The sequence below is a fragment of the Streptococcus sp. 27098_8_69 genome (assembly GCF_041432445.1).
Taxonomy (GTDB): Bacteria; Bacillota; Bacilli; order Lactobacillales; family Streptococcaceae; genus Streptococcus.
Window position 1 is genome coordinate 1 of record NZ_JAPVZO010000011.1, and the last position, 57,671, is coordinate 57,671.

Here is a 57,671-nt window from a genome sequence, read left to right on the forward strand (position 1 = left end):
ATTAATCATTTCTTGTTTTAAATCAGGAGAATAGTAACGATTTTTTCCTTTTTTGACGAACTCTATTCCGTAACGATCAATCAATTTAATCATGTACCTAATATTAGAATTGTTTATCCCAAATTTATTTGAAAGCTTCTCTAAGCTATATCCTTGTTTTCTAAGTTCATAGATCTGAACTTTATCATCATAAGTTAATTTCATAATAAAAATACCCCAAAAGTTAGATTTTTTCTGTCTAACTTTTGGGGTTCAGTTCAAGGTTTTTCACCTGATAGTATGCGTTTTTCTGATTGTAAAGATTTTTTCTCAACCTCTTTTTGTTAAGCTTCTTTTTTCAATAGGAGAGAAACAAGGACAGATGTCGCAATCATCCATGCTCCTAGAATAATAAAGGTCATTCGACCATTCGTTGTTACTAAGCCAATTCCTGAAAGAACAAAAGGTGTTAAGGAGGCACCAAAACTACATCCCAAGACAGCATAGGAAGTTGCTTTGTTGAGGAGCTTTGCTGGGATTCTCTCAGAAATTAACTGAAAGACAGTCGTCAGAGCGATGCTGTAGGCAAATCCTCCTAAGACCGAACCAGCAACGACAACCCAAAGAGAAGGTGAAAGAGCAATGATGATTTGCCCAATACCAAAGGTTACACCCGCAACCAATAACAGTTTTTCCTTAAAGGCAGAGATGAGGAAAGAAAAGCTAATTCCCGCCAGAATTCCAATCAACTGCATGGCACTGAGTACCAGACTAGACAACTGAGCATCTCCAAAGCCTGCCTCAATCATGAGACTAGGAATACGGAAGGTAATAGCTGTATTAGTACATACAATGACTGCAGCACCGACAGCTAGAAAGAAAATCAGCTGTAGCATGGAGCGAGTTAGTTTGGTTGCTTCTTCTGTCTTTTGCTTGGACTCATGAGTTTCTCCTTTTCCATAAGGGACAAAGAGAAGGAAAAGTACAAGGACCACTAGACCAGCTGCATAGGCTAGGAAGGTTGCAGTCCATCCAAAGGCCAAGAGTTGACCAACTGCCAGAGTCAAGATAGAGGCTCCCACTACCTCAGCTGACCCACGAAAACCAAGCATCTGGATACGAGTTTTGCCATGGTACCGTTCACTGATGATAGAGATAGCCTTGGCGTTTAACATCCCCACTCCAATTCCAAAAAGGAGACGAGTAGCAAAGACAAAGTAGTATCCCTGATACCAGAAGGGAGCTGTTCCGCTGATTGATAAAATCAAAAGTCCCAGGGTCAACTGGAGACGTTCAGGAAAAATCCGTTCTAAAACTCCATTTAAAAGGAGCATGGTCATAATCCCAAAGGATGGAAGGCTGACTAGAAGTTCAACCTGACCAGTCGAATAGCCCTGATAATAGTTAAACATGGCTGGTAGGGCACTTGATATTGAAAATGATGTGATCAATACTAACGACAGGGAAAGTATACTCACTTTTTCCAAAAATTGTTTCATTTTATCCTCATTCATTATTTATGTTAAGTCAAAAGAGCTAGATATTACTGTAGAGATAAAAGATATCTTTCATCTAGTCCCTATAACTCTTTTAGCAAAAAGGTCCTTTCCTATCATACACTGTTTCCCAAAAATTGGCAAGCAACTGCTTTCTAAGTTCAACATAAAAAGTAGGACCATCAGACTCGGAGAAGCCTCGATGGTATCCTACTTTTATAGATTTTAGCAAACTATCTTACTTAGATTTTCAAGAATCGGCGCATTGAGATTCCTGAACCAAGTGAACCGATACAGATTCCAATGAGGAACAAAAGACCAATCATCAATGGAATAAAGGTATCTGGGGTAATCAAGGATAGGTTTTGTCCAACCAAGGATGGGTTGACAGATTGGAATACTCGGTTATAGATAAAGTAAACCAAAACTGATGGAAGAGCTGCTCCCAACAAACCAATAAAGGCACCTTCTAACAAGAATGGACCACGGATGTAGCTGTTTTTAGCACCAACCAAACGCATGATTTGGATTTCACGACTACGTGAAATGATAGTGATACGAATGGTATTTGAGATCAAGAAGACTGCGATGAAAATCAAGAGTCCTGCAATGAACAATCCCCAAACACGGATGAAGGAAGCCAACTTGAAGAGACGCTCCGTATTGGCACCACCGTCTTGAACCTCAGAAACTCCTTCGATTTTCTTAGCTTCTTCAGCGACTGGTTTCACATCACTTGGTGAATTGGTATCTACAATGTAGGCATCATGAAGGGGATTGGCATCACCTTCAAAAACCTTCCACTCGTCACCCATGGTTTCAGTCAGCTTTTGGTACTGCTCTTCTTTACTTGAGAAAGTTACACTTTTAACAGCTGGCATAGCCTTGAGGGCATCATAAACCTTGTGGTAATCATTGTTTGTAACTGTTTGGCCCTCTTTGACAATGGTTTCACTATTGTCTTCAACGTCTTTACGGACATAAATCATGACGCGGACGTTGTTTTCGATATCCGTTGCCAATTTTGCAGTATTAAAGATAACTGATGCAAAAATAGCAACCAAGGTCAAGGTAATCATTACTGAACTGACAGCAGCAATGGTCATCCACCCATTACGCTTTAAACTCTTTAAAGCTTCGAATAGGTGGCGGAAAAATCTACTAATCATCGTATCCGTACTCTCCTTTCGCTTCGTCACGAACCACACGACCATTCTCGATGGCAATGACACGGTGGCGCAAGGTATTTACGATTTGGCTATTGTGAGTCGCCATCAAAACAGTCGTACCTTGGAGATTGATGCGCTCCAAGAGGTTCATGATTTCCCATGAGTTATCTGGGTCCAAGTTACCTGTTGGTTCATCGGCAATCAAAACCTTAGGATTGTTTACGATAGCACGGGCAATGGCGATACGTTGTTGCTCACCACCTGACAATTCATTAGGGAATGAACGAACCTTATGCTTCAAGCCGACAAGATCCAAAACTTCCATAACACGTTTTTTGATATTGCGACGGCTTTCACCGACAACCTCCATTGCGTAAGCAATGTTCTCATAAACGGTTTTCTTTGGCAAGAGTTTGTAATCCTGAAAGACAACTCCTACACTTCGACGAAGAAGAGGAATATCTTTCTTTTTAATCTTAACAAGATTAAAACCTGCAACCTGCAAACTTCCTTTTTCAACTTTAACTTCACGGTATAAGGCACGGATAAAAGTTGACTTACCTGCACCCGAAGGACCTACGATATAGGCAAATTCTCCTGGTTCAATTTTCACAGAGACGCCACGTAGGGCTGTTGTCCCGTTGTCATACTTTTTGACAACATCTCTCATTTCAATGATCGACATGTGACTTCCTTTCTTTTAACTAATACGCCATTTCAGATAGGCATCAATGAATCCATCTAAGTCTCCATCCATGACCTTATCTACCTGCGCAACTTCAAAACTGGTACGGTGGTCTTTCACCATGGTATAAGGGGTGAATACATAGGAGCGAATCTGGCTTCCCCATGTGATTTCTTTCTTTTCCCCCTTAAGGGCATCTACCTCAGCAGCTTTCTTTTCCTGCTCCATCTGATAGAGTTTTGCCTGGAGCATCTTCATCGCACGGTCACGGTTTCCGTACTGAGTACGGTCAACGGTTGATGCAACGACAATCCCTGTCGGAATGTGGGTCAAACGGACACCTGTTGAAACCTTGTTGACGTTCTGTCCACCTGCTCCACCCGAGCGGAAAGTATCCATCTTGATATCATCTTCTCGGATGTCAACTTCAATCGTATCATCCAACTCTGGCATAACTTCTACAGAAGTAAAGGAGGTGTGACGACGCTTAGCTGAGTCAAATGGTGAGATACGTACCAGACGGTGAACTCCCATCTCTGACTTGAGAAGTCCATAAGCATTTGGCCCTTCAAAAGACAAGGTCACTGACTTAATACCTGCTTCATCACCTGCTTGATAATCCAAGACTTCAACCTTGAAACCTTTGGCGTTACCATAACGAGTATACATACGAAGAAGCATATCGCCCCAGTCTTGGGCTTCTGTTCCACCAGAACCTGGGTGAATCTCTAAAATAGCATTATTATGATCATAAGGCTCTGACAAGAGCAGAGTCATTTCGTAGCTAGTCATCATCTGATCTAGCTCAGCTAACTTCTCCACCAACTCATCTTTAACAGACTCATCCTCTGCTAAAAAGTCTAGTAAGATTTCAGCTTCATCCTGCAATTCCTCCATCTTGTGGAAAATATTGTAGGTATTTTTTAGTTCATTTAATTCTTGCGACGTTTTTTGGGCCGCAATATTATCGTTCCAAAAATCAGGTTCTGTCATTTTGTTTTCCAAAATGGCAATTTCTTCTTCTAACCCTTCGAGGTCAAAGAGACCCCCTAAAAGAAGCTAATTTTTCACGATTGGCGTCAATTTTTTGACGAATTTCTGAAATATCCATATTTACTCCTTTTTTGTATCGTTTTATTATACCATAATTTTTCTTATTTATCTAATCGGTGTTTTTTAAAATTTCTTATCAAAATATTTCTATTTGAAGACGAAGGTGCTCTTTCAACAAGTTAGGGTATAAAGAATCAAAAAACACCCCAAAGCTGACCAATATTCTCATTCTAAAAACATTGATTGATTCTCTGAGATGTATATAAATACTATTTTAAAAGAAAAGTATCTGACAGGTCTGAACACAGCACCTAATCAACTTTCTAGCAAAGCAACTAAGATTATTCTTTATCTGCCTTCAAAGTCTGTTTTGTTTCAGCAGCTTCATCTTTTTTATTGTCTTCTGCTGAATGCTTCTCTTTCTCAACTGGCTTATCAGAATCCTTCTTAGGTTCTTCTTGACTTCCCTGAACTTCTACTTTATCAGGATTCAAGCTCCAAATGCCATCTTGATTGACCTTGTAGCCATCAGGTGTTGTCCCATTTCTCAATAAGGAACCATCTGCTTGGAAATAGTACCAGTTGCCATTCAGTTGTTTCCAACCAGTCTGCATAGCACCACTTGCATTGAGATAATAACGAGTGCCATCGACATCTAGAAGACCTGTTGCCATGACACCATCATCAGTTTTGAGATAGTACCAAAGTCCTTTGTCTTTGAACCAACCTGTCTTCATGGCTCCACTTTCTGTAAAGTAGTAATACTGGTTATCTAGCAATTTCCAGCCTGTCTCCATAGCGCCACTTGCATTGAGGTAATAACGAGTGCCATCGACATCTAGAAGACCTGTTGCCATGATACCATCATCAGGTTTAAGATAGTACCAAAGCCCTTTATCTTTGAACCAACCTGTCTTCATGGCTCCACTGCTTGTGAAGTAATAATAATGGTTGTTCAACAATTTCCAACCAGTCTCCATAGCGCCACTTGCATTGAGGTAATAACGAGTGCCATCAATTTCTTGAAGACCCGTTAGCATGATACCATCTTTATCTAGATAGTACCAAAGGTCCTTATCTTTGAGCCAACCTGTTTTCATAGCTCCACTGCTTGTGAAATAACTATAATGATTGTCAAACCATTTCCAGCCTGTCTGCATGGCTCCACTTGCATTGAGATAATAACGAGTGCCATCAATCTCTTGAAGACCCGTTAGCATGATACCATCTTTATCTAGATAGTACCAAGTATCCTTATCCTTGATCCAACCTGTTTTCATAGCTCCAGAACTTGCAAAATAGTTCCAATGACCTTCAATCATGGCCCAACCGGTTTGCATAATTCCCTTATTATCAAAGTAGTAGTGTACTCCATTGATTTCCTTTTTACCAACTATGTGTTTTCCATCTTCATCAAAGTAGTACCAATTTGATTCAATTTTTTGCCAACCAGATCCTGTCTCATCTGACTGTAAAGCACCACTACTTGCAAAGAACATCTTTTTGCCGTTAAAAACTTGTGAACCAGTAAGCATTTTACCATCTTTATCAAATAGGTACTTTTGCCCACCAATTTCAGCTAGTTCATTGTATGTTCTAGCACCAGACCATGTGATATAGTACCAAGTCCCATCATGCTTAAACCAACCTGATACCTGCATACTTCCATCGTTGTTGAGATAATACCAGTTTCCATCTACTTTTTCTTTAGAATCTTTCAGATGAAGCCATCTATCAGCCTGCATTTGGCCTTGTCCATTAAAGAAATAGTAAACCCCATTAATTTTTTTCCAACCAATAGCCATTTGATCATCAGATAGACGATATTTCCAGTAGCCATCTTCCTTATACCACTTTTCTGATACTGTAGGAATATCAGGGAAAGAGTCTGATACATTTGAAAAACCACTATCGCTGATATCAAATACTGTCGCATCTTTGGTTTTACTATAAGCCTTGATAATTTGTATATTTTTTTCTCGAAGCAAATTAGTTGTTGATTGACGATTGATATCTGCTCCACTTGTTTGAACAACTATGCTAGGTGACAAATTTTCAATAAAGTTAACTGTGTTTGAAATCGTGGCATCATAATGATGATTCCATTTCATCATATCTACTTTACCAATTACAGGACCTAATCTATCTTCAGCCCCCTGATCATTATCTAAGTCTCCACCTAGATAGATTTTCTTAGCAGCTACATTCACCACAGCAACAATTGAGTTAGAGTTATCATCATAGACTCTTTTTAAATTCCCATCAGGACCATACTCATTTTTATAATTGTATAGTTGGATATCCATATCACCCAATTTAAAATGACTATCCTGATCAGAAATATCTTGAATAAGAGTTACACCACGTTCTAGAGCTGTTCTCACTGCATTATCATAATTATAGAGATTATCCCACAATCTCCACTGTGTTGTAATACGTTCGTCTGAATATTTTTTGAGATAAAATCTGTCAACAGGGTAACGTTTTAAAACTTCATCTGCAGTACCAATATGATCACTATGAACATGGGTTCCTAAAACAAAATCTAATTTTTTAACACCAACTTGTTTTAAATGGCGGAAAAGTCTGTCCTCAATTGTATCTTCATTCGCTCTACTAATTCCCCAACGATCTGGATAGAGTGGATTACTTCCATCTGGAAAATCATAGTCTTCACCCATATCAATTAAACCAAAATGTCCATTGCTTTCCAAGAGGATAGCATCACTTCCTGACTTTGATTTCAAATTAATAAAATGGATCCTATTACCTCCACCAGTAGAAATAGTATCAGCAAAAGCTGGTTTCGATAAAGATAGTATCACTAAGGTATATAGAAGACAACTGTATAATAGTATATTTTTTATTTTTAAATTTTTCATATAAATTATATTCCCCTTTATTTAATTGAATATTCTGTTAACTTTTCTATTTGTAAAAGTTTAAACTCTTACTTTCGATAAGCCTTTATACTATGGCTATACCACTCCTGCATTTCTTTTGATGGCGGAGTCATATAATCTCCATACATCTGGGTTAAAAAGGCATCGTAGTTCTTTGGAATAGGCACCATGCGACCTTCAAACTCTGTTAAAATCAGTTCTTTAAGGGTTCCTGCTGGAAAGACTTCTTTCATTTTTTCTTTTCCAACTCCAATGGCTCCTTCATAAGCAGGATTGTCTGTCACACTATTTTTAACTAACTCATCTATTTTCTTATAGAAATATCTCGGATTAACTAGTCTGAGAGGATACCAAGTACACAAGCGAAGGAAATCTTTTAATTTGCTATCTCCGTGAACCGCACGTTCTTTTTTGATATAGGCAAGCTGACGCAAAGCAACATATTTATAGCTCTTATCAACAATACTTAAATCTGAAAATTGATCGATTGGAAAGACATCAATGAACAAACTAGTGTCATGGCGCTTATATTTTACGTTATCTTCAATTACAGTTGATGTATCTAAAATAGCTGCAAAATTATGGAAATACCATGAAGAGGTATCGTAAGAAAGAACACGATAAACAGGATGTTGGTCCTCCTCAATTGCTTTTAATAGACGCTCATAGTCTTTTCTATACAGTGAGATATCGATATCATCATCCCAGGGAATCATTCCCTTATGACGAACAGCTCCCAGCATGGTTCCATAGCTGAGGAAATAAGGAATATCATTTTTCTTACAAATTTCATCAACATAGTCCAAAATACCTAGTTGAATTTCTTTAATCTCATTTTTTTCTAAGTACTGCATTTAATCCTCCAATTTATAGGCTTCAAATTCGTGACTATAAAACTGTTTTTCTTTTGGTGGGAGAGTCATATAATCACCATAATACTGCTTCAAAATAGCATCGTATTGTTTCGGTGCTGAAAGCATCAGATGTTCAAAAGGAACTTCAATTAAATCTTCAAAAACTTCTTTGGCAAAGACTTCTTTTTCCTTAAACTTGGAAGGAATAAAAGCGATATATTTACCATCTTTTACCCTATACTTTTGAATTTGCTGTTCAATTTGACTTGCAAAATAACGGGGAGAAATCGGACGAAAGATAAACCAGAAGAAGGAACGAATTAAGTCTTTTAACTTACTATCTCCATAAACAATATTCTTATGCTTACTGAAGGACAATAACTTAAAGCTTTCCAACTTATAGCAAACATCGATAACCTTAGTATCGTTGAAAGAATCCATTGGAAAAATATCAATGAAAATTCCAGAATCATACGTTTTTGTATTTCGTGTATCCACTATTCTCGTTGTCGAATCTACAACCTTTATAAAATTATTATAGTAGTGATCATCGGTTTCCAAAGCTAAAATCTTATATTTCGATTGTTCTTGATGAAATAACTGGATAAAACGTTCGTAGTTTTCACGGGTCATAGAGAGGTCTATATCATCATCCCAGGGGATAAAACCCTTGTGACGAATAGCTCCTATCAAAGTACCATAATTGATAAAATAATCAATATCATGCTTTTTACAAAACGAGTCAATAAAAGCTAAAATATCAAGTTCAATTTGTTTAGCCTCTTCGATACTTAATCTTCTCATCTATTCCTCCTAAGATTTTTTAATACGTTTTTTGAGCGAGATGACATGACCTAAAAATTCATAAAAGATACTATCTTTGGTCCAAACCAGTAAACCAATATAGCTAAGAGCTGATAAGACCATGATAATCAACATATTGATTAAGAAAGGTAGGTTGATCACCATTTTGACCGGATAAACAAGATTAACTAAAAAGTAGATCGGAACAAATGTCAATGCGAAAAGAGAATAACGCACCGTATATTTGAAGATATGTCCTAGATTAATGAGCTTGGTCTTATGAATAAAGATAACGTAGAGTACTAGGAGAAAACTTTCCGATAACATCGTCGTAATCAAATAGTACTCCGGTGTAATAATATTATTAAAGTAGAGGAGACTATCAAGAACTAGGTTCAGTCCACCAGCAAATAAGGTATAGACTGTAATTCTTTTTTCAAATCCATTTGTAAAGAGAATTTGAGAGCCTAGAATAGTATCTAGGGCAAGAATAATGGTACGAAAAGCAAAGAGGGATGTTAAGATGCCACCACCAATATACTTCTCACTACCATACAAAAGGATTGCATTTGGCCCTAAAATCATCAATCCAAAACTAAGTGGAATGATGAAGAAGTTGAAAATGCGACTTCCTCGATTCACCAAATTTACATACTCTTCTTTTTTTCCAATACCTAGATAGTAGCTCAAGCGAGGAACACTGACTCCAATCGCACCCGTAACAACACCAGCGATGACCGTTACAATTCGTTGTGCCATTGTATAATAACTGACGTTCACATCAACTCCAGTTTTTACCAAAAAGAGACGATCCAGGAAGGTAAATAGCATATTGGCATTGGCAAAGATCAGCATGGCTGTCAAAGGTAGGAAAAGAGGTTTAAATTCTTCTAATGTAACCTTAACAAACTGAATATCTCTTTTAATCCAAAAATAACTAATGAGATAATTGATGAGAGTTGAAAGACTCATAATCAGTGTATAGATAACAATATCATGCTCATTTTTCACAAATAAAAAGATGGATACCAGCATGAGAATGCGAATAAATGCTGTTTTATAAAATAAAAAGCTATAATTCTCAAGCGCTTCATTCACCCATTCGATTGAGAAAATCTGAGCTATGAGTTGAACCCCCATTACCAAGAAGATTTTCTTAATAACAGGATTACTATTAAAGAATAAAGGATACGATAAAAGATAGACGGCACTTGTAATAATCGTACAAGCTACACACAAATAAAAAAGACTTGAAAAGACTTTATTTAATTCCTTCTTATTATCTTTTACATTACTAATAGCTCGAAGTCCGTAATTATAGACTCCATAGGTTGCAAAGGGCAAGAAAAAAGACAGAATGGTATCAACAGAGTTGAAATAACCATAGTCTGTTCGATCTAGAACACGCGCAACATAGGTACCCGTCAAAATTGGGAAAATAATATTTAAAACACGAATCCCCATATAAGCCAGGGCATTTAATTTTATACTTTTCATTCAATTTACCTCGTTGATTTATTATATCATAAACTTAGTTAAAAAACCTATTTGACTGGGAAATCTGTTCCTCAAGCCACGTTTATCCTCCCTGACGAAACCTTATCCAAATCCTCTAGGAAATCTTTTCTACAGTATTCTTTTAAATCTGAATTTTTCCCAAAGACAAAGGAGGACCATTCGAGTCCTCCTTTGTCTTGGATGATTTTTAATTCTTTATGTAAATCATATCATTAGAGTGCAAAAGTAATCACACCTAAAACTGAACGGTTTAGATTTCTCACTTCTTGCATACTTTCTTCAAATTTCTTATAGCGAGTAACACCATATTCTTCTACGAAAAGTACATTCTCAAATGCTAAAAGATCTTTGACATTTTGCAAGTTAACAAACTGAACACCCTCAAGATTCAATTTGTATTCTACTTGTAATTTATTCAAAATACGATTATCTGAACTTACGATTGCTAGTGGTTGACCTTGACACTTGTAACTCAATAGTTCAGAAAGATTTTCAAGAGTTGTAATAGTTGAAACGAAGTCTACTTGATAAGCAGAGAAATCGCCTGCACGATTGATAGTTGGGTTGAAGAGGTAAACTAGAACATTCGCCATGATCACTAGGATGACACAGAGAATACCAATAATCACTAAGCGCAAAATAAGATTTTTCAAGTTAAAGCCAAGAGCAACTTCTCCATTCGGAGTCAATTCTTTAGAGTTAACTGTTTCAAGTTTTTCAATCTTAACGTCTGTATAGGTAGACTTGAACTTGTCAATCAATGAATCAAACTTGCTTTCAAGGAAATCATTTACTTCCTTACTTGGAGTTAAAATTTTAACAGTTACACCTGCATCATCAATCAATGGGTTAATCGTTAATTTTTTTGTCCAATAGTCACTTGCAGAATTCTTCAATGCTGTTTCTGTGGTATCTAAATCTTTTGCGATTTCCTTCATCTTATCAGAATCAACATCATTGAAAAGAAAGGCACCATTGAGATTACCATCAATTAGTTTTGCATAGAAGTCACTATAACCACCAACTTGATGATTCAAAATTGTTTTTGATGATGTTTCTGGAGCAGTTATCTTATAAGTGATATAAGTAGAATAACTAGTAGAATCTTTGACTGTATTTTTATTTTTAACAGCTTTTAAAGTAAATGGTACAGCTATGAGAGCAAATAAAGCTAGTAAAGCTAGCAAATTCACTTTACGTTTTTTATAAAGATTTGCGAACAAATCAACTACAGAATAATGTTCAAACATGTATTTCCCCTTTTTTGATTAAGTGATGATTTTCTTTTGTAAGCATTTTTGCCACGAAAATGATAATAAGAACAATTCCCCAGAATTGCATTGTAAAAAGATTAAAGAAACTTTCTGAGAAGCTACTTCTAGGCATAAAGAATAAATTATTCAGGATTAGCAAAGATAATGCAAATAAGATTGTTCTTGAGCGATAAGCTACTTGTAGCATGGCTATAAAGAGCATACCAAGTAAGATACTTAGTAGAAATAGTCCCAACATACCATAATCAGTATACAATTCCATGATATAACTACTTCCAATACCATGGCCTCTTAGATATTCTTTATTTAGAACAAGATAAGATAAATTGTGGGCATAACTATTACTATCGATCGCTAGTTCAATACTATTTGTCGTATGTTCAAATGGTTTGGCGCCAAATATGATTCCGATACTACCTCTCGCAAAATAGTCAACAACCGGACCAAAAGTGAAATTTCGGAAGTCTCTATACGGAAGACTACTATTGTACAAGAATCCTCTCGCTAAAACTCCAAAACTAGTTCCTTGTTTATAAATGAAATCGAGTAATAAATCAAAAACTCCACTATGAGATACTTGGGCGTTATCACGAACATAGTTTAGTGCTCCCATCGCAAGCATGAGAACAGGTGTTCCAAGATAAATAGCCAATTTTTCTTTGAAACCAATCCATTTTCCTTTCTCCGTTTGTTCACGCATAAAGTAGTAAACAAAGGCGAAAATCAAACTCAGAATAAAGGGATTTCTGGTACCAATTACTAAGTGAATCAAGTTAGCCGCGATATAGGCAACTAAAACCATTGTCGCATGTGACTTTTTCGGTTTGGTTGCTAAGTAAACACACATGGCATAAACCGTGAAAGTCGATAAGATATAGGTAAAGTAGGGCAATTGACTTTCAAAATTTGCATAATAATTGTAATAAGAAGTTTGCAAACGGTATAGCAAGCGCTCAAATAGTCTAAGGAAATAAAATGGATAGGTGAGTAGAAATACACTCAATGACACAAAACGTAATTTTTTTATATAATTGACATTTACTGTTTTTTCCACTTTTGTAGGAGCTTTGCTTTTTCGAGCAAGATAATAATTGGCTATAAAACCACCTATTGTCAGTCCTAAAATAGAAACAATGACAACTAGGAAAGCAAATCGATAGGCAATTGGTTGGTAGGTGTCTAGCGCTCCATCTCTAAAATAATCGATAGTGGGTCTGGATACCAAAAATATAAAAATTGTGATAAAGAATATAAAGTGAATCAAATAGTATTTGATATTATTCCAGCAAAGTAGCAGACTGCTAATTAAGAGCAAAAGCAAAGTTGTCAGAAGTCCTACGTTGTTACTGGTAAACAAATAAGTGATTCCGCTTATTATGGTTACGATATAGCTTAGAATCGTAACCGTTAGCAACATTCGTTTGCCATCAACCATCTCAGCCCTCCTTTTCTAATTAATTTTTTTCGATTGCTCAATATTTTTAAACAATAATATTCTATACAATCTTACATTTACAAATAAGGCTAAAGCACTAATACGTCTTCCTTTTCTAAAAATGGTATTTTTGAAAATAGCAAAGGCATGTTTTTTTAAGTAGCCATAAATCCGTGGATAGTCTTTAAACTCTTTGAAATTATCATCTAGAAGCATTTTATCCAAGATAAAGAAATGTGCATATGCCAGTCTAAAGAAAGCTACTTCTGTTAAGTTTGGATATTCCTTGACGACTTCAGTATAAAATTTTTGATAAATATCAATGTAAGCTAAGTCTTTTTCCGCATATGGTTTGGTAGTAATACTATCTCCTCGGTGGAAATAATAATAGTACGGTTTGGTATTCACAACATACTTTTTAGCTACTTTAATGAGATCAAAATGATAATAGGCATCTTCATAAATCAAGCCTTTTGGAAAAGTTAACTGTGCTGCAATTTCCTTCTTGATGAGTTTGTTACAAATAGTACCAGGTATTTTCTCACCAATTAAATATTCTCTGAGGAATGTTTCAGTATCACATACAAAATAATCATCCTGGTTTTCAGTTTGCGGGCTCTCACTATTGGCATAGACATTCATAACCCCACAGCTGGAAACATCCGCATCTTCATTGACTAATTGTTGGTATAAGCTAGCAATCATTTCAGGATGTATATAATCATCCGAATCTATAAAAATAACATAGTCTCCGTGGGCTTGCTTCAATCCATCATTTCGAGCTTGAGACAAGCCTTCATTTTCCTTGTGATAAACCAAAACTCGTTCATCTTGTTCAGCAATTTGTTCACACAAGCGACCACTTTCATCTGTCGCACCATCATCAACGAGAATGATTTCGAGGTTTTGATAGGTTTGTTGCTGAATGGATGCTATTGATTTTTCAAGGTATTGCGCCACATTATAGACTGGAACAATGACACTAATTAATGCAGTTTCCATGCTACTCCTCTATTAGTTTTTCTACTTGTTCAATTTGTTTAGCAATCGTAAATTGCTGAATAAATTGACTGGCTTCATCGACATTAAAGCTTGATGCAACTGTCATGTAGTTCTCAATTGCTTGAGCTGCTTCTTGATTGCTTTTAATGATTTTACCAAATCGTCCTTCCTGAGATAATTCCTCTGCTCCCCCAACTTCAGTAGATACAAAGGGAACTCCCAGACTCAAGGCTTCAACATAGACTCCAGAAAAACCTTCCTGTTTGGACATGGATAAAAGAACTTGCATCTTAGAAAGATACTGATACGGATTCTTTTGATATCCAAGGAAATGAACGTAATCCTCAAGTTGATACTCTTTGGCTCGTTTTTTCAGTTCCTCTTCCATCTCACCAGCCCCTATAAAGTAGTGATGGTATTTCTTGCCTTGCTGGTGCAACAGTCGTATAACTTCTACTACTCGGTCAGAACCTTTATTTTCTTCAATACGTCCAATGGTGCAGATACTCTGAGGAGCTATCTCAATAGCCACCTTCTCTTTTGATTTTTCAAAAATGCTTTCAAAATCATAACCATTATAGACTGTTACTAATTTTTGTGAGTAATCTGGATAAACTTCTTTGATAGAATTGCTGGTTTTTTTTGAAATTCCTACTATTCTATCAGCATCATCCAATTGTCGTCTATGAGAATCACGCTTCGAACTATCTGTTAAGAATTCTTCAATACTTCCATGAATCCAAGAAATCTTCTTCACTTCTTTTCGTTTAGAAAATAAAAGAGGAGGATTCATAATGGTAAAGGAAACCTCTACATCATATTGATCTTTTACTAGTAAACGTCTGGTGAGTCTTGGGAAATAAATTCTCAATCTCCATAAAAGCGCTCTCAACCATCTTGGTTGACGATAGTCTTGAAAAGCTTTTAAAATTCTCACATTTTCAGGCACAGGTTCGTATCCTTTATCAAAATGTTCCATTTCAAGGATATCAATATCATACTTTTCCGGATCCAAGTTTGAAACAATCGTAGAAAGGATTTTTTCTGCACCTCCGCCTAGAGAGAAGGACCACATAAAAAATAAAATTTTCTTCTTATCCACCATATTCTCCCTTATATTCAGTGTAACTCTTATCCATATCTGCTATAAGGGCATCGTGGTGAGGTACTTGCTTGTCAGCCGGAGGTGGTGTCATGTAGTCACCAAAAGCTGTACTGAGATAGGCATCATAACCAACTGGAATAGGCATTTCTGTTCCTTCGAAAGGTAAGAAAATGCTATCTTCAAAGGCCTGAATTGGATACTTCTTCTTCATGTATCCTGGCCCTGAACATAATTCTGTGATACCATCACTTTCAGCTGGTCCATATTTGGTCATTTCTTTCTCAGCCTTTTTCCAGATACGATAGCGAAGCGATTTAGGGGTTAATCCTAATAAAATCGTGCTCCCCCATTTCATGAGAGCTCCGTGTTTTTCTGGAATGGTTTGGGCACAAAAGAGAGAATAAATCAAAGCCCAACGTACTTGTTTCTTACGTTCAGTTGGATTTTTAGGATAGTAATCCAAGGGAAGAACATCCAAGGCCAAGCCGTGTGGGAGGTCCAAATCTTGTTGGTAAGGCTTGATGCAAGTTGTTTCCTTGTCTCGAATAGTGATAAAGAGGTTGCGGTCAACAAAGTCTCTATCACTTTTTGATAGGAAGTAACGCTCATCCGCATAACGAGGCCATAGCTCTGCTAATTTTTCATAATCCTTGCGGGGCATAAAGAAGTCTAAATCATCATCCCAAGGGATAAAACCTTTATTTCGTAGAGCACCAATAGCTCCTCCGCCACACAAATAACAGAGTAAATCGTGTTCTTTACAAAAGGCGACAAAATATTCAGCCATTTCTAGGCTACGAGCTTGAATTGCCTTTAAATCACTCATCTTATTCTCTTCCTCTTCTATAGAATACATCATTCTATTATACCATAAAAATCGTTTATAAATCCATCTGACCATGTGAAAAATCAAAGCCCAAGATACCTATTTTCATAGGTGCCTCAAGCTCTGATTCATTTTACATTTTATCTAAATCCCATCTGGGCCAGTTTATTTTGGTAAGCTTTTTGGTCCACTCGAAGGGATTGACCACCGTATACGTCAAAGTCATCTACCCAGTCTCCAAGTTCTGGAACTGTCAATCTTTCAATACCATTCTGCGCACCTTCAAGGACTGATAAGCCATTGGTCAATAAGAAAGTATATGGAAGGTTTGTAGAGGTCATGGCGAATACTTTACCAAGAGCTTCCGAACCAGTGAAAAGTTTTGTAGGATCTTTTATTTGTTGTAAAACAGCAGTCATGACTTGTTGCTGTCTACGAGTACGGCCATAGTCCCCTTCATCATCATCACGGAAACGTGCATAGTTGAGAAGAGTTGACCCATTCATCTGTTGTTTTCCAGCTCGAATGGTTTGAGTCGGTGACTCAGTTTCCGTTGCGTGCAAGTCATCTCCTACAGTCGCTTCTGTCACTGGGACCCCGTTTAGAGTTGAAAACTGAGCATCAATGGTCACACCATCAGGGAAAAGCGTATCAATAGCTGTCGCAAAGGCTTGGAAATCGACAAGGGCATAATATTTGATGTCTAGATCAAAATTATCCTTGAGCACCTTGCGGACCATTTCAGCTCCTTGTTTACCTTCTTGTTCCCCTAATTCGTAGGCTAAGTTTAATTTATGGTCGGTCTGTTTTTGACCATTGATGACTTGGCTATATCCATCAATATAGACCAAGTTATCACGCATAAAGCTAACAAGCTTCAATTTTTTATCTTTGCCACTTACATTCAGAACCATAATGGAATCTGTCCGTGTTTCTGCACTATTCTGTCCTATACGTCCATCCGTACCCAAAATAAGAATATTAACCCCATCACGCGTATCTTGTCCATTGAAGACTTCAACCTGAGCAGCTTTGGCATCTTTGGTCCCATTTGAGCTATTAGGATTCGCCGATTGGAATCCCTTTAAGAACATGACGATCATTCCTACTGCTACACAAAGCAATAACATCCCTAACCAAACAAATAAGCGTTTAAAACGAAAGCCTCTTTTTTTCTTTTGCTTCTTAGCTTTTGGAACCTTCGCTTCCAGTTGAGCCCCGCCACTACGGCGACTAGAACGGCTACGATTAGCATAGGTTGGCAGGTCGATACCAGAGTCTGAAAGAAGTTGTTCTTTAGTTTCTGGATTGAAAACTTCCGCTGAACTTTTTTGACCTTCTAACTTAGCATGTAAAAAGTCAAATTCTCTCTTTTCTTTCTCATTCAAATAATGAATATTTTTCAAAAGATAGTCATATCTCAGTTTTTCATGGTGTGTCAAAGGATTCTCTCTAGTCATTCCCTCTCCTTTCCTTTATCCTGTATGGTATAAATAGGATAATCACCTAGTACTTTATACTGGATTCCAATCGTTTCTAATTCTTTTTGAGCAAAGTGGACCAGTTCTTTATCAGCATAGTCCACATCAATGATAAAAAAGTATTCTCCCAAGGCTGTTTTTAGGGGACGACTCTCAATTTTAGTCAAATCAATCCCACGCCATGCAAAGGTAGAAAGTGCTTTGTATAATGCACCTGGAAGATTATCTGGCAAGGTCAAAGCTAGACTCATCTTTTCAGAACCTGGACTCAAGGGGATTTGTGGTAAGTTCGGTCCCAAAACCCAAAAACGAGTAAAATTGGCTTCCATTTCTTGAATATCTTGAGCGATCAGTTCTAGCCCATATTCCTCTGCAGAACTTCTTGGGGCAATCGCCGCAAATGGTTGATCAGGATGTTCAGAAACATAGCGCGCAGCGTAGGCTGTACTGGCAGTGACTTCTAGTTGCGCATCTGGATAATGCTCGTCAATAAATTTCTTCCCCTGTGCCAAGGCCTGTGGGTGAGAAAAGATTTTCTCAATTTTAGATTGCCCTGGCACTACCATCAATTGTTGGTGGATTGGCTGAACAATCTCTGTCACAGCTTGAATGCGAGCCTGATGGAAAAGATAATCCAAGGTTTCATGAACACTACCTTCAATGGAATTTTCAACTGGCACCACTGAATAGTCTACCAAACCTTGTTCATAGGCCTTGATAACGTCCGTAATATTTGAAAATGGCTCTAGTTCCTCATGTGGAAAAGCCGTCTGCACCACATGGTGCGAAAAAGATCCTTTGGGACCTAGATAGGCAATTTTCATGTCAATTCCTCTATAATTTCCTCTGGGCTTAGCTTGGACACATCGATAACTTTACTAGCCACTTCCTCATACAAAGCCTGTCTTTCTTTAAAAATCGCAGCCAAATCTTCCTTACTATTGTTTAGAAATAGCGGGCGTTGGTTATCCTTATCATCTGAAATTCGCTGGTAAAGGGTCTCAAAATCTGCTTTTAGGTAGATATTCTCTGGATTTTGCTTGAGTAAGTCACGATTTTTCTTAGAAATGACCACTCCACCACCAGTAGACACGACTTGGTCCGTTTTTAGTAGGTCAGCCAAAACTTCTTCTTCTATCTGACGGAAGGCTGCTTCTCCTTTTTCTTCAAAGAAACGAGCAATTGGCATCCCCAGTCGGTCTTCAAGCAAGGCATCCATGTCTACAAAGTCAGGATCTAATCCTCTAGCAATAGTAGATTTTCCTGCCCCCATAAATCCAAGTAAAATCTTAGCCATGAATCAAAGTCTCCAAATCATCAAAGAAGCTTGGGTAGCTAGTATTAATGGCTTCTGCCCGATCCAATTCAACCTCTCCATCTGCCACTAAAAGCGCTGCAATGGCTGTCATCATGCCGATACGGTGGTCTCCAAAGGTATTGACTCTGGCTCCATGGAGAGCAGATTTCCCTTTGATAATCATGCCGTCTGCTGTAGGAGTAATAGCTGCTCCCATGCTATTTAAAGCATCTGCAACAACCTGAATACGGTCAGTTTCTTTAACCTTGAGTTCTTCTGCATCTTTGATGACCGTTTTCCCTTGAGCTTGGGTAGCTAGGAGAGCAATAATTGGTAATTCATCAATTAAGCGCGGAATCAAGGCTCCACCAATCTCTGTTCCCTTCAGGTCTGAAGTTTCGACAGTCAAGGTTGCAGACTTAGCAATTGGATCAATATCAGTAAGGTCCAATTTACCACCCATAGCACGGATAACATCGATAATACCTGTTCGTGTTTCATTAATACCAACATTCTTGAGCACCACTCGAGAATTTGGAACAATCAAACCAGCTACTAACCAAAAGGCTGCACTGGAAATATCTCCTGGAACGACAACCGTTTGTCCACTTAGTTTCTGTGGTCCCTGGACAGTGATTTTCTTACCATCGACACTTAAGTCTCCACCAAATTGACGCAACATATCTTCTGTGTGGTTACGAGTGCACTCCTTCTCAATGATGACAGATTGGCCCTGAGCCTGCAAAGCCGCAAAAATCAAGGCTGACTTAACTTGAGCAGAGGCAATCGGCAATTCATAATGAATAGGTGTTAAGTTTTTTGTTCCTTTTAAGTGTAACGGTGGCAAGTCTCGCTCTGTCTGACCAGAAATGCTAACTCCCATTTTTTTCAAAGGAAGGGTCACACGGTCCATAGGACGTTTAGAAAGACTGTCATCTCCAAACATTTCTACTTCAAAGTCTGTACCAGCAAGGACACCTGAAATCAAACGAATAGAGGTCCCAGAATTCCCCATATCGAGAGCGTTCTTAGGGGCTTTCAATCCTTCCATCCCAACACCTTGTATGGTAACGACACCGTCTTTGTCCTCAATCTCAACACCAAGGTCACGAAAAACTTGCATGGTTGATAGGACATCTTCGCCACGTAAGATATCATAAACCTTAGTCTCACCCTCAGCCAAGCTCCCAAAAATGATAGAGCGATGACTGATGGACTTATCACCTGGTACTCGAATACTACCATTCAAATGGTTAATGTTTGTTTTTAACTTCATACTAGACCTCATACTGACAATACTTTTTCTTATTTTATCATAAAAAGTCAGAAATTTCTTAAAAATTCCTGACTTTATGAGGTAAATTCTTATTTTAAAAGTTCTGAAATTGGTTCAAAAACAATTTTTTCAATATCAGATAGATAAATAGAAAGTTGTTGCTGTTTGGCAAAGAAAGCTGATAAAAGAGAGTTGCCCTGAATCAACTTGCCAAAAGATTCCATTTTTTCTTGGAAAGAAGCGTCTGGCATTTGACCAGTTTGGGCCATGACTTGGATTTCATGCTGAAAAGCAATGTAATCTGCAAAAATCTTGCTAGCTTCTGCATCGGCTTGGATAGCATCTCTAGCTTCCTTAACCGCCTTGTATTCTGGCAATTCGCGTAGTCCACGACTTAGTTCGTTTGCACTATCATAAATATTTGACATAATTGTCCTCCTTATTTAATAACGACTGTGTAATTCGTATTTTCTGTAATGACTTGCTCAGCACGTTTTAAATCCTGAGCATTCTTAAAGGAAATTTGCAGAATCCCGTGAATATCTTCACGGTTTTCCTCATTGATATGGATATTGACCAAGGAAGTTCCTCTTAGTAATTCCAAGATGCGCAAGATAACATCTTCCTCATCGGGAACGTCTACATAGAGGTCAAATGAGCTATCTACACCACCACGTTTATGGATTTCCATAGCCTGCCGTTGCTCACGCGCTTGATTGAAAAAGTTCCAGATTTGGTTTTCATCACCCTTACTAATAGCTTGTCCAACCTCGTCTAAACGTCGCTTAAAATCTTCGATACGTTCAATGATGGTCTCTCGATTGGATAAGAGGATAGAAGTCCACATTCCTGGCTCACTTTCGGCAATCCGAGTCATATCACGGAAACCACCTGCCGCAAAACGTCGGGCCATCTCATGCTCTTCAGCATAACTAGCAGTTTGTTCCATCAAACCTGATGCTAAGATATGTGGAAAATGACTGATCTGAGAAGTCACTCGGTCATGCTCTGTAGCATCAATTTTAATGAAACGAGCGTGCAGACCTGACAGCAAGTCCTTCATTTCTTCAAGCGTGTCTGGAGTCGTTAGGCTCGAAGGTGTGAAGATATAGTAGGCATTTTCAAAAAGATTAACATCGGCAGAAGCCGCTCCTGTCTTATGACTCCCTGCCATAGGATGAGCCCCTACAAAGCGAACAGGCTTATCAGCAAAACAGTTCTCAGCTGTAGCCACGATAGCTGACTTGGTCGATCCAGCATCAGAAATAATGACGCCTTCTTTTAGTTCCAAAGTTGCCAATTCTTGTAAAAAAGCAATGGTTTGCTTGATTGGCAGGGTAAGAATGATGACGTCTGCAAGTGGAGCAAAACTGGCAAAATCATCCGTCGCACGATCAATCATTCCTCGCTCCAAGGCAATATCTCTAGATGCCTGACTGCGATTGTATCCTAAAATTTCATAATCAGGATGATCCCGCTTGATTCCGAGTGCCATGGAAGCACCGATCAAACCCAATCCTGCGATATAGATGGTTTTAGCCATAAGAACTCCTTAATAATTCTTTGTATACTCCCGATGTTTAGCAACAGCTTCTTTTAATTCCTCCAGATTATCAGAAGAGAATTTCTCTAGAATTTCCTGGGCCAAAACTGTTGCTACGACTGCTTCCATAACAACACCTGCTGCTGGAAGAGCAGTTGGATCACTTCTCTCCACCGTTGCTTTATAAGGTTCATGAGTTTCAATATCAACGCTCATCAATGGTTTATAGAGAGTCGGAATTGGTTTCATGACCCCACGGACAACAATTGGTTGGCCGTTAGTCATACCACCTTCGAAACCACCAAGGTTATTAGTACGACGAGTATAGCCATCTTCTGGTGACCAGAGGATTTCATCCATGACTTGGCTACCCTTGAGATAACCGGCTTTAAAACCAAGACCAAACTCCACTCCCTTAAAGGCATTGATTGAGACAACCGCTTGAGCTAGTCTTGCATCTAGTTTGCGATCCCATTGAACATAAGAACCCAGACCAACCGGAACACCACCGACAACTGTTTCGACAACACCACCGATGGTATCTCCATCACGTTTGATTTGATCAATATAGTCCTTGATTTCCTGCTCACGTTCTTGATTGACGATAGAAACTTCTGACTGGGCAGCTAGTTTTTTAATCTCTGCGACTGTTAAGTTTTCTGGAACATCGATTTCCTTACCACCAAAGACAACAACATGGTTTGCAATTTCGATATCAAGCTCAGCCAATAAACGCTTGGCCACAGCCCCAACTGCCACCCGCATAGTCGTTTCACGGGCAGATGAACGTTCTAGGGAATTTCGCAAATCATCAAAGCGGTATTTGATACCCCCAACCAAGTCTGCGTGACCTGGACGAGGATGTGTGATTTTTCGTTTACTTTTAAGTTTATCTTCAATATCCTCGGTAGACATGATATCAAGCCATTTTTGGTGGTCTTTGTTAATGACATCCATGGTAATGGGAGCCCCTGTCGTCTTTCCATGGCGAACACCAGAAGTAAAGACAACCTGATCACTCTCAATCTTCATACGTCCACCACGTCCGTAACCACCTTGACGACGTTTGAGATCCTCATTGATATCATCGGTAGTCAAAGAAAGGCCTGCTGGGATTCCTTCAATAATTGCTGTCAGACGAGGACCATGTGATTCTCCTGCTGTTAAATATCTCATACATTCTCCTTATTTTACTAGGTAATCTTTCATTTCTTCGAGAGAAACTGGGTGAATCCTTGCTGAACCAAGTTCTGGTACCAAGACTAATTTCATAGTGTTGCCACGTGCTTTTTTGTCATGGGTTAAAGCCTGATAAAGCTTTTCAACATCCCAGTTTTCATAATCCACAGGAAGGCCAAATTTCTGACACATTTCTCGGATAGACTGAGTGATTCCAGCTGGCATAAGGCCTTTTTGTTCGGCTACTTTAGAGACCTGAACCATTCCCATAGCTACTGCCTCGCCATGCATGACACGTCCATAACCAGCAGTCGCTTCGATAGCATGGCCAATTGTGTGACCAAAATTGAGATACAGACGAATACCATTGTCCAATTCATCCTCAACTACCATCTTGCGCTTGACCTGGCAAGAGTGCTCAATCAAACTTTCTGAATGTTCCAAAATACTCTCTACAGAACCATCCATTTCAGATAATATGTCCCAGAGTTCTGGATCTTCAATTAAGCCATACTTGATGACTTCCCCCATTCCTTCAATCAATTCTCTCTTCCCTAAGGTTTCAAGAACAGTTGGGTCAATCAAAACACCATCAGGCTGGGCAAAAGTTCCTACCATATTCTTAGCAAAAGGAGTATTCACTCCTGTCTTACCACCGATTGAAGAGTCCACTTGAGCAGTCAAACTGGTTGGAAATTGAACAAAGTGAATACCTCGCATGTAAGTTGAGGCTACAAAGCCAGCCAAATCACCAACGACACCACCACCTAAAGCTACGATGCCATCACTGCGAGTCAAGTCTTGCTTGACCAAAAATTCATAAGCTTTTTGAACCGTGGTTAGATTTTTTCGCTCTTCACCCTCTAGGAAGTCAAAAACTGCCACTTGAAAACCAGCATCCTCTAGGCTCAATTTAACTTTTTCTGCATAGAGAGAAGCCACATGGTTATCGGTAATGATAACGACTTTTTGCGGTTGCCAAAGTTCCCGCAACCATTTTCCTGCTTGAGACAGGCATCCTTTTTCAATCTGAATATCATAAGGATGGTGGGGAAGGTCTATTTTGATTTTCATAGCAGTTCTCCTTTTTTTCATTTTTGATACTTTTGTTTTAGTAATTCCCAGATTTGATCGGTTGGCATTTCCTTGCCGGTCCATAACTGAAAAGCTTCAGCTGCTTGGTAAAGCAACATGCCTAGGCCATTAACAGCGTGATTTCCCTGGCTCCTTGCCCACTTTAGAAATGGTGTTTCAAAGGGTTGATAAATCACATCTGCAACCAATATTTTCTCTGGTAAAACAATACTTGTTGGGATTGGCTGAGATGCTCCATCCATACCCACACTGGTCGCATTGACCAAGAGTTCCGCTTTTCGAATGTTCTCTTGGAGCTCTTGAGCATCCTCTAATGCAAACAAATCTACTCTAAATCCTGTTTCATACTGTAGCTTCTCTAAGTATGGTTTTGTTTTTCCCATTGAAGCCGATCGTACAAAGACAGAAACCTGACTGACCCCATCCAAGATTGCCTGCGCCAAAATTGCTTTAGCTGCACCGCCTGCTCCTAACAAGACCATTCTTTTCCCTGATATTTTAAAAGAAGGCAAGCTCTTAAAGAATCCCTTGCCATCTGTGTTATATCCGATTAAAGTTCCTTCTCGATTCACCACTGTATTGACAGCACCAATCAAACGAGCTTCTTCGCTCAACTCATCCAGATAAGGAATCACTTGCTCCTTGTAGGGCATAGAAAGATTGATTCCATACATCTGATAGCGACGAATATTGGCAACTGTTTCTGCCAAGTCAGTCCCTTCTACTTCCCAAGCAAGATAGACACCATTGGTATGAGTTGCCTCAAAAGCTCTGTTGTGAATGAAAGGTGAAATGGAGTGTTTGATAGGATTGGCGACTACAGCTGCTAAACGTGTGTAGCCATCAATCTTCATTTAGTATCTCCCGAATTTTTTTCATGCTAGAAAGTGAAATCTGTCCTGGAGCACTGGCTTCGTCCAGACTCGCAAAAGACCAGCTAGAACCCGTCACATCTGAAGTGATACGAGAAACCTTGCCCACTTTCCCCATAGAAATCGTCACATATTCTTGTTCTGGGTTCAATGTTTTAAAGCCACGTGTAAAGTTCATAAGGTCCAATACATCTTGTTCTGTATGAGCCATAACCGATACTTTAACCACTTTGGGCGTTAGGCTGGTAAGCTCGGATAAGATTTCCATCATATTCTCTGGAGTTTCTTGGAAATTATGATAACTCAAGACTAGATTTGGAAAATCAAGCATCTCTTCAAAAACATCCTTGTGAGAAAAATACTCAAAATCGATATATTCAGGTTGATAGAGTTGAGCTACATCTTTGATAATTTGTACATACTCCGCCGAATCCAAATCGATCTCGCCTCCCTCAGCACGAGTACGTAGGGTGAAGAGGAGTTCGCGACCTGCAAATTTTTCAAAAATAGCTGGAGCTACCTGTAAAATAGCTTCCTTTGGTAGGAAGTCGGCACGCCACTCAATGATATCAGCATCGATATACCGCATGGCATCGATTCCTTGCGCCTCTTCTAAACTCTTTGGCATTACTGAAACGACTAATTTCATTTAGTTACCTTCATGCTAATCACCTTAAGGTAATTACTACTTTCATCTTTTTCATTGTAGACAAAGTCTGCAGGAAGTCCATATTTATTAAGAACCTGGTATTTTCTTCCTGCAAATCCTTTGTCGATTTGTTCTATAAATTTTTGACGGGAAACATTGGCAGCATTGGTGCTAGCAATGATCATACCTCCCGGATTTAAAATCTCTAAACTCTGGGAAATCACCTTGTGATAATCCTTGGCTACAGAGAAGGTTTGTTTTTTATTACGAGCAAAGCTAGGCGGATCAAGAACGATGACATCGTAAGATAGCCCCTTACGTTTTGCATATTTAAAGTATTCAAACACATCCATGACAATGAAACGATGATGATCAAGTGTCAGTCCGTTGGCATGAAAATGAGCTTCTGACAGTTCTCTCGAGCGCTTGGCTAAATCAACAGAGGTAGTTTCACTGGCACCTCCCATGGCTGCAGCTACTGAAAAGGCAGCCGTGTAGGAAAACATATTGAGCAGGGACTTGCCCATGGCAAGACCATCTACCAAACTACCACGGACTTCGTGTTGATCCAAGAAGATGCCTGTCATAAGACCATCATTCATAAAGACTTGATAGAGAACTCCATTCTCAAGAACTGTAAAATTTTCTGGTGCTTCTTGACCATAGATATGGGCAGACTCATAGTCTAGACCTTTAAAACGAATCTTTTCATAGGCACCTAAGACTTCAGGGAAAACCTGAGCAAAAGCTGCTAAGATCTCTTGGCGAAGTCCATAGATATAGGAGTTATACCATGAAAAAACAACATAATCTCCGTATAGGTCCAGAGTCATTCCACCAAAACCATCGCCTTCTTGATTAAACAAACGAAAGGCAGTTGTCAACTCATCTTGATAGTAAGAAGAACGTTTTTGTTTGGCTTTTTCAAACAAACTTTCAAAGAATTTTTGGTTAAAAGAAAGCTTCTGATTCGTTACAAACCAACCAATCCCCTTATTTTGACGAGATAAATAAGCCATGCCCAAAAACTGCTTGTTTTGACTAAATAACTCGACTTCCTGATCAGTTTCAGATAGTTCTGGAAAATCAATTTCCTCCAAAAGTACTAGACCTTGGTTTAGTTTTTTTTCAACACGTCTACTGACGAATACTTTATTCATAAATACTATTATAACAAATTTTGTGACAATTCACAAAATAGAAACTATTGATTCATCCATCATCCTACCCTATCTGAGAGAATTTTTCCTCCCATTAGTCCTACTATTTTTCTTTTATAGTATTTCAACACTTCCAGTTGAAAAATAGACATAAAATTCAAAGAGTTTAATTATAACGCAAACGTTTGCATATTCTTTAGCTTTATGCTACAATAATTCTCATCACTGTAAGTAAGAGGATCAACTATGAAAAATCAAACCCTAATGCAATATTTTGAGTGGTATCTCCCCCACGACGGTCAGCACTGGACACGCCTCGCTGACGACGCTGAACACCTAGCCAACTTAGGCATTAGTCACATTTGGATGCCCCCTGCTTTTAAAGCAACAAATGAAAAGGATGTTGGTTATGGCGTCTATGACTTGTTTGACCTTGGAGAATTTAATCAGAAGGGTACTGTACGTACCAAGTATGGTTTTAAAGAAGACTATCTTCATGCCATCCAAACTTTAAAATCTCATGGGATTCAACCAATGGCTGATATCGTCTTAAATCATAAGGCAGCCGCTGACCATTTAGAATCTTTTCAAGTGATAGAAGTGGATCCAGAAGATCGAACTGTGGAACTAGGAGAACCTTTTACCATCAATGGCTGGACAGGATTTACCTTTGATGGACGACAAAATACCTACAATGACTTCCACTGGCACTGGTACCACTTTACTGGAACTGACTATGATGCCAAGCGTCGTAAGTCTGGCATCTATTTGATTCAAGGTGATAATAAAGGCTGGGCTAACGAGGAATTAGTTGATAACGAAAATGGCAACTATGACTATCTCATGTATGCAGACCTAGATTTCAAGCATCCAGAAGTCATACAAAATATTTACGACTGGGCAGATTGGTTTATGGAAACGACTGGTGTAGCTGGTTTCCGTTTGGATGCAGTTAAACACATTGACTCTTTCTTTATGCGCAACTTCATTCGCGATATCAAAGAAAAATATGGTCAAGATTTCTATGTCTTTGGAGAATTCTGGAATCCAGACAAGGAAGCAAATCTGGATTACCTTGAAAAGATTGAAGAACGCTTTGACCTTGTCGATGTTCGCCTTCACCAAAATCTCTTTGAAGCAAGCAAGGCTGGAGAAGACTATGATTTAACAACCATCTTTGATGATAGTCTGGTTCAATTCAATCCAGACCGAGCTGTAACCTTTGTCGATAATCATGATACTCAACGTGGCCAAGCTCTTGAATCCACTGTTGAAGAATGGTTTAAACCAGCAGCCTACGCCCTCATTCTTTTGCGAGAGCAGGGGCTCCCATGTGTCTTTTATGGAGACTACTACGGTATTTCTGGTCAATATGCTCAGCAAGATTTCAAAGATGTTCTTGACCGTTTGCTAGCTATTCGAAAAGAGTTGGCTTACGGAGAGCAAACGGACTACTTTGATGACCCTAATTGTATCGGTTGGGTCCGTTCAGGAGCTGAAAATCAATCACCACTTGCCATCGTGATTTCTAATGCCCAAGTAAACTCTAAAACCATGTTCGTCGGTCAAGAATGGGCTGACCAAACCTTTGTTGATTTACTAGCAAATCATCCTGACCAAGTAACGATTAATGCTGAAGGTTATGGAGATTTCCCAGTTACAGAACGCTCGCTTAGTGTATGGGGACTGGCTAACTAATCAATTAATACTCTTCGAAAATCTCTTCAAACCACGTCAGCCTCTCCTTGCCGTATATGTGTTACTGACTTCGTCAGTTCTATCCACAACCTCAAAACGGTGTTTTGAGCAACCTGCGGGTCGCTTCCTAGTTTGCTCTTTGATTTTCATTGAGTATAAAACACACAAAAAATGCCCACAAGCTAGATTTTCTTTCTAGCCTGTAGGCATTTTTTTCTATTATCAATACTTAAAACTAGTCTTTCCAAAGATCCATAGCATTTTGAAAATCTGCAGAAACTTGAACATTTTGAGGATTAGTCGCTTCTCTCTCCTGACGTTTAGCCTCTACCTGGACTACACTCTTAATGCCTTCATGACGCCAGTTTCTTAGGATAGCCTGGATGTACTTCCAATTTGGTTTTCCATTCAAAACAGCCTCACGTAGGGCTTCTTTAATCAGGTCCGCACTGGTTCCATCTTCTTTCAAACTCTTTTCTAAATCTTCGATTTCAAAAGGACTTAAGAGACGACCTAGCTCTTGTTGGAAGGTTTCCACCAAGTCTTTCAAATCATTTTTAGCAGGTACCACTTGATTTGGTTCTTGTTTTTCAAAAAGTTGGTCTAAGCGCTCTAAAGCTAAAGTCGCATCAAAAATCACTTCTATCTCACCATTGAGTTCAATGGTTCGGTATTGAAGTAAGCCTTTTTCTGTCAAGCGCGAAATAGCTTGATTGACTTCAAAGACTTGCTTGCCAATTTTCTCAGCAATCTGGCTTGGGGACAATTCCCCTAAAGCTGTTGTATTTTGTAGGTAAAAGAATTGCCAAACTAAGAAATCATCGCTTGATGAAAACAGTTGATTGTAGTTTAAGAGCAGAGCACTTGGTAGCACCAAGTTCCCTGATTTGAAAGCATCTAAATATGTCATAATTCCTCTTATAAATATCCAAAATGAGATACATCTTCTTCTGCACTCTTCCACTCAAAAGGCGTTTCTTGGTAAACTGCATAATTTACCCAGTTACTGAAAAAGAGAGCTGCTGAGGAACTCCAACGCATACAAGGAAGTTCATGGATGTCATCATTTTTGAAATAATTTTCTGGTATATGGGGATCTAAACCAGCATCTAGATCTCTAAAATATTCTTTCGCTAGGGTATCACGATCATACTCTAAATGCCCAAAGCTATAAACTTCTCTTAAATCTCGGCTTGCAAGGATAGAGATTCCCACCTCTTTTCCAGATGCTAAAATCTCTAGATTGGTTTTATTTACAATGTCCTCTTTGAGAATTTCTGTATGACGAGAATGAGGAGACACATACAAGTCATCAAAACCTCTCAGCAAAAGATGACCTTCTTTTAAAACATCCTGAGGATAAATTCCCGAAAGCTTTTGAGCCATCTGGTGTTTATCTACGCCGTAACGATAGTAGAGGCCAGCCTGTGCTCCCCAGCAAATATGCAGGGTTGAAAAGACATGTGTCTTTGACCAATCGATGACCTGAGTAAATTCCTCCCAATAGTCCACTTCTTCAAAAGGAAGATGCTCAACCGGCGCTCCTGTGATAATCAAGCCATCAAAATACTGGTCTTGAACTTCCGAGAAGGTCTTATAAAAAGTCTCCATATGCTCAGAACGAGTTGTTTTCGACTGATGACTTTCCATATATAAGAAATCAATATCTAACTGCAAAGGAGTATTAGCTAAATGTCGTAAAAGCTGAGTCTCTGTAACCATCTTCTGTGGCATCAAGTTTAAAATCAGGATTTTCAGTGGTCGAATATCCTGATGAGCCGCCCGCTGGTCATCCATGACGAAAATATTTTCCGTTCGTAAAATCTCAACTGCTGGTAATTTTTTATCAATTCGAATCGGCATGGAAATCTCCTTACTGTATCAATTCTAGGCTCAAATGAACATACAGTCGTCAAATGAAAAATCAGCTGACGAAAGTCCTTCCCTTTATTATACTGTAAGAAGATATAGTTTTCAATTATAGTTTTTCTCTAACTAGATATAGCCTTTTTTTATATCAGATGAAGAGAAAACAGCCCTAGGGACTGTTTTTCATTAATAATGCATAAGCACTTTATAATCATAATCTCCGATAGCTTCGCGACCTTTAAGCTCATCAAGCTCAATCAAGAAGGCACAACCAGCTACGATACCACCAAGTTTTTCAATCATTTCGATGGTTGCTTTCACAGTACCACCTGTTGCCAAAAGGTCATCTACGATCAGAACACGTTGACCTGGTTTGATAGCATCTGCGTGCATAGTCAAAGTATCAACTCCATATTCTTTTTCGTAGTCAGCTGAAATAACTTCGCGTGGCAATTTTCCTGGTTTACGCACAGGTGCAAAACCAATTCCCAACTCAAAAGCGACTGGACATCCAACGATAAATCCACGCGCTTCTGGTCCTACGATCATATCGATCTTTTTGTCAGTAGCATATTGAACAATTTCACGAACAGCATAGCTGTAGGCATTGCCGTTGGCCATCAAGGGGCTGATGTCACGGAATGTAATTCCTTCTTGTGGATAATTTTCAATACTTGCAATGTAATCTTTTAAGTTCATAGCATTTCTTTCTTTTTAAGTTTTTACTCCCTATTATACCATAATTCTTAGAAAAGAGAAATAGAAAGAAACCCTGGAAACTGAGTCCAAGGCTTCTAATCAGATCTGTAACTATTGCTCGTTTAATGAACTCTTGCCTTCTTTTTGCTTTTAGAGTTTTGATTGCGTTGACGATTTTGTTCGATGCGCCACTCTCGCTCAAAGTAGGACATGGTTTCAAATACTCTGCGTGGTAAACCAACATCCAGCAAATAGATTGGGATTTTCAAAACATTTGCTTGCTTTGCAGTCGAAAATCTACTTCGTAGACGATTCCATAAAGAGTTGGTTTTCAAAAGATCTTTATCATTAAAATGAACTTCAATAGTATAAAAATCCCTTGAACTTCTACCACCCTTGATTCTCATTAGAGAAAATGTTTCTACTTGCCCCCAGGAATAAAACTGCCAATCTTTTTTAGGATGTGGCTTATAGGAAAAACCTTGGGCCGTACATTTCAAATACTCTTTATCTGAAAAAAGAAGTCGCAAACGTTCATACAAAATCCATCCAACAATGATGATTAAGAATAAGACAAAGAGTCTTAATGCCACCAATCCCACAGGTGCCTCCTTGGGATAGGTCATCATAAAAGATAGGATCCAAAGAAAAAAAGCTAACTCAACTAAGCAGAGAACAATAGTCCAAATGATTTTCTTACTGCTCCATTTGATAATTTTTTCTTCCATTACGCCAACTCACTTAAATATTCATAGCGTTCATATTTTTCAAGCAAGACTTCATTCTTTTCATCTAACTCTTTTTGAAGAGTAGCTAGCTTCCCAAAGTCCGAGCCATTGGCCTGCATTTCCTCTTCAATGACTGAGATACGGTTTTCCAAGGCTTCGATATCACCTTCAATACTTGCCCACTCTTGCTTTTCTTGGTAGGTCATGCGTTTCTTTTCTTCACGAACTTTGACCACTTTTTCCTTCTCAACTTTTTGACTTTGTGTTACTGCTTCTGCTTCAAAGGCCTTTTCATCTAGGTAGTCTGTGTAATGGCCAAAGAAAGGACGAATGCTTCCATTCTCAAAAGCAAGAATCTTAGTCGCAACTTTATCAAGGAAATAGCGGTCGTGACTAACTGTTAAGACAGGCCCTGCAAAGCCTTGCAAGAAATTTTCTAGAACCGTTAAGGTCGCAATATCAAGGTCATTGGTCGGCTCGTCCAAGAGAAGCACATTGGGTTTTTCAAGGAGGAGTTTGAGAAGGTACAGACGTTTCTTCTCTCCACCTGACAGCTTTTCAATCAAGGTCCCATGTGTTGAACGAGGGAAAAGGAACTGTTCTAATAACTCCGCGATAGATGTCGTAGAGCCTCCGCTAGTTTTAACCTCTTCTGCCACTTCCTGCAAGTAATTGATAACCCGCTTACTTTCATCTAAACCTTCGATTTGTTGAGAGAAATAAGCGATACGAACTGTTTCACCGATGATAACTTGTCCTTCAGTTGGCTCGAGACTTCCTGCAATCAGGTTAAGAAGGGTTGACTTCCCAACACCATTATCCCCAACGATTCCGATACGGTCTTTGGCTTGAACCAAGAGATTAAAATGTTTCAGAATCGGTTTATTGTCATAGGCAAAGGAAACATCCTTAAACTCGATAACCTTTTTTCCGATACGGCTAGTTTCAAAATTCATGCTTAAGTCTGTCTCAACACTATTATCTGAAACTTCCTTCTTCAAGTCATGGAAACGATTGATACGCGCCTGTTGCTTGGTCGCACGAGCTTGAGGTTGCCGTCTCATCCAAGCTAATTCTTGCTTGTAAAGTTGTTCCTTTTTGTGAAGAAGCGCTGCATCGCGCTCATCCTGTTCAGCCTTGAGACGAACATAGTCTTGGTAATTTCCTTGATATTCTGTCAAACCAGCTCGGTCCAACTCGAAAATTCTCGTTGAAAGCGCATCTAGGAAGTAACGGTCGTGGGTGATAAAGAGAACCGTTTTCTTGGAATTTTTCAAGAAGAGGGTTAGCCACTCAATGGTGGCAATATCCAAGTGGTTGGTTGGTTCATCTAGTAACAAGAGGTCATGGTTGCCCAAAAGTACTTGGGCCAACTGAACCCGTCTACGTAATCCACCTGACAAAGCCCCAACAGGAGTCGACAAGTCTTGAATACCTAGTTTACTGAGTACCGTTTTGACCTGGTTTTCGATTTCCCAAGCTTGGAGGGAATCCATCTCCGCCATAACCCGTTCTAAACGAGCCTGCTTGTCCTCACTATAGTTAAGCATGAGCAGTTCATACTCACGTATTAACTGGATTTCCTTCAAATCACTTGATAAGACAGTATCCAAGACAGTCTTGCTATCATCAAAATCTGGGTCCTGAGTCAAATAGCCAATCTTGTAATCATTTTTTGCCGAAAAAGGGCTTACGTCACCATCAAAACCTGAAACTCCTGAAAGAACATCTAAAAGAGTTGTTTTTCCAGTTCCATTGACACCGATAAGACCGATTCTGTCCAAGTCATGAATGATAAAGGAAATATCCTTAAAGACGGTCTTGTCTCCTACAGATTTACTTAGTTTTTCAACAATAAAATCACTCATTTTTTCTCCCTCAAGTAGGCATGAATAGCTTCCAAGTTATTTTCCAAATCTCCATCCACAATAGCATACTCAATCTCTGCTAAAATTTCTCCCATTTCTGGTCCTGGTTGATAGCCATATTCTTTGATCAAAATCCCACCATTGATTTGAATTTCTTTCTTATCATGGATGGTTAGGCTGTGGTAAGTCTCTTCGATAGCCTGTGGATTGACTTCTTTTCCTTGAGACTGACGAAGATTTTCAGCCTGTAAAAGCAAATCTAGATCAAAGCGGTAACAATCGCGCTTGCTTAGTTCTCCTTCTTCACGAAGTTCTAAGATTGTTAGCAAATCTTGAACTTGCTTGGCAAATTGACGCGAAGTTTTCCAATGTTTCAAAAATTGTTGAGCATCTTCCACTTCTAAAACCCATAAAAGTGCTGCCCAGGCTTGCTCAGAAGATTCAAAGGTAAAATCAGTCTCTAAATCAAACAAAGATTGGAGTTTGTCCTGACTACCAGCCATATCTGGAAGATAATCATAAGCTTTACTTGCAATCATAGAAGACAGACCTACTCGCCAATGAGGAGCTAGTAGAAGTTTATCAAATTCAACAAAAGTACGTTCCACAGAAATTTTCTCTAAGAGTGGCGTTAAGGTCTTCATCGCTTCAAAGGTTTCTTGCTCGAGTTCAAAACCAAGACTGGCTTGAAAACGAAATCCGCGCATAATTCGTAGGGCATCTTCGTTGAAACGCTCACTAGCTACACCAACTGCTCGTAAAACTTGATTTTCTAGATCTCTCAAACCATCGAACAAATCAATGATTTCCCCTGTCTCATCTAAGGCAAAGGCATTAACTGTGAAATCACGTCGTTTGAGGTCCTCTTCTAACGAACGAACAAAAGAAACTGAACTTGGTCTACGGTAGTCTACATAGACATCCTCAGTTCTAAAAGTGGTTACTTCGTACTCCTCATCTCCGTCTAAAACCAAAACTGTTCCATGCTCAATGCCAATGTCAGCTGTACGAGGGAAAATCTGCTTGGTCTCCTCTGGATAAGATGACGTCGCGATATCTACATCATGGATGGGACGATTGAGTAGGGCATCCCTAACAGAGCCTCCAACAAAATAGGCTTCAAAGCCTGCCTCTTTAATTTTTTCTAATACTGGTAAAGCCTTCTGAAATTCAGAAGGCATTTGTGTTAATCTCATAATAAGTGTTCTAATCCATAGACAAGCTCATGACGCTTGACAACTTCTTTGATTCCCAAATTCACCCCTGTCATGAAGGAGCTACGATCATAGGAGTCATGACGTAGGGTCAATCCTTCTCCTTGATTTCCAAATATAACTTCCTGATGAGCTACCAAACCTGGCAAACGGACTGAGTGGATTCGCATGCCATCAAAATTAGCTCCACGTGCACCTGCAATGAGTTCTTCCTCATCGCTAGCACCTTGTTGGATAGACTCACGAACCTCTGCCATCAACTCAGCTGTTTTGATAGCTGTTCCACTAGGGGCATCTTTTTTCTTGTCATGGTGAAGCTCAATAATCTCTACATTTGGGAAGTATTTTGCAGCTTGTGTCGCAAATTGCATGAGTAAGACAGCACCCAAGGCAAAGTTAGGAGCAATCAAGCCACCCAAGTTTTTAGAACGAGAAAATTCTTTTAGTTCTTCAATCTCTTGACTAGTGAAACCTGTTGTTCCAACGACAGGTGCAAAGCCATTTTCAAGCGCAAAACGGGTATTCTCATAGGCAACAGCTGGTGTGGTAAAGTCTACCCAAACATGGGCATCAAAACCTGCCAAGTCATTCTTATCATTGAATACTGGAATTCCTTGCCACTCAGATACAGACTCAAAAGGATCCAAAACGGCTACTAGTTCAAGTTCAGAATCAGACAAAACCATCTGACAAGCAGCCTGACCCATCTTGCCCTTAAAACCAGCAATAATTACTCGAATACTCATCTTTACTCCTATCTAAGATACAAAGCCTGTAAGAACACAAAGTGAGAATAGGAGTTCTGGTCAAGGAGTGTATACTTCTTGGAAGAACTATCTTTTTCACACTGGGTGCCAGGCGTGTTCAATTTCTAAGATACAAAGGACCTTAACTGTCCATGAAAAATAGTCTAGATTATGGGTGTATAGCCCAGAGCAATACTTCCTTCTCCCAGGTGAGTCCCAATAACACTACCGAAGGTTGCAATTGAAACATCTGTAGCCACTCCGCCATCTATCAAAAGCTGGCGCAAATCTGCTGCTTTTTGAGGAGCATTCCCGTGAATGACAGTAATCTGGTAATTCCCAATAGCTGTTGCTTCTTTAACAATTTCAACCAAGCGTTTGGTAGCCTTTTTCTCTGTACGAACCTTTTCATATACTTCTATCACACCTTGGTCATTGAAGTATAAGATTGGCTTGATACTAAGGAGATTCCCCAAAATGGCTGCACCATTAGAGAGTCGTCCCCCCTTAACTAAATGGTCAAGATCATCCACCATGATAAAGGCTGAAGTTTTCTGGATTTGATTTTCCAACTGCTCTAAAATGGTAGTAAACTCTTCGCCTTGCTCTGCCCATCTAAAGACACTCTCAACCATATAGCCTAGAGGAGCGCTTGTAATACGGGTATCAGGAAAGGCAATGGTTAACCCTTCATATTCATCCTTCATATACTGGATATTTTGGTAAAATCCTGAAATTCCAGAAGATAAGAAAAGGCCCAAGGCATGTGTGTAGCCTTTATCTTTTAAAGATGATAAAATTTCATCCAACTTGGCAATACTTGGTTGGCTCGTTTTTGGCAATTCGCTTGCTGAAGCCATTTTTTCATAAAATTCTTGAGCGGTTAGATTTACACCTTCAACATACTCCTGTCCATCGATATTCACAGGAATGTCTAGCACAAATAAATCTTCTTTCCGCAAGGTTTCCGCTTGTAGAAAAGCAGATGAGTCTGTTATGACCGCTAATTTCATTTCTTAAAACTCCAAATTAATTCCCGGTATATCAAGGGCAATTTCTGTTACTTCATAAGTCAAACGATTAAGCATATCCAAACATGGACGAGCTAGTGTCTCAACCTCTTCTTGGCTGAAATCACTTGGTTGGTCGATAATACGACCTTCAACATGGTTGACTTGAGAAATCGTTCCACTAATGACAAATCTATCAAAGACAATCATAAAGCTCAAAACAACTACTAAAGAGGTAACTTGATTTTCTTGATCATGCTGAAGCAACTGGAAGTTTACATCTACCTTAGTTTCAGGTGCTCCATTTTCATTTTCCCATTCAAAGTTACGCGCATCAAAGTGATACTGACTAACAAATTCTTGTTCACGTTTTAAATTCATTTTCATCTCCATTGGTACAATATAGTTGCCATTGTACCATATTTTTTTATTTTCTGCTAGATTTACTAAATACCAATCTCAGTTTTAACAACTTGGGCAATAGTGTCTACATAGTAGTCTACTTCCTCAGTGGTTGGGGCTTCAGCCATGACACGCAAGAGTGGCTCCGTTCCACTTGGGCGAACGAGGATACGACCATTGCCTGCCATTTCTGCTTCCATCTTCTCGATAATAGCCTTGATAGCTGGCACTTCCATAGCTTTTTCTTTCATGGCATTTTCCACACGGATATTGACTAATTTTTGTGGGTAAATGGTCACTTCTGAGGCCAATTGAGACAAACTCTTACCTGTTTCTTGCATGATCTTGGTCAATTGAACTGCTGAAAGCTGACCATCACCAGTAGTATTATAGTCCATCAAGATAACGTGACCTGATTGCTCACCACCGAGATTGTAACCAGATTTTCTCATTTCTTCAACGACATAGCGGTCTCCAACAGCAGTGACTGCTTTATTGATACCCTCACGATCCAAGGCCTTATGGAAACCAAGGTTGGACATAACTGTTGTTACGATGGTGTTTTGGGCCAACTGACCTTTTTCAGAAAGGTATTTACCAATAATGTACATAATCTTGTCACCATCGACAATTTCGCCATTTTCATCTACAGCAATCAAACGGTCGCTATCACCATCAAAGGCTAAACCAATGGCAGACTGGCTTTCTTTCACAAGTTCTTGTAAGGCTTCTGGATGAGTTGAACCAACGTTCAAGTTGATGTTAAGACCATCTGGTGTTTCACCAATAACTGTTAATTGAGCACCTAGGTCTGCAAAAATTTGACGAGCACTTGTTGCAGCTGCTCCGTTAGCAGTGTCCAAGGCAACCTTCATCCCTTCAAGAGGAGTTCCAGTTGAAACGAGGTAGGCTTCATATTTACGCAAACCTTCTGGGTAGTCTACAACCGTACCTAAGCCCTCTGCACTTGGACGTGGAAGAGTATCTTCACTTGCATCAAGCAAGGCTTCGATTTCTGCTTCTTTGTCATCGTCTAGTTTAAAGCCGTCACCACCAAAGAATTTAATTCCGTTATCAAGAGCTGGGTTGTGACTTGCTGAAATTATGACACCTGCACTCGCTCCCTCAGTTTTCACCAAGTAAGCTACTGCTGGTGTTGCAAGAACTCCAAGCTTATAAACGTGAATTCCGACTGAAAGGAGACCAGCAATCAAGGCAGATTCAAGCATTTGACCTGAGATACGAGTGTCACGTCCTACAAAAACTTTTGGTGCTTCAGTCGTATGTTGACTGAGGACATAACCTCCAAAACGTCCCAATTTAAAAGCCAATTCTGGAGTTAATTCTACGTTTGCTTCTCCACGGACTCCGTCCGTTCCAAAATATTTACCCATTTTTTTATCCTTTTCTATTGTTTTATTAATCTTTTTTTGAAGAGTCTGGCTTGGTTTCAGAACCAGTTGAAGACGAACTGCCCGAAGATGAGCTTGTCGTTGATGAGCTAGAACTACTTGCTGATCGAACTTGTTTCGTTGTTATCTTCATGGTTGTTTCATACGGTTTAATCACCGTTGGTAAAACTGTTCCATTCTTATCAATAGCTTGTAGAGGAACTGAACCCGTATAATTTCCTGTAATTTTTTCACTAGTTGGTAAAACAGCCACAATCTTATCAATCTTGGATAAGGTATCAGCATCACTAGTAACCGAAACGCGTTCATCTGAAACAGTCACACTATCGATGAGAATTCGTTCATCAACCTTACCAGAGTCAATCTGTGGAGTGACTGGTAAATTATCCCGTGTTGCCTTCTTCCCAATTTTAACGGTGATTTTCTGAGGTGTTGCTAGGGCTGTTAAACCGCTCGGTAGATTCTCAATGGTCAAGGGAACCTCAACGGTTCCTTCTGTCGCTTGTGTTAAATCTGCAGTAACCTTAAATTTACGAGTGCTTTCTTGCATCTCACTAGCCAAGGTTACCCGATTGGATCCAGTCAAAAATACTGTAACTTCTGAACTAAAACCGCTAATAAAATACTGCTCACTATCGTACTGAATATCAATCGGTACATTTACGACCGTATTAGTATAGGTTTCTGTTCGAGCCGGTCTTGCATTATTATTATTTTGATAATTTATAGAGGTAGCGTAAATAAATAAAACGCAAGCAAAGAGGAGTGAGGAGATGATATATAAACTATTTTTTTTCATTCTTCCAGCCTCCTAATATACGCTCTGTTAAGCTTGGCTCTTGTGAATTTTCCGGAATCAGTATACGACGTAGCTCTTCCTCAAATTCTTCCATCGTTAAATCATGCTTAAAGACACCATTATAGGTAATGGAAATACCTCCAGTTTCCTCTGATACCACAAAAGTGAGAGCATCAGAAACCTCAGATAAACCAATGGCTGCACGGTGTCGCGTTCCAAACTCCTTAGAAATACCAGTGTCTTCAGTAAGTGGAAGATAAGCAGATGTTACAGCTATTCGATCACCTTTTATAATAACTGCACCATCATGTAAAGGTGTGTTTGGAATGAAGATATTGATTAAGAGTTCTGCAGAAATCTTAGCATCTAAAGGAATCCCCGTGGAAATATATTCCTGCAAGGTTCTGACACGCTGAACTGATACAAGTGCTCCAATTTTCCGCGGACTCATATATTCTACCGCTTTAACAAAGGCCTGAATCATCTGTTCTTCTGAACTCATTGGTGTACTTGAAAAGAAATCAGTCGCACGTCCTAATCGCTCTAAACCTGTCCGTATTTCTGGAGAGAAAATAACAACCGCTGCGATAACACCGTAAGTAATCAATTGATTGATCAACCAAGAAATAGTCGTCAAGCCCAGGGTATTTGCTGCTATCTGAGCTAAGATAAACACTAAAACACCTCGAACCAGGATCATAATCTTGGTTCCTGCAATTGATTTTGTAAATTGGTATAAGATATAGGCAACGATAAGAATATCAATCACATTTATCAGAATACTCCAAGGACTGGAAAACAAACTAGACCAGTATTGAAGATTAGATAATTGCTGAAAATTCATTCTAGGCCTCCTCTCCATAAAAAAGCTACTCTTCATTATATCATTTTATATGAAAATTTTCTTCCCCCTACTTCATTTTAATTTGGTAGAAAATATGATAGAATAAAATGATAGAAATGAATTAAGGAGAAACCATGTCTGAACTATATGATATTACCATTGTAGGAGGTGGACCTGTCGGTCTTTTCGCAGCCTTTTATGCTCACCTTCGTCAAGCCAAAGTACAAATCATCGATTCTCTTCCTCAACTAGGTGGTCAGCCTGCCATTCTATATCCTGAAAAACAAATTCTCGATGTTCCAGGTTTTTCAAACCTCACAGGGGAAGAATTGACTAACCGCCTTTTGGAACAACTTGAAGGGTTTGAGACACCTGTTTACCTCAATGAAACTGTTCTTGAGATTGAAAAAGAGGATGATGTTTTTAAGATTACAACCAATAAGGGAAATCATACTTCTAAAACCGTTATTATTGCTATGGGTGGTGGTGCCTTTAAACCACGTCCACTCGAATTAGAAGGTGTTGAAGGCTATGACAATATCCACTACCACGTTTCTAATATTCAACAATATGCTGGTAAAAAGGTAACCATTCTGGGTGGTGGTGATTCAGCTGTTGACTGGGCACTAGCTTTTGAAAAGATTGCTCCAACTACTCTTGTTCACCGTCGCGATAACTTCCGAGCACTTGAGCATAGCGTCCAAGCCTTGCAAGAGTCTTCTGTGACTATCAAAACACCATTTGTGCCGAGTCAACTTCTTGGTGACGGCCAAACTCTTGACAAGCTTGAAATCACAAAAGTCAAATCCGATGAAATCGAAACCATTGAATTGGACCACCTCTTTGTCAACTATGGCTTTAAATCTTCTGTAGGTAATCTTAAAAAATGGGGATTAGAACTGAACCGCCACAAGATTATCGTCAATAGCAAGCAAGAGTCAAGCCAAGCTGGAATTTATGCTATCGGTGACTGCTGCTACTACGAAGGTAAGATTGACTTGATTGCAACAGGTCTTGGTGAAGCACCAACTGCTGTTAATAATGCTATCAACTATATCGACCCCGAACAAAAAGTACAACCAAAACACTCTACAAGCCTATAAGAAAAGAACCACGAATCATGCGATTCGTGGTTTTTACAGTTCCTCTGCGATTTTGTTGATCTTTCTCAAGCGATGATTGACACCACTTTTGGTTAAGGGATTTGTCAGACTATCTGCCAGCTTCTGGATAGAATAGTCTGGATGCTGGATACGCAGACGGGCAACTTCCTGCAAGTCTGCTGGCAGATTATCCAAGCCAATTCTATCTTTGATTTTACTGATATTATTAATGGTTTTCATGCTTGCAGAAACCGTACGAGCAATATTAGCCGTCTCTGCATTATTAGCACGATTGAGGTCGTTACGAGTTTCACGTAAGATTTTGATGCCTTCGAAAGTATCACGCGCCTGCATGGCTCCAATCACTATTAGGAAGTCCATGATGTCTTCAGCCCGCTGGAGATAGGTCACTGCACCTTTTTTTCGCTCAATCACCTTGGCGTCCAATAAGAAATGCTGAAGGAGCGCCGCAATCCCTTGGGCATGATCTAGATAAACTGAACTAATTTCCAGCTGATACTTGCCTGACTCGGGATCCCGAATACTCCCATTTGCTAAAAATGCACCACAAAGATAGGCACGACCTGCTTCTTCATCTCCTAAAATATCTGGATCAATTCCCGTCTCCAGACCAAAGAAAGAATCAGCCAAACGCAAATCCGCTAAAAGTTCTTGGACTTGTTCATCTGTAAACACAGTATAGACCCGATTTTTACGAAGATTACTTCTCTGATGATGACGAATCTCCGACTTGATACCATAAAAGTGTAAAAACGATTCATAGAGATGGCGGGCAAGTTTGGCACTCTCTGTAACAACGGATAAGGTCAAGCCAGAACTAGACAAACCTACGCTTCCAGACATCTTGATAATAGCTGATAATTCATAGCGACTCAGGTGGTGTTGACCTAGGATTTCTTCTTTTACTGCTACTGTGAAACTCATTTTCTCACCTGTATGATGCGCATTAATTCATCCACGATTAAATTCCCATCATGGAAAGCACCACCATTTTCCAAACGTAGGAAGTTGGATGAAATGACACGGGGAACTTGTTGATGCAAACCATCGAAATCATGCTCAACCTGAACTAGATACTCATCGAAACGATTGGTGTCCATATAGTCTCTTGGAACCTTTTCGATATTGACAAGTACTGTATCAATAAAGGGACGACCAAGATGACGATGCAAGACTGCTACGTGATCACTATCTGAGAAATGTTCTGTCTCTCCGCGCTGAGTCATGATGTTGCAGACATAGGCAATTTCAGCCTTGGTTTCCAGAAGAGCCTGACCAATCTCCTCAATGACGATATTAGGCAAAATCGAAGTAAAGAGGGAGCCTGGACCCAAGACAATCATATCACTCTCAAGAATGGTATTCACAACTCGGCGGCTAGCCTGCGGTTTCTCATCGTCTAGAGTGTTGGTGACATAAACATGGTCAATCATGCCTGGATGGTCTGCAATGTGACTTTCTCCAGCTACTTCTGTTCCATCTTTAAAGACGGCATGGAGTGTCAAGGGATGGTCACTAGATGGATAAATCTTTCCTGTCGTATGGAAAAATTTACTCAGTAATTGCATAGCATTATAGGTTGAACCCTGCATTTCAGATAAGCCAGCTATGATAATGTTTCCTAATGGATGACCAGCAAAAGCACCTGCATCCTCAGAAAAACGGTATTGAAAGACCTTTTCATAGAATTTTGGCATATCTGACATGGCCACAAGAACATTACGTAAATCCCCTGGAGGTGTCAACTGTTGAATATTTTTACGCAATTCGCCTGAAGAACCGCCATCATCCGCAACGGTTACAATGGCTGCAATTTCCACATCCTTTTCCCTTAAACTATTTAAAATAACAGGGATTCCGGTTCCTCCACCAATCACCGTAATTTTTGGTTTTCTCATGAACGGTTTACCGTTTCCTTTCTTCGATCTTTATCACGATGACTTTCATTTACAGGCCAATTCTTAGACAAATCATTGGCTAATCGTTTGGCAAAGGCAACACTTCGGTGCTGCCCACCTGTACAACCTACTGCAATGGTTAAAACAGATTTTCCTTCTTTTTTGTAGCCAGGTAGGATTGGTTCAATCAAAGCCAACAAATGGCGGTAGAAATCTTCAGATTCCTCATGATTCATAACATAGTCATAAACGGCCTGGTCCTCACCTGTCTGATTGCGAAGTTCTGGTAGATAGTAAGGATTTGGGAGGAAACGAACATCAAATACCAAGTCAGCATCAATAGGAATGCCATATTTAAACCCGAAAGACATAACCTCAATACGGAAGGACTGAGCCTGTTCTTGATCTGAAAACTGCTCTGCAATGGTCTTACGGAGTTCACGAGGAGTTAACTCTGTTGTGTCAACCACGTTTTGACTCATATTTTTCAAGGGTGCCAAGAGTTCGCGTTCCAGCTTGATTCCGTCCAAGATACGACCATCTGCTGCTAGTGGGTGACTTCTTCTTGTTTCCTTATAACGTGCCACTAATTCTTTATCAGCCGCATCCAAAAAGAGGATTTTAAAGTCCAAATCATCTTGATTTTCCAATTCATCCAAGACAGCCTGAATCTCTGAGAAGAAAGAACGACTACGCATATCAACCACTAGGGCCAACTTATGATCATCATCCTTGGTCTCAACCAACTGTAAAAATTTGGGTAAGAGGGCAGGTGGCATATTATCAATGGTAAAATATCCTAAATCTTCAAAGGATTGAATGGCTACAGTTTTCCCTGCACCACTCATCCCTGTAACAATCACCAGGTGAAGTTGTTTCTTTGTCATCTTTGTCTCCTTATATCAAAAGAAGTTTGGAAGAACCAAACTTCAACTCGCTTATCCAATCTCTGCGATGACTTCAATTTCGACTTTAACATCGCGAGGAAGACGAGCTACTTCTACAGCTGAACGAGCTGGAAATTCCTTGTTAAAGGCTGTTTGGTATACCTCATTGAAAGGTACAAAGTCGTTCATATCACTCAAGAAGCAAGTTGTTTTAACAACATGGTCAAAATCTGTCCCTGCTTCTGCTAAAATAGCTCCAATGTTTTTCAAAACTTGTTCAGTCTGTTCTTGGATCGTTTCTCCTACGATTTCTCCAGTTTCAGGAGATAGAGGAACTTGACCGCTAGCAAACAAAAGGTTGCCAACGATTTTTCCTTGAACGTAAGGTCCGATTGCCTTTGGAGCTTTATCTGTATGAATTGTTTTTGCCATATGTATTCCTCACAATTTTTCTAAAATAGCATCCCAAGCTTGGTCCATTCCTGCTTTTGTCACTGAAGAAAAGAGGATGAAATCATCACTTGGATCAAAGTTTAATTTCTTTTTAATAGCTGATTCGTGCTTATTCCATTTACCACGCGGAATCTTGTCTGCCTTAGTCGCCACGATGATGACAGGAATCTCATAATACTTAAGAAATTCGTACATCTGCACATCATCTGCCGATGGATCATGGCGAAGGTCAACGAGACTAACAACCGCTCGTAGATTTTCTCGAGTAGTTAAATATTCCTCAATCATACGACCCCATTTTTCACGTTCCTTTTTGGAAACACGGGCATAACCATAACCAGGCACATCCACAAAACGCATCTTATCATCAATATTAAAGAAATTGAGTAGTTGTGTTTTTCCTGGTTTCCCAGAAGTACGAGCTAGATTCTTACGATTAAGCATGGTATTGATAAAGCTTGATTTACCAACATTTGAGCGACCTGCAAGAGCAATCTCAGGAAGTTCATCTTGCGGATAGTGGGACTTGTTAGCTGCACTCAGCAAAATCTCAGCATTGTGTGTATTGATTTCCATAGTCACCTCTAGGCTGTCTCTAGGATTGGCTTAGCCGTTCCATTGACTGCTTCTTTTGTGATACGAACAGTTTTCACATTTTCTTGACTTGGAACTTCAAACATAACGTCTAGCATGGTTTCTTCGATGATTGAGCGAAGACCACGCGCACCAGTTTTGCGTTCGATGGCTTTGTTAGCAATTTCCTGGAGGGCTTCGTCGTCAAATTCTAACTCAACATCATCATAAGAAAGCAAGGTCTGGTATTGTTTAACCAAGGCATTTCTTGGTTCCTTCAAGATGCGAACCAAATCATCCACAGTCAACTGCTCCAAGGCTGCAAAGACAGGCAAGCGTCCGATCAACTCAGGAATAATTCCGAATTTCTGAATATCTTCTGCAATGATTTCTTGCATGTAAGAGCTGTTTTCGTCAATAGCCTTGTTGTTTTGTCCAAAGCCGATAACTTTTTCACCAAGACGCTGTTTGACAATCTCTTCGATGCCATCGAAGGCACCACCCACGATAAAGAGGATATTCTTAGTGTCCACTTGAATCATTTCTTGTTGTGGATGTTTACGTCCACCTTGAGGAGGTACGCTAGCTACAGTTCCTTCGATAATCTTGAGTAGGGCTTGTTGCACACCTTCACCAGAAACATCACGTGTGATAGAAACATTTTCGCTCTTCTTAGCAATCTTGTCAATCTCATCCACGTATATAATTCCACGTTCTGCACGTTCGATGTTAAAGTCAGCTGCCTGCAAGAGTTTGAGGAGGATATTTTCAACGTCCTCACCGACATAGCCAGCCTCAGTAAGGGCTGTTGCATCTGCAATAGCAAAAGGTACATTCAAACTTCTAGCAAGAGTTTGAGCAAGGAAAGTCTTCCCTGAACCAGTTGGGCCAATCATCAAAATGTTTGATTTTTGCAAATCCACATCTTCTGACTCTTCACGAGTGTCATGGAAATTGATGCGTTTGTAGTGGTTATATACAGCAACTGCCAAGGCACGTTTAGCACGATCTTGACCAATCACATAGTGGTTCAAAATGTTTAAGAGTTCGATTGGTTTTGGTACTTCAGACAAGTCAGCCAAAACTTCCTCAGCCAACTCCTCACGAATAATCTCCTGGGCCAACTCCACACATTCATTACAGATAAAAGCGTTGTTCCCTGCGATTATTTTTTTAACTTCTTCTTGGCTTTTGCCACAAAATGAGCAATAAACCATCATATCATTTTTCCTATTTGTAGGCATGATTCCCTTCCGTTCTAAATGATTTTTCTATCTAAAATAAGGTCATATAAAAAGCATGAATGCTATTCACCAAGTTTGTAAAAGCATTTAGCCAAAGCAGAGTAGCAAGTCCATAGCGCTTTTTACGAAAAGCGTGTGATCCAGCCACAAGACAGACAGCACACAAAAGAGCTGTAAAAAATCCAAAAATACTGCGCTCCATTAGACTTCCTTTCTCTTTCTATATTCGATGGTAAAATCATAGGCATTTTTCTCATCTTTGCTATAAGATTTGCTTGCAAGAGTCTCAAAAGTGGTCAAGTCAAAATCTTCTGGGAAATAGGTATCCCCTTTAACTTGAGCATGAATTTGTGTCACAATAATCTCATCGAGATAAGGTTCAAAAAGCTGAAAAATCTGCTTGCCACCAATGATATAGAGATTCTTATCCTGATGATGATACCAGTCTAAAACGTCCTCAACATTTTGGAAAACCAGAGCCCCCTCAATTGACTCTTCGGGATTGCGCGTCAAAATTAAGGTCTCACGTCCTGGAAGCAAACGTCGTCCCATTCCATCAAAGGTGACACGTCCCATCAAGATGGCATGATTCAAGGTTGTTTCTTTAAAATGTTTTAACTCTGCTGGCAAATGCCATGGTAAGCGATCCTCTTTTCCGATTACACCCTTTTCATCTTGTGCCCAGATGGCTACGATTTTCTTTGTCATGCTTTCGTCCTTTTTATTGATAGTTCTATTTTATCAAAAATCTTGAAAAAAGACTGTTTTGGAACGCCCTCCGAAATAGAAAAAATCCGTAGAAACTTTCTACGGATTTTTGACAAAATAGAGTATCTTACAAACCAGGTGCTTGTCCTAATTCTGCCGCAAGCATCCAGACAGTTTTTTCAAGGTCTGCCTTAGCACCAACGAAAATATCATTGGTTACCTCATCACCTTCTTCATCTGTTACATCCAAAGCTTTTTGGAAAAGAGTGATGAGGTAACGATAAATTTCAAGAACACGTTCCAAACTTTCTTCTACATTACGGAATTCTCCAACTTCTTCTTCGATTTCACTGTGTTGAAGGAATTCTGTCAATGTAGAGTATGGTTTACCACCAAGTGTGATCAAGCGTTCGCTAATTTCATCAAGGTAACCATCAAGACTATCCATGTATTCATCCATCTTAGGATGCCATACCATGAATCCACGTCCACGCATGTACCAGTGTACTTGATGAAGAGCGATATGTGCTACATACAAGTCTGCTACTGATTGATTCAAAACTTCCTTTGTATTTACTAGCGCTTCTGCCGCTGGTTTAGATAATGTTGCTACGTCTTTTACTGCTTCTTTTTTTAATTCTACCATTTTTCTCACCTCGTAAAATTATTTTTGTAACCATATTTATTGATTACTACCTCAGTATACTACTCCAAGTAGACAAAAGCAAGGAAATTAACTCATATTAAAAAAGTTGTAATTGACTGATAATTTAAGAAAATGAGTGGCTATTTATCCTAGCTATTTTCTCTGTTTTTACTAGAAAATTGACTTTGATAAAGATCATAATAGAAACCTTTGGCAGCTAAGAGACTTTCATGATTTCCTTGTTCGATAATCTGTCCATCTTTCAGTACCAAAATTTTATCTGCTTCCTGAATAGTAGAAAGTCGATGGGCGATAACAAAGCTTGTTCTCCCCTTCATCAAACGCTTCATGGCCTTTTGAATCAAGAGTTCTAAACGTGTATCAACTGATGAGGTTGCTTCGTCCAAAATTAAGATTTTAGGATCTGCCAAGAGAGCACGCGCGATAGTTAAAAGTTGCTTCTGACCAAGAGAAATATTACTTGATTCTTGGTTCATCTCCATGTTGTAGCCACCAGGAAGAGTACGGATAAAGTGGTCAACATTGGCAGCCTTAGCAGCTTCAACGATTTCCTCATCTGTTGCCTCAAGATTTCCAAAGCGAAGATTTTCCTTGATACTGCCCTCATAGAGCCAGGCATCCTGTAGGACCATCCCAAACTGACGACGGTAGTCCTGACGAGACAGGTCACGAATATCTTGCCCATCCACTAAAATGGCACCAGCTGTCACATCGTAAAAACGCATAAGAAGGTTAATCAAAGTTGTTTTACCTGCTCCAGTAGGTCCAACGATAGCTACCATCTCTCCAGGTTTAACATCTAGGTTGAAATTGCGAATCAATGGTTTGTTTTCCACGTATTGGAAATCGACATTCTTGAAGCTAACTTGACCTGTCAATGGTGCTAGTTCTTTCACTTCAGTAGCTTGGACTTCTTCCTGTTCATCCAAAATTTCAAAGACACGGTCAAGTGAAGACTTGGCACTTTGCATTTGCCCAGCTAATTGAGTGATATTTTGGATTGGTTGACTGACCTGCCAAACGTATTGTACGAAAGCCTGCATATTACCAATGGTTAAGCGGCCTGCAATAACCTGCAATCCACCTAAGACAGCTACAATTAAGTATGTTAAATCAGACACGATATGAAGGGCAGGCATCATCAATCCTGAAATAAAGCTAGCCTTAAAACCGACCTGTTGCAATTCATCCGTAATCTTTTCAAACCTCTCTTGAGAGTTCTCTTCACGACCAAAAAGTTTGAGGACATTGAAACCTGTCAAGTTTTCCTGTACAAATCCATTCATACGTCCTAGAATGGCTGCCTGCTGTTTAAAGTATGGTTGCGAACGATTCAGAATTGTTTTAGCCCCAAAATAAGTTATCGGAATCGACAAGATAACAATGATAGCCAACTGAAGATTTAGATAGAGGACCATTCCCATAACAAAAAGAATAGTAAAGACTGCATTGACAATCTGTAAGAAAGATTGTTGTAGAGCGTTCGAAACAGTTTCAACATCACTGGTAAAGCGACCTAGCAAATCTCCAAACTGGTGTTTGTCAAAGTAGGATACAGGAATACGATTGATTTTTTCACTCATTTCATTTCGCAAATCCTGTACCATGGACTGCACCGCATTGGTCATGAAGTAGTTTGAGTAGTAAGAACCTAACTCATAGAGAAGCCCACGCAAGAGATAAATCACTAGAATTACTGCGATATAGCTGGTATTGATAGCCGCTCCTGCAACACCATTTGCCATAGCAAGAAGATTGCTGGTTAATTCTGTGATAGCAAGCCCTAATACGAAAGGCTCGATAACACTCATAATGACGCTGACTATTTTCAAGAAGACTGCAAAGAAAACAGAGAATCGATAGGCTTTTAAATAGCTCCATAGACGAGCTAGACTAGATTGTTGTTTCATCTTTCACCTCCTATTCTTCTGTCAGAGACGCATTTTTCAGCTGCGACTCAGCAATTTCTCGATAGATGTCATTGGTTTCCATCAATTCTTCATGACGGCCACGACCAACGATTTCCCCCTTATCAAGGACAATGATCTGGTCAGCATCCATAATAGTTCCAACACGTTGCGCAACAATCAATACCGTAGCATCTTGCGTCACTTCCTTGAGACGACGTCGCAAGATTGCATCTGTACGGTAGTCCAAGGCCGAGAAGGAATCATCAAAGATGTAGATGTCTGGACCCTTGATGACTGCGCGGGCAATCGACAAGCGTTGCTTCTGACCACCTGATAGATTGCTTCCGCCTTCAGCCAGATGCGTTGCGAAACCTTCTTCTCGACTTTCGATAAAGTCTTTGGCTTGGGCTACATCAGCTGCTTGGTGCAAGTCCTCATGACTGGCATCCTCTTTCCCGTAACGGAGATTGTCTGCGATAGTTCCAGTAAAAAGCAAGGCCTTTTGTGGAATAAATCCAATCTTCTGACGGAGTGATTTGAGGCGGTAATCTCGTACATCAACACCATCGACCTTAATTTTCCCTAGCGTAACATCGTAAAAACGAGGAATCAATTGAACCAGAGTAGACTTACCTGAACCAGTTGAGCCGATAAATGCAATGGTTTCTCCCGGTTTAGCAGTAAAGGAAATGTTATGCAAAACAGGGCTTTCTGTTTCCCCTGGATAGGCAAAGGTCACATTATCAAATTCTAGATAACCATGAGTTTCTGTTTCTTGAATTCCGTCCTCATTTGGATCAATGGAAATCGGCATATCCATGATTTCCTTCAAGCGCTCGCTAGATACGGCAGTACGTGGATACATGGTAAAGAGGTTTGACAAAAAAAGGAAGGACAAGAGAGCATGGAAACTATACTCGATGAAGGCTACCAAATCCCCAATCTGCAAACTTCCCTGTTTGAGAGGATCCAAAGCAAACCAAACGATAGCCACAATCATAGCGATAATGATTTGAACAAAAAGCGGCTCTGTTAAACCAGTTAATTTGAACAAGCGATTCGAATTATCTGCATAGATTGCATTTTTCTCTTCGAAACGTTTTTCTTGGAAATCTTCACGAGCAAAGGCACGAATCACTCGTAGCCCCATCAAATTTTCACGGACATATTGGTTTATCTTGTCCAGTGTTTTCTGTTGTTTTTCAGATAAGGGGCGCGTTTTCACTGCCACATAAAGGACTACTACGGCTAGGAAAGGAACGGAAAAAGCCACAATCCAGGCTAGTGAGGGGCTAGTTAAGAAAATCATGAGAATACTCGACAACATCATCATGGGAGTGATAACACCCAGCTTAAGCGTCTGCTCTGCAAACTGCATAAGGACAAAGGCATCACTGGTAATACGAGTCACCAATGAAGAAACACCAATTTGTTCATATTCGTGATGAGAATACTCTTGTAATTTAGCATAGACATCATTTCGCATGTCCTTAACCATATTAGTGGTCAATTTACTGGCCGCATAAGATAGCACGACCCGTCCAAATGTTCCCAAGACGATAATAACCAACATTACGATAGCCCAAAAATAGAGTTTATCCTGGTCACCTTGGTTGATTCCCTGGTCAATCATGCGGGCCAAAACTGTTGGTAAACCTAGATTGACAATGACAAAGAAAATTGCCCCGAGAAAGTCTAACACTAGCCACTTGGGATAACGTTTGAGATAAGACCAAATATAAAGCATAATTCTCCTTTCTTTTTCTTCTAAAATGCAGAAAAGAGCGTGCTTACGCACGCCTTTTTACTAAAAAGAAGACAGGCAGTCTTAACCTCGAGAGAGGGAACTGTCTGTCTCAGATATTTGAGGCTTATTTTACAAAGTCAAGCAATGCCAAGAAGCTTTCTGGATCAAGTGATGCACCACCTACAAGAGCTCCGTCAACGTCTAGACAAGCCATGTATTCAGCAACGTTTTCAGGTTTAACTGAACCACCGTATTGAACACGTACTTTGTCAGCTACTTCTTGACCGAAGTCAGCAGCTACAACATCACGAACAACTTTACACATTTTTTGTGCGTCGTCTTGTGAAGCAGATTTACCAGTACCGATAGCCCAGATTGGCTCATAAGCGATAACTGTTGAAGCTACTTGTTCTGCAGTCAATCCAGCAAGAGCAGCTGAAACTTGAGCACCTACGAATTCTGCTGCTTTACCAGCTTCGTAAGTTTCAAGTGACTCACCACAACAGATGATTGGAAGCATACCGTTTGCAAAGATTGCTTTTGCTTTTTTGTTGATGTCTTCGTCTGTTTCGTGGAAGTAGTCACGACGTTCTGAGTGACCGATAACAACGTAGTCAGTACCGATTTCTTTCAAAACTTGTGGGCTAGTTTCACCAGTGAAAGCACCTGCATTTTCAAAGTAGCAGTTTTGAGCAGCAACTTTAAGGCTTGAACCTTTAGCAGCAGCAAGAACAGTTGTCAAGTCAAGAGCAGGAGCTGCGATACCTGCTTCAACAAGGTCTGATGAAGGAAGTTTTGATGCTACAGCTTCAACGAATGCTTTTGCTTCTTCTGGGTTTTTGTTCATTTTCCAGTTACCAGCGATAAATGGTTTACGTGACATTTCACATACCTCTTTTTTCATTTTATTTTCTACTTATTTTATCATATTTATAGATAGCTTGCAAATCTTACTCTGTAACTAGAAGTCTTCTTTTCAAAAACTTTCCAGTTGCCATTTCTATTTGGAAGCTGGCTTGCGCCTCGTTAATTTGACTACTGCTTCTGTTCTAGCCGTGTGTGGAAACATATCAACAGACTGAATATAATGCAGGTCATAGACCTCTACCAAACGGACTAAATCACGCGCCAAGGTAGATACATTGCAGGAAACATAGACCATCTTTTCAGGAGCGTATGTGACAATGGTATCCAAGAGCTTATCATCTAAACCTGTACGTGGCGGGTCTACAATCAGGGCATCGGCACGATAGCCTTCCTTGTACCAACGAGGGATAATTTCTTCTGCAGTTCCTGCTTCATAATGAGTATTGGTATAACCCATGCGCTTAGCATTTTCTTTGGCATCCTCAATAGCTTCTGGGATAATATCCATCCCTCTCAAACTTTTGACTTTTTTTGCAAAGGCAAAACCAATGGTCCCAACACCACAATAAGCATCAATCAGATGGTCATTCTCAGTCACGTCCAAGGCCTTAACTGCTTCACTGTAGAGAATTTCCGTCTGTTCAGGATTGAGCTGGTAAAAAGCTCGAGGTGATAGAGAAAATTCATAGTCTAGGACTCCCTCGCCTATACTATCCTGCCCCCAAATAATCTCTGTCTTATCCCCATAAATCTCACTAGTTTTAGCAGTATTGGTATTGACTGCGACAGTCACTACTTCAGGATAATTCTTGACTAGGTCCTTCACAAATTGAGTCAAATTCAATTGGCGATTGGTGACAATGATAATCTGGACTTCTCCAGTTTTCCGTGCTCGACGAACCATGATGGTCCGAACCCCAAGGATTTTCCGTTCATCCGTAATCGGAATTTGATGATAAGTCAAGAGTTCAGCAATGCGATTGGCAATCGCTTGTGTCTCCTTGTCTTGAACAAGACAGTCCTTTAACTCGACCAAATAATGGGAATTCTGAGCATACAAACCTGCCTTGACTTGACCTTTAAACTTTCGCGTTTGGAATTGCAGTTTAGCCCGATAATATTTTGGTTTCTGCATACCAATAGTTGGTCTGATTTCAAAGTTTTCGTAGCCTGCAGGTGCAAATTTCTTCAGAGCTTGATGGAGAAGATCTGTCTTGAATTCTAACTGCTTGTCATAATGAAGGTGCATGATCTGACAGCCACCACACTCATTATAAATCGTACAGTCTGGAACTACTCGAAACTTGGATTTTTTATTGACCTCAAGCAGCTTAGCCTCAACGTAGTTACGCTTAACCAAAGTCACCTGACAATAGATATCTTCTCCCTTGAGGGCACCTGGAACAAAAACGAGGGTTTTCTGGTAAAATCCGATACCTTCCCCGTTTATCCCCATACGCTTGATTTTTAATGGAATTTTTTGTTTGACTTTTAGATTCATAAGTCTATTATACCACGTAGTTTCTCAATGGTTAAGAATATGTTACAATAAAACCATGAATACAAAGATATCTTTTTCCTCATTGGATTTTCCTGTGCAATTACGAACTTATATAGAGGGGGCAAACCTATCTGACAGCTCTTCTCATTCAGGTGCAAGAGTTCTCTATCTTGATTCAGGTTACTATTTAAAAATTGATCAAAAGGGAAGATTAGAGCGAGAAGCTAGCATTGCAAGTTGGTTTGAACAAGAGGGAATAGGAACTCCAGTCATCCAATATCTATCTACAGATAAAGACTACCTCCTGACTAAAGAGGCTATTGGTCATGATGCTCTCGCTTTTTTAGACCAACCAGAAAAAATTTGCCGAACCATGGCAGAGGCTCTTAAAAAGCTTCACAACTTAAACCCACAAAATTTTCCATCAGAAAATCATTTAAAAGCCTATAAAGAAAGAGCCTTTAAAAACTATGAAAAAGGGGAGTTCTATGCCAAGGCGCTCCTACCCCAATTCCAGATTAACAGTCGCGAAGAGGCCTTCCAACTCATCCAAGAACAAGGGCACCTTTTAGAAACAGATGCCTTTATTCACGGTGATGCCTGTCTACCAAACTTTATTCTAAAAGATGCTGACCACTTCTCTTGTTTTATTGATCTTGGTTTGGCTGATTTCAGTGACCGGCATATCGATCTCTTTTGGGCAGTTTGGTCCCTCAATTACAACTTAAAAGATCCCAAATATGCTGAACTATTTCTCGACTATTACGGGAGGGAACTGGTTGATAAAAACAAACTTCTACTCGTTGCTGCCTTCGAAGCATTTGGATAAGAGGTAAACCATGAAAATCACAAAACTTGAAAAGAAAAAAAGACTCTTTCTACTTGAGCTTGATAGCGACCAAACCTGCTACATTACAGAGGATACCATTGTGCGCTTTATGTTGACAAAAGGGAAAGAGATCTCAGCTGAGGAACTAACTGAGATTCAATCCTTTGCGCAATTTTCCTACAGTAAAAATCTAGCTCTCTACTATCTATCCTTTAAGTCTCGCACTGAAAAAGAAGTTCGAGATTATCTTGCCAAACATGAAATTGATGAGAAAATCATCCCCAGAGTTATCCAGTCTTTAAAAGATGATAATTGGATCAACGATCGCCAATATGCTCAAGCAATCATCAATTCCAATCAGCTTTCAGGAGATAAGGGAAGCTATATGCTGATGCAGAAGATTTCTCAAAAAGGTGTTGCCAAATCCATTATCCAAGAAGTCTTACAAGAATTTGATATGACGGAAGTGGCAGAGCGTACAGCTGAAAAACTATTGAAAAAATATCAGGGTAAATTGCCTGCTCGCGCTCTACAAGATAAGATAATCCAAAATCTTACCAACAAAGGGTTTTCCTACTCGGAAGCTAAAACAGTCTTTGACCAACTGGATAGTCAGGTCGAAGAAGAAACCGTTCAAGAGCTGATTTTTAAAGAGCTCGATAAACAATACCAAAAATATTCACGAAAGTATGAAGGATACGAACTGAAACAACGTTTGACCCAAGTTTTAGCTAGAAAAGGTTATGATTTTTCGGATATAGCCAGCGCTCTCAGAGAATATCTTTAATTTTTTCATGAAAAAACTAAGAACTTTAAACAAAAATGTGATACAATAGTAAACGATAAACTTATAAATTGTAGAAAGTTGGTTAGTTATGAAACTTCCAAAAGAAGGCGACTTTATTACAATTCAAAGTTATAAGCATGATGGGAGTCTCCACCGTACTTGGCGGGACACCATGGTACTAAAAACAACAGAGAACGCTATTATCGGCGTCAACGACCACACACTTGTTACCGAAAGTGACGGTCGTCGTTGGGTGACTCGAGAACCGGCTATTGTTTACTTTCACAAGAAATATTGGTTTAATATTATCGCTATGATTCGTGAAAATGGTATCTCCTACTACTGCAATATGGCAAGTCCTTACTATCTGGATGAAGAAGCTTTAAAATACATTGACTATGATTTGGATGTTAAAGTTTTTACAGATGGTGAAAAACGCCTCTTGGACGTTGAGGAGTATGAACGACATAAGCGAAAAATGAAGTATTCTTCTGATCTAGACTATATTCTGAAAGAGCATGTAAAGATTCTTGTTGATTGGATTAACAATGAGCGAGGTCCTTTCTCAGAAGCCTATGTCAACATTTGGTACAAACGCTACGTAGAACTAAAGAATCGGTAAAGTTGTCAGAGGTCAGGATTAAAATCCTGACCTCGTTTTTTGATTTTCAACGAGCCTTTGAGTGGCGACTAATTGAGGTGTTTATCAGCATTCTAAATTCCAAAAAACTCCTTTGATCAAAACTTCATTTTTCATCCACAAGTTTTAAGAGGCACTGATTTATTAAAGGATTGAGATTCTAGGACTAGGAATTCAAAGATTGGTCCATCGATTTCTCTCCATTACCTGTTGCTAGCAAAAAACCTGCCTTGAGGCAGGTTTTCCTTTAAATATCTAACTTCGTAACAGTAAATTTGATGTGGGAATAGTCTTTTTCGATATCCTTATCTACCATAAAGGCTGTTGCGTCCTTCTTGACCTGTACCAAGTCAATATTTTGAGCTTGAGCGGCATAGACACAGCCACAATAACATTGGCGATAAATGTCATACTCTTCACACATTTCTACAGAGCGTTTATAGCCTTGATTTTTCTTAAAATCACTCGGAAGATAATGAGTGGTGTAGATTTTCTGCACATCAATCCCGATACTATTGATGGTTTGTGAATTTTTATGAGGACTGATGGTTAGAGCTGAACCGAAGTAATCAAATCCTAAGTCCATAGCCACTTGCGCTGTCTTGTCCAAGCGATAGTCAAAACAAACCTTGCAGCGATCGCCACCTTCAGGTTCTTCTTCCAAACCTCTGACCAGCTGACGGTATTCGTTGGGTTCATAAGGTGCTTCTAGATATTGAACCTTGTTGCCAGTTCGTTCATTGAAATCACTGACAAACTTTTTTGTCACATAGGCACGCTTGTGATACTCAGCTTTAGGATGGATATTTGAATTAGCAAAATAAATGGTTACATCTGCATACTTGGTCAAATACTCTAAAGTATAGGTGCTACAAGGAGCACAACAGACGTGCATGAGAATGGTTGGTCTTTCTTCATTTTTTTCCCAAACTTGAACCATCTTTTGCATGACACGGTCATAGTTGATCTTTTGATTGGGATTCATCTTACTTAGAATTTCTTCTACATCGATCATACTTTTCTCCTTTTCCTCTTGCTATTGTACCACAGGATGATCCTTTGGGCAAATAGGTTTTCGTGCTTTACTCAGTTTTTAAGTCCTTATCTAATAGCTTGCCCATCCTTGTCAGACTGATTATTAAGATAGGACAGGTTAAAAGCAAGATAAAACCTAGAACTAAAAAGACAACTATAAGACCCCAACTATCAATCAACCAACCTGTCAGTGGAAATATGACAATCATGGAAAGACTAAAGAGCATAGAATTGATACTAAGCATAGTTGCTCTCACACTGGACGGTAAATAACCTTGTAAGTCATTGAAATAGATCGGCTGATAAACTGCATAGAGTGTATCGGTCAAAAGATATACGAGAAGAAAAGCAAAGGGGGTTCCAGAAAACACCAATAGTAAGGCCAAGCCCGTTAGTGCAACAAGAGCCGGAAAAACTCGATTGCTATTCCATCTTTTACCAATTTGACTAGCTACATAAACTGCTATAAGATTTAAGCCACTACCAATCAGCATGACCAGCGAAACCTGCCATCCTGCTAAGTCACTTATTTTCTGCTGATAGTAGAAGTAAAACATGCACATGAGTGTCCCTACTAGCTGATAAGTCAGCATCCAGTAAAAGAGTACTGGTTTTTCCTGCCATTCTTTACGAACTTGTTGGACAATCATTTTAAAGTTTAAGACTTCATTTTTCTCTCTCTTAGCCATTGGTTCTTTCATCAAATAAATCAAGATTATAGAAAGAAAAGATAATCCAATAGCAATTAGATAGGTCCAAGCCAATGCTCCGTGAATAAAGAAGCCTGCCACAACTGTACCTAGGGTTCGGGTGACTTCTGCCACACCAGACAAAAAGCTAGAAATCTGAAGATAGCG

General features: G+C 39.5%; 56 protein-coding genes and 1 pseudogene (1 of these 57 running past the window's edge). 5 read left to right on the forward strand and 52 right to left on the reverse strand.

What is annotated here, in order from left to right:
- The 25 genes and pseudogenes from O3658_RS05180 to O3658_RS05300 all read right to left on the reverse strand — a co-directional run.
- A pseudogene (locus O3658_RS05180) lies at positions 1-204 on the reverse strand (IS3 family transposase); the annotation flags it as partial.
- 119 nt (positions 205-323) lie between these two features.
- Complete coding sequence (locus O3658_RS05185) at positions 324-1,478, reverse strand: MFS transporter (protein ID WP_371559765.1); 1,155 nt, start codon at positions 1,476-1,478, stop codon at positions 324-326.
- Between the two features lie 239 nt (positions 1,479-1,717).
- On the reverse strand, positions 1,718-2,644 hold the full coding sequence (ftsX, locus tag O3658_RS05190; protein ID WP_371559766.1) for a permease-like cell division protein FtsX: 927 nt from the start codon (positions 2,642-2,644) through the stop codon (positions 1,718-1,720).
- Entirely contained in the window at positions 2,637-3,329 is a 693-nt protein-coding gene (gene ftsE, locus O3658_RS05195; RefSeq protein ID WP_049548597.1) for a cell division ATP-binding protein FtsE, read from the reverse strand. The genes ftsX and ftsE overlap by 8 nt, the downstream gene beginning before the upstream one ends.
- 15 nt (positions 3,330-3,344) lie before the next feature.
- Positions 3,345-4,440, reverse strand: a protein-coding gene (gene prfB, locus O3658_RS05200) for a peptide chain release factor 2 (protein WP_371559769.1) whose coding sequence is annotated in 2 segments (ribosomal slippage) — positions 3,345-4,367 and positions 4,369-4,440 — 1,095 coding nt in all. Because the reading frame shifts where the segments join, the coding sequence is not laid out codon by codon here.
- Positions 4,441-4,723: 283 nt separating this feature from the next.
- Positions 4,724-7,264, reverse strand: a complete 2,541-nt coding sequence (locus tag O3658_RS05205; RefSeq protein WP_371559771.1) for an MBL fold metallo-hydrolase — start codon at positions 7,262-7,264, stop codon at positions 4,724-4,726.
- 68 nt (positions 7,265-7,332) lie between these two features.
- Entirely contained in the window at positions 7,333-8,139 is an 807-nt protein-coding gene (locus tag O3658_RS05210; protein WP_371559772.1) for a phosphorylcholine transferase LicD, read from the reverse strand.
- Positions 8,140-8,943, reverse strand: coding sequence for a phosphorylcholine transferase LicD (locus O3658_RS05215; RefSeq protein ID WP_371559774.1), 804 nt, complete (start codon positions 8,941-8,943; stop codon positions 8,140-8,142).
- A gap of 9 nt (positions 8,944-8,952) precedes the next feature.
- Positions 8,953-10,440 carry an oligosaccharide flippase family protein gene (locus tag O3658_RS05220; protein ID WP_045763506.1) on the reverse strand — a complete coding sequence of 496 codons (1,488 nt, stop codon included), beginning with the start codon at positions 10,438-10,440 and terminating at the stop codon, positions 8,953-8,955.
- Between the two features lie 233 nt (positions 10,441-10,673).
- Positions 10,674-11,711: a prephenate dehydratase gene (locus O3658_RS05225; protein ID WP_371559776.1), complete on the reverse strand. Its 1,038-nt coding sequence runs from the start codon at positions 11,709-11,711 to the stop codon at positions 10,674-10,676.
- On the reverse strand, positions 11,704-13,170 hold the full coding sequence (locus tag O3658_RS05230) for an O-antigen polysaccharide polymerase Wzy family protein (RefSeq protein WP_371559777.1): 1,467 nt from the start codon (positions 13,168-13,170) through the stop codon (positions 11,704-11,706). Before O3658_RS05230 ends, O3658_RS05225 begins: the two co-directional genes overlap by 8 nt.
- A gap of 15 nt (positions 13,171-13,185) precedes the next feature.
- Entirely contained in the window at positions 13,186-14,172 is a 987-nt protein-coding gene (locus tag O3658_RS05235) for a glycosyltransferase family 2 protein (protein ID WP_371559778.1), read from the reverse strand.
- A 1-nt stretch (position 14,173) separates the two neighbouring features.
- The gene (locus O3658_RS05240; protein ID WP_371559780.1) at positions 14,174-15,277 is read right to left on the reverse strand and encodes a glycosyltransferase; all 1,104 of its coding nucleotides are present in this window, start codon (positions 15,275-15,277) and stop codon (positions 14,174-14,176) included.
- Positions 15,267-16,103: a phosphorylcholine transferase LicD gene (locus O3658_RS05245; protein WP_371559847.1), complete on the reverse strand. Its 837-nt coding sequence runs from the start codon at positions 16,101-16,103 to the stop codon at positions 15,267-15,269. Before O3658_RS05245 ends, O3658_RS05240 begins: the two co-directional genes overlap by 11 nt.
- 140 nt (positions 16,104-16,243) lie before the next feature.
- On the reverse strand, positions 16,244-17,563 hold the full coding sequence (locus O3658_RS05250) for an LCP family protein (protein WP_371559782.1): 1,320 nt from the start codon (positions 17,561-17,563) through the stop codon (positions 16,244-16,246).
- Positions 17,560-18,408, reverse strand: a complete 849-nt coding sequence (pheA, locus tag O3658_RS05255) for a prephenate dehydratase (RefSeq protein ID WP_371559784.1) — start codon at positions 18,406-18,408, stop codon at positions 17,560-17,562. The genes O3658_RS05250 and pheA overlap by 4 nt, the downstream gene beginning before the upstream one ends.
- Entirely contained in the window at positions 18,405-18,881 is a 477-nt protein-coding gene (locus O3658_RS05260) for a shikimate kinase (RefSeq protein ID WP_371559785.1), read from the reverse strand. Before O3658_RS05260 ends, pheA begins: the two co-directional genes overlap by 4 nt.
- Positions 18,874-20,157 (reverse strand): 3-phosphoshikimate 1-carboxyvinyltransferase, encoded by a 1,284-nt coding sequence (gene aroA / locus O3658_RS05265; RefSeq protein ID WP_371559787.1) that lies wholly within the window; start codon positions 20,155-20,157, stop codon positions 18,874-18,876. The genes O3658_RS05260 and aroA overlap by 8 nt, the downstream gene beginning before the upstream one ends.
- 89 nt (positions 20,158-20,246) lie before the next feature.
- Positions 20,247-20,585 carry a YlbF/YmcA family competence regulator gene (locus tag O3658_RS05270; RefSeq protein ID WP_371559788.1) on the reverse strand — a complete coding sequence of 113 codons (339 nt, stop codon included), beginning with the start codon at positions 20,583-20,585 and terminating at the stop codon, positions 20,247-20,249.
- 11 nt (positions 20,586-20,596) lie between these two features.
- Positions 20,597-21,700 (reverse strand): prephenate dehydrogenase, encoded by a 1,104-nt coding sequence (locus O3658_RS05275; RefSeq protein ID WP_371559790.1) that lies wholly within the window; start codon positions 21,698-21,700, stop codon positions 20,597-20,599.
- A gap of 9 nt (positions 21,701-21,709) precedes the next feature.
- Complete coding sequence (gene aroC / locus O3658_RS05280) at positions 21,710-22,876, reverse strand: chorismate synthase (protein WP_371559791.1); 1,167 nt, start codon at positions 22,874-22,876, stop codon at positions 21,710-21,712.
- Positions 22,877-22,885: 9 nt separating this feature from the next.
- Positions 22,886-23,953, reverse strand: coding sequence for a 3-dehydroquinate synthase (gene aroB / locus O3658_RS05285; RefSeq protein ID WP_371559792.1), 1,068 nt, complete (start codon positions 23,951-23,953; stop codon positions 22,886-22,888).
- Between the two features lie 17 nt (positions 23,954-23,970).
- Positions 23,971-24,828, reverse strand: coding sequence for a shikimate dehydrogenase (locus O3658_RS05290; protein WP_371559794.1), 858 nt, complete (start codon positions 24,826-24,828; stop codon positions 23,971-23,973).
- Positions 24,818-25,495: a type I 3-dehydroquinate dehydratase gene (aroD, locus tag O3658_RS05295; protein ID WP_049508709.1), complete on the reverse strand. Its 678-nt coding sequence runs from the start codon at positions 25,493-25,495 to the stop codon at positions 24,818-24,820. Before aroD ends, O3658_RS05290 begins: the two co-directional genes overlap by 11 nt.
- Positions 25,492-26,655 carry a class I SAM-dependent rRNA methyltransferase gene (locus tag O3658_RS05300; RefSeq protein ID WP_371559795.1) on the reverse strand — a complete coding sequence of 388 codons (1,164 nt, stop codon included), beginning with the start codon at positions 26,653-26,655 and terminating at the stop codon, positions 25,492-25,494. The genes aroD and O3658_RS05300 overlap by 4 nt, the downstream gene beginning before the upstream one ends.
- 246 nt (positions 26,656-26,901) lie before the next feature.
- On the opposite strand from O3658_RS05300, the gene O3658_RS05305 reads away from it, so the two are divergent.
- The gene (locus O3658_RS05305; RefSeq protein WP_371559797.1) at positions 26,902-28,353 is read left to right on the forward strand and encodes an alpha-amylase; all 1,452 of its coding nucleotides are present in this window, start codon (positions 26,902-26,904) and stop codon (positions 28,351-28,353) included.
- A gap of 235 nt (positions 28,354-28,588) precedes the next feature.
- On the opposite strand, the gene O3658_RS05310 is transcribed toward O3658_RS05305, so the two are convergent.
- The 12 genes from O3658_RS05310 to cdaA all read right to left on the reverse strand — a co-directional run bounded on the left by O3658_RS05310 (position 28,589) and on the right by cdaA (position 39,944).
- Positions 28,589-29,263: a DnaD domain-containing protein gene (locus tag O3658_RS05310; protein ID WP_045763522.1), complete on the reverse strand. Its 675-nt coding sequence runs from the start codon at positions 29,261-29,263 to the stop codon at positions 28,589-28,591.
- An 8-nt stretch (positions 29,264-29,271) separates the two neighbouring features.
- A complete protein-coding gene (gene metA / locus O3658_RS05315) occupies positions 29,272-30,216 on the reverse strand; it encodes a homoserine O-succinyltransferase (protein WP_001122704.1) in 945 nt (314 codons plus the stop codon).
- A gap of 192 nt (positions 30,217-30,408) precedes the next feature.
- On the reverse strand, positions 30,409-30,921 hold the full coding sequence (locus O3658_RS05320) for an adenine phosphoribosyltransferase (protein ID WP_006145170.1): 513 nt from the start codon (positions 30,919-30,921) through the stop codon (positions 30,409-30,411).
- A gap of 122 nt (positions 30,922-31,043) precedes the next feature.
- Positions 31,044-31,649, reverse strand: coding sequence for a hypothetical protein (locus O3658_RS05325; RefSeq protein WP_371559798.1), 606 nt, complete (start codon positions 31,647-31,649; stop codon positions 31,044-31,046).
- Positions 31,649-33,517 carry an ABC-F family ATP-binding cassette domain-containing protein gene (locus tag O3658_RS05330; RefSeq protein WP_371559800.1) on the reverse strand — a complete coding sequence of 623 codons (1,869 nt, stop codon included), beginning with the start codon at positions 33,515-33,517 and terminating at the stop codon, positions 31,649-31,651. The genes O3658_RS05325 and O3658_RS05330 overlap by 1 nt, the downstream gene beginning before the upstream one ends.
- Positions 33,514-34,713 carry a CCA tRNA nucleotidyltransferase gene (locus tag O3658_RS05335; protein ID WP_371559801.1) on the reverse strand — a complete coding sequence of 400 codons (1,200 nt, stop codon included), beginning with the start codon at positions 34,711-34,713 and terminating at the stop codon, positions 33,514-33,516. Before O3658_RS05335 ends, O3658_RS05330 begins: the two co-directional genes overlap by 4 nt.
- Complete coding sequence (gene dapB / locus O3658_RS05340; RefSeq protein WP_371559803.1) at positions 34,710-35,477, reverse strand: 4-hydroxy-tetrahydrodipicolinate reductase; 768 nt, start codon at positions 35,475-35,477, stop codon at positions 34,710-34,712. The genes O3658_RS05335 and dapB overlap by 4 nt, the downstream gene beginning before the upstream one ends.
- Positions 35,478-35,641: 164 nt before the next feature.
- Complete coding sequence (locus tag O3658_RS05345) at positions 35,642-36,490, reverse strand: DegV family protein (RefSeq protein ID WP_371559805.1); 849 nt, start codon at positions 36,488-36,490, stop codon at positions 35,642-35,644.
- A gap of 3 nt (positions 36,491-36,493) precedes the next feature.
- Positions 36,494-36,868, reverse strand: a complete 375-nt coding sequence (locus O3658_RS05350; RefSeq protein ID WP_153224934.1) for a DUF1149 family protein — start codon at positions 36,866-36,868, stop codon at positions 36,494-36,496.
- Positions 36,869-36,933: 65 nt separating this feature from the next.
- On the reverse strand, positions 36,934-38,283 hold the full coding sequence (glmM, locus tag O3658_RS05355; RefSeq protein WP_371559807.1) for a phosphoglucosamine mutase: 1,350 nt from the start codon (positions 38,281-38,283) through the stop codon (positions 36,934-36,936).
- Between the two features lie 25 nt (positions 38,284-38,308).
- The gene (locus O3658_RS05360) at positions 38,309-39,100 is read right to left on the reverse strand and encodes a YbbR-like domain-containing protein (protein WP_153224932.1); all 792 of its coding nucleotides are present in this window, start codon (positions 39,098-39,100) and stop codon (positions 38,309-38,311) included.
- Positions 39,087-39,944 carry a diadenylate cyclase CdaA gene (cdaA, locus tag O3658_RS05365; RefSeq protein ID WP_045763531.1) on the reverse strand — a complete coding sequence of 286 codons (858 nt, stop codon included), beginning with the start codon at positions 39,942-39,944 and terminating at the stop codon, positions 39,087-39,089. The genes O3658_RS05360 and cdaA overlap by 14 nt, the downstream gene beginning before the upstream one ends.
- 134 nt (positions 39,945-40,078) lie before the next feature.
- Between cdaA and O3658_RS05370 the strand changes: the two genes are divergently transcribed.
- Positions 40,079-41,047 (forward strand): NAD(P)/FAD-dependent oxidoreductase, encoded by a 969-nt coding sequence (locus tag O3658_RS05370; protein WP_371559809.1) that lies wholly within the window; start codon positions 40,079-40,081, stop codon positions 41,045-41,047.
- 33 nt (positions 41,048-41,080) lie between these two features.
- Here the strand turns inward: O3658_RS05370 and whiA are convergent, their stop codons facing one another.
- From whiA to rlmD, 13 genes are all read right to left on the reverse strand, one after another.
- Entirely contained in the window at positions 41,081-41,992 is a 912-nt protein-coding gene (gene whiA / locus O3658_RS05375; protein ID WP_371559811.1) for a DNA-binding protein WhiA, read from the reverse strand.
- Entirely contained in the window at positions 41,989-42,966 is a 978-nt protein-coding gene (locus tag O3658_RS05380) for a YvcK family protein (RefSeq protein WP_371559813.1), read from the reverse strand. Before O3658_RS05380 ends, whiA begins: the two co-directional genes overlap by 4 nt.
- Positions 42,963-43,853 (reverse strand): RNase adapter RapZ, encoded by an 891-nt coding sequence (gene rapZ / locus O3658_RS05385; RefSeq protein WP_371559815.1) that lies wholly within the window; start codon positions 43,851-43,853, stop codon positions 42,963-42,965. Before rapZ ends, O3658_RS05380 begins: the two co-directional genes overlap by 4 nt.
- Before the next feature lie 51 nt (positions 43,854-43,904).
- Entirely contained in the window at positions 43,905-44,285 is a 381-nt protein-coding gene (locus O3658_RS05390) for a RidA family protein (RefSeq protein WP_001140424.1), read from the reverse strand.
- Positions 44,286-44,294: 9 nt separating this feature from the next.
- Positions 44,295-44,882, reverse strand: coding sequence for a ribosome biogenesis GTP-binding protein YihA/YsxC (yihA, locus tag O3658_RS05395; protein WP_049494688.1), 588 nt, complete (start codon positions 44,880-44,882; stop codon positions 44,295-44,297).
- An 8-nt stretch (positions 44,883-44,890) separates the two neighbouring features.
- Positions 44,891-46,123, reverse strand: coding sequence for an ATP-dependent Clp protease ATP-binding subunit ClpX (gene clpX / locus O3658_RS05400; RefSeq protein WP_371559818.1), 1,233 nt, complete (start codon positions 46,121-46,123; stop codon positions 44,891-44,893).
- Between the two features lie 31 nt (positions 46,124-46,154).
- Positions 46,155-46,325 carry a hypothetical protein gene (locus O3658_RS05405; RefSeq protein ID WP_004252181.1) on the reverse strand — a complete coding sequence of 57 codons (171 nt, stop codon included), beginning with the start codon at positions 46,323-46,325 and terminating at the stop codon, positions 46,155-46,157.
- On the reverse strand, positions 46,325-46,831 hold the full coding sequence (locus O3658_RS05410; RefSeq protein ID WP_371559819.1) for a dihydrofolate reductase: 507 nt from the start codon (positions 46,829-46,831) through the stop codon (positions 46,325-46,327). Before O3658_RS05410 ends, O3658_RS05405 begins: the two co-directional genes overlap by 1 nt.
- A 127-nt stretch (positions 46,832-46,958) precedes the next feature.
- Positions 46,959-47,477 carry a DNA starvation/stationary phase protection protein gene (locus tag O3658_RS05415; protein ID WP_371559821.1) on the reverse strand — a complete coding sequence of 173 codons (519 nt, stop codon included), beginning with the start codon at positions 47,475-47,477 and terminating at the stop codon, positions 46,959-46,961.
- 149 nt (positions 47,478-47,626) lie between these two features.
- The gene (locus O3658_RS05420; RefSeq protein ID WP_371559823.1) at positions 47,627-49,408 is read right to left on the reverse strand and encodes an ABC transporter ATP-binding protein; all 1,782 of its coding nucleotides are present in this window, start codon (positions 49,406-49,408) and stop codon (positions 47,627-47,629) included.
- A gap of 10 nt (positions 49,409-49,418) precedes the next feature.
- Positions 49,419-51,155, reverse strand: coding sequence for an ABC transporter ATP-binding protein (locus tag O3658_RS05425; protein ID WP_371559825.1), 1,737 nt, complete (start codon positions 51,153-51,155; stop codon positions 49,419-49,421).
- A 124-nt stretch (positions 51,156-51,279) separates the two neighbouring features.
- Positions 51,280-52,038: a triose-phosphate isomerase gene (gene tpiA, locus O3658_RS05430; protein WP_371559827.1), complete on the reverse strand. Its 759-nt coding sequence runs from the start codon at positions 52,036-52,038 to the stop codon at positions 51,280-51,282.
- Positions 52,039-52,155: 117 nt separating this feature from the next.
- Positions 52,156-53,523, reverse strand: a complete 1,368-nt coding sequence (gene rlmD / locus O3658_RS05435; RefSeq protein WP_371559829.1) for a 23S rRNA (uracil(1939)-C(5))-methyltransferase RlmD — start codon at positions 53,521-53,523, stop codon at positions 52,156-52,158.
- Between the two features lie 55 nt (positions 53,524-53,578).
- On the opposite strand from rlmD, the gene O3658_RS05440 reads away from it, so the two are divergent.
- From O3658_RS05440 to O3658_RS05450, 3 genes are all read left to right on the forward strand, one after another.
- Positions 53,579-54,352, forward strand: a complete 774-nt coding sequence (locus O3658_RS05440; protein WP_371559831.1) for an aminoglycoside 3'-phosphotransferase — start codon at positions 53,579-53,581, stop codon at positions 54,350-54,352.
- Positions 54,353-54,362: 10 nt separating this feature from the next.
- Positions 54,363-55,139 carry a recombination regulator RecX gene (recX, locus tag O3658_RS05445; RefSeq protein ID WP_371559832.1) on the forward strand — a complete coding sequence of 259 codons (777 nt, stop codon included), beginning with the start codon at positions 54,363-54,365 and terminating at the stop codon, positions 55,137-55,139.
- Positions 55,140-55,227: 88 nt separating this feature from the next.
- Positions 55,228-55,761, forward strand: coding sequence for a DUF402 domain-containing protein (locus O3658_RS05450; RefSeq protein WP_000775325.1), 534 nt, complete (start codon positions 55,228-55,230; stop codon positions 55,759-55,761).
- A gap of 265 nt (positions 55,762-56,026) precedes the next feature.
- Here the strand turns inward: O3658_RS05450 and O3658_RS05455 are convergent, their stop codons facing one another.
- On the reverse strand, positions 56,027-56,794 hold the full coding sequence (locus O3658_RS05455) for an epoxyqueuosine reductase QueH (RefSeq protein WP_000567559.1): 768 nt from the start codon (positions 56,792-56,794) through the stop codon (positions 56,027-56,029).
- Between the two features lie 67 nt (positions 56,795-56,861).
- On the reverse strand, positions 56,862-57,671 hold the 3' portion of the coding sequence (locus O3658_RS05460) for an MFS transporter (RefSeq protein ID WP_371559835.1). Its footprint extends 390 nt past the window's final position; the window shows 810 of its 1,200 coding nt (coding positions 391-1,200); the start codon falls outside the window, past its right edge; it ends in the stop codon at positions 56,862-56,864.

Bases quoted from the DNA above. Each gene is read 5' to 3' on its own strand.
- O3658_RS05185 (WP_371559765.1), bottom strand. From the start codon at position 1,478: ATGAAACAATTTTTGGAAAAAGTGAGTATACTTTCCCTGTCGTTAGTA.
- ftsX (WP_371559766.1), bottom strand. From the start codon at position 2,644: ATGATTAGTAGATTTTTCCGCCACCTATTCGAAGCTTTAAAGAGTTTA.
- ftsE (WP_049548597.1), bottom strand. From the start codon at position 3,329: ATGTCGATCATTGAAATGAGAGATGTTGTCAAAAAGTATGACAACGGG.
- O3658_RS05205 (WP_371559771.1), bottom strand. From the start codon at position 7,264: ATGAAAAATTTAAAAATAAAAAATATACTATTATACAGTTGTCTTCTA.
- O3658_RS05210 (WP_371559772.1), bottom strand. From the start codon at position 8,139: ATGCAGTACTTAGAAAAAAATGAGATTAAAGAAATTCAACTAGGTATT.
- O3658_RS05215 (WP_371559774.1), bottom strand. From the start codon at position 8,943: ATGAGAAGATTAAGTATCGAAGAGGCTAAACAAATTGAACTTGATATT.
- O3658_RS05220 (WP_045763506.1), bottom strand. From the start codon at position 10,440: ATGAAAAGTATAAAATTAAATGCCCTGGCTTATATGGGGATTCGTGTT.
- O3658_RS05225 (WP_371559776.1), bottom strand. From the start codon at position 11,711: ATGTTTGAACATTATTCTGTAGTTGATTTGTTCGCAAATCTTTATAAA.
- O3658_RS05230 (WP_371559777.1), bottom strand. From the start codon at position 13,170: ATGGTTGATGGCAAACGAATGTTGCTAACGGTTACGATTCTAAGCTAT.
- O3658_RS05235 (WP_371559778.1), bottom strand. From the start codon at position 14,172: ATGGAAACTGCATTAATTAGTGTCATTGTTCCAGTCTATAATGTGGCG.
- O3658_RS05240 (WP_371559780.1), bottom strand. From the start codon at position 15,277: ATGGTGGATAAGAAGAAAATTTTATTTTTTATGTGGTCCTTCTCTCTA.
- O3658_RS05245 (WP_371559847.1), bottom strand. From the start codon at position 16,103: ATGAGTGATTTAAAGGCAATTCAAGCTCGTAGCCTAGAAATGGCTGAA.
- O3658_RS05250 (WP_371559782.1), bottom strand. From the start codon at position 17,563: ATGACTAGAGAGAATCCTTTGACACACCATGAAAAACTGAGATATGAC.
- pheA (WP_371559784.1), bottom strand. From the start codon at position 18,408: ATGAAAATTGCCTATCTAGGTCCCAAAGGATCTTTTTCGCACCATGTG.
- O3658_RS05260 (WP_371559785.1), bottom strand. From the start codon at position 18,881: ATGGCTAAGATTTTACTTGGATTTATGGGGGCAGGAAAATCTACTATT.
- aroA (WP_371559787.1), bottom strand. From the start codon at position 20,157: ATGAAGTTAAAAACAAACATTAACCATTTGAATGGTAGTATTCGAGTA.
- O3658_RS05270 (WP_371559788.1), bottom strand. From the start codon at position 20,585: ATGTCAAATATTTATGATAGTGCAAACGAACTAAGTCGTGGACTACGC.
- O3658_RS05275 (WP_371559790.1), bottom strand. From the start codon at position 21,700: ATGGCTAAAACCATCTATATCGCAGGATTGGGTTTGATCGGTGCTTCC.
- aroC (WP_371559791.1), bottom strand. From the start codon at position 22,876: ATGAGATATTTAACAGCAGGAGAATCACATGGTCCTCGTCTGACAGCA.
- aroB (WP_371559792.1), bottom strand. From the start codon at position 23,953: ATGAAAATCAAAATAGACCTTCCCCACCATCCTTATGATATTCAGATT.
- O3658_RS05290 (WP_371559794.1), bottom strand. From the start codon at position 24,828: ATGAAGATTGATGGCTACACACGTTTAGCAGCTGTAGTCGCCAATCCT.
- aroD (WP_049508709.1), bottom strand. From the start codon at position 25,495: ATGAAATTAGTCGTTTCAGTAATGCCAAAGAGTTTAGAAGAGGCGCAA.
- O3658_RS05300 (WP_371559795.1), bottom strand. From the start codon at position 26,655: ATGAATAAAGTATTCGTCAGTAGACGTGTTGAAAAAAAACTAAACCAA.
- O3658_RS05305 (WP_371559797.1), top strand. From the start codon at position 26,902: ATGAAAAATCAAACCCTAATGCAATATTTTGAGTGGTATCTCCCCCAC.
- O3658_RS05310 (WP_045763522.1), bottom strand. From the start codon at position 29,263: ATGACATATTTAGATGCTTTCAAATCAGGGAACTTGGTGCTACCAAGT.
- metA (WP_001122704.1), bottom strand. From the start codon at position 30,216: ATGCCGATTCGAATTGATAAAAAATTACCAGCAGTTGAGATTTTACGA.
- O3658_RS05320 (WP_006145170.1), bottom strand. From the start codon at position 30,921: ATGAACTTAAAAGATTACATTGCAAGTATTGAAAATTATCCACAAGAA.
- O3658_RS05325 (WP_371559798.1), bottom strand. From the start codon at position 31,649: ATGGAAGAAAAAATTATCAAATGGAGCAGTAAGAAAATCATTTGGACT.
- O3658_RS05330 (WP_371559800.1), bottom strand. From the start codon at position 33,517: ATGAGTGATTTTATTGTTGAAAAACTAAGTAAATCTGTAGGAGACAAG.
- O3658_RS05335 (WP_371559801.1), bottom strand. From the start codon at position 34,713: ATGAGATTAACACAAATGCCTTCTGAATTTCAGAAGGCTTTACCAGTA.
- dapB (WP_371559803.1), bottom strand. From the start codon at position 35,477: ATGAGTATTCGAGTAATTATTGCTGGTTTTAAGGGCAAGATGGGTCAG.
- O3658_RS05345 (WP_371559805.1), bottom strand. From the start codon at position 36,490: ATGAAATTAGCGGTCATAACAGACTCATCTGCTTTTCTACAAGCGGAA.
- O3658_RS05350 (WP_153224934.1), bottom strand. From the start codon at position 36,868: ATGAATTTAAAACGTGAACAAGAATTTGTTAGTCAGTATCACTTTGAT.
- glmM (WP_371559807.1), bottom strand. From the start codon at position 38,283: ATGGGTAAATATTTTGGAACGGACGGAGTCCGTGGAGAAGCAAACGTA.
- O3658_RS05360 (WP_153224932.1), bottom strand. From the start codon at position 39,100: ATGAAAAAAAATAGTTTATATATCATCTCCTCACTCCTCTTTGCTTGC.
- cdaA (WP_045763531.1), bottom strand. From the start codon at position 39,944: ATGAATTTTCAGCAATTATCTAATCTTCAATACTGGTCTAGTTTGTTT.
- O3658_RS05370 (WP_371559809.1), top strand. From the start codon at position 40,079: ATGTCTGAACTATATGATATTACCATTGTAGGAGGTGGACCTGTCGGT.
- whiA (WP_371559811.1), bottom strand. From the start codon at position 41,992: ATGAGTTTCACAGTAGCAGTAAAAGAAGAAATCCTAGGTCAACACCAC.
- O3658_RS05380 (WP_371559813.1), bottom strand. From the start codon at position 42,966: ATGAGAAAACCAAAAATTACGGTGATTGGTGGAGGAACCGGAATCCCT.
- rapZ (WP_371559815.1), bottom strand. From the start codon at position 43,853: ATGACAAAGAAACAACTTCACCTGGTGATTGTTACAGGGATGAGTGGT.
- O3658_RS05390 (WP_001140424.1), bottom strand. From the start codon at position 44,285: ATGGCAAAAACAATTCATACAGATAAAGCTCCAAAGGCAATCGGACCT.
- yihA (WP_049494688.1), bottom strand. From the start codon at position 44,882: ATGGAAATCAATACACACAATGCTGAGATTTTGCTGAGTGCAGCTAAC.
- clpX (WP_371559818.1), bottom strand. From the start codon at position 46,123: ATGCCTACAAATAGGAAAAATGATATGATGGTTTATTGCTCATTTTGT.
- O3658_RS05405 (WP_004252181.1), bottom strand. From the start codon at position 46,325: ATGGAGCGCAGTATTTTTGGATTTTTTACAGCTCTTTTGTGTGCTGTC.
- O3658_RS05410 (WP_371559819.1), bottom strand. From the start codon at position 46,831: ATGACAAAGAAAATCGTAGCCATCTGGGCACAAGATGAAAAGGGTGTA.
- O3658_RS05415 (WP_371559821.1), bottom strand. From the start codon at position 47,477: ATGGTAGAATTAAAAAAAGAAGCAGTAAAAGACGTAGCAACATTATCT.
- O3658_RS05420 (WP_371559823.1), bottom strand. From the start codon at position 49,408: ATGAAACAACAATCTAGTCTAGCTCGTCTATGGAGCTATTTAAAAGCC.
- O3658_RS05425 (WP_371559825.1), bottom strand. From the start codon at position 51,155: ATGCTTTATATTTGGTCTTATCTCAAACGTTATCCCAAGTGGCTAGTG.
- tpiA (WP_371559827.1), bottom strand. From the start codon at position 52,038: ATGTCACGTAAACCATTTATCGCTGGTAACTGGAAAATGAACAAAAAC.
- rlmD (WP_371559829.1), bottom strand. From the start codon at position 53,523: ATGAATCTAAAAGTCAAACAAAAAATTCCATTAAAAATCAAGCGTATG.
- O3658_RS05440 (WP_371559831.1), top strand. From the start codon at position 53,579: ATGAATACAAAGATATCTTTTTCCTCATTGGATTTTCCTGTGCAATTA.
- recX (WP_371559832.1), top strand. From the start codon at position 54,363: ATGAAAATCACAAAACTTGAAAAGAAAAAAAGACTCTTTCTACTTGAG.
- O3658_RS05450 (WP_000775325.1), top strand. From the start codon at position 55,228: ATGAAACTTCCAAAAGAAGGCGACTTTATTACAATTCAAAGTTATAAG.
- O3658_RS05455 (WP_000567559.1), bottom strand. From the start codon at position 56,794: ATGATCGATGTAGAAGAAATTCTAAGTAAGATGAATCCCAATCAAAAG.